The following is a 57,671-nucleotide window of genomic DNA, read 5'->3' as shown; positions in this document are numbered from 1 at the left end:
GGGCCCGGCCGGCCTCGTCGGTCCCGGCCGCCATGCCGCCGGTGGTCTGGTCCCACAGCCCCCACGCCAGCGACTGGCCCGGCAGGCCGGCCGCGCGCCGGTGGGCCATCAGCCCGTCCAGGTACGCGTTCGCCGCGGCGTAGCTGCCGCTGCCGGCGCCCATGAACACCGCGGAAACCGAGGAGTAGACGACGAAACTGTCGAGGTCCAGGTCGCGGGTCAGCTCGTCGAGGTGCCGGGCCGCGGTGACCTTGGGCGCGAACACCTCGGCCAGCCGGTCCGGGGTCACCGTCCCGATCACCCCGGCGTCCGGGACGCCGGCCGTGTGCACCACGGCGGACGGCCGGTGCTCGGTCAGCAGGGCCGCCACCTGGTCCCGGTCGGCGACGTCGCAAGCGGCGACCGCGACGTCGGCCCCCAGTGCGGTGAGGTCGGTGACCAGGTCCTTCGCGCCTTCGGCGTCCAGGCCCCGGCGACTCGCCAGCACCAGCTGCCGGACGCCGTGCCGCTCGACCAGGTGCCGGGCGACCAGGCCGCCGAGCGACCCGGTCCCGCCGGTGACCAGCACCGGTCCCCGGGTCTTGAACCCGGCGGCCGGGTCGGGCCGGGCGGCGCGGGCGAGGCGGGGGATGGACAGCGTGGTTCCGCGCACCGCGACCTGCGGCTCGCCGTCGGCGAGCACCGAACCCAGCAGCGGCGGTACGTCGGCTTCCGGCTCGACGTCGAGGAGGACGATCCGGTCCGGGTTCTCCGCCTGCGCGGCCCGGACCAGCCCCCACACCGCGGCCGCGGCCGGGTCGTGCACCACGCCGTCGCCGGCGGGCACCGCGCCGCGGGTCACGATCGCGAGCTTCGTCCCCTCCAGCCCGCCGCCGGCCAGCCAGCACTGGACCACGTCCAGCACCCGGACGGTGAGCGCCAGCACGGAACCCTCGTCGGCGACGGCCTCCATGACGGCCACCGCCGGCGCCTCGGTCGCGCCGGTCAGGACGTCGTCGGCCAGCGTCGCCACCTCTTCCGCGGTGGCGACCGGAAGCCAGGACGGCACCCGTCCCGAAGTGTCCACTGAGGACAATGGCGTCCAGTCCACGCGGTACAGCGAGCCGGCGCCCGCCGGCCCCGCCGCCGTCGTCAGCTGGTCGTTCGACACCGGGCGCCCGACCAGGGAATCCAGCGTCACGACCAGGCCGCCGGACTCGTCGACGGCCTCCAGCGACAGACTGTCCCGCTCGGGCTTGGCGACGCGCACCCGCAGCACCGAGGCGCCGGCCGCGTGCAGCCGCAGCCCGTTCCACGCGAACGGCAGCCGCACTTCGTCGCCGTAGGACTCGGTGTCCGCCGCGGCGCTGACCATCGTCGAGTGCAGGGCCGCGTCCAGCAGCGCGGGGTGGATGCCGAACCGGCCGGCTTCCGCGCGGGCGTCTTCGGGCAGGGCGATCTCGGCGAAGGTCTCGGTGGTGTTCCCGCTGCCGCGCCGCCACACGGCCCGCACGGCCCGGAACGTGGGCCCGTAGCCGTACCCGACGTCCGCGAGCACGTCGTAGGCACCGGTGAGGTCCACGGGCTTCGCCTCCGGTGGCGGCCAGGCGGCGAAGTCGAACGCGGCGGTCCCCCGCGGCCGGTTCTCCGGGACCAGCACGCCCGTGGCGTGCCGGAGCCAGCTGTCCGCGTCTTCGCGCAGGGAGAAGACGTCCACCGTGCGCGAACCGTCGTCGGCGGGGCCGCCGAGGGCGACCTGCACGCGGACCCCGCCGCGGCGGGGCACCACGAGCGGCGCCTCGATCACCAGCTCGTCGAGCACCGGGCAGCCGGCTTCGTCACCGGCCCGCACGGCCAGCTCGACCAGCCCGGTGCCGGGGACGATCACGACGTCCCGGACCGCGTGGTCGGCCAGCCAGGGGTGCGAGCGCAGGGAGAGCCGGGAAGTGAAGACCAGGCCGTCGGACTGCGGAAGCTGCACGACCGCGCCGAGCAGCGGGTGGTCCGCCCCGGCCAGCCCCAGCGAGACGGCGTCGGAAGCGGTGTCCGCGGCGCGGAGCCAGTAGTGCTCGTGGTCGAAGGCGTACGTCGGGAGGTCGGCCCGGGCCGGCGGCACCAGCGACGTCCAGTCCACTTCGACCCCACGGACGAAGAGCTCGGCCATCGAGGTCAGCAGCCGGCGCAGGCCACCGTCGTCCCGGCGCAGCGAACCGGTGACGACGGCGGCGGTTTCGTCGGTGAGCTCGGTGATCGGCTGGACCAGCACCGGGTGGGCGCTGAGCTCGACGAACACACCGTGCCCCTGGGCCAGCAGCGCCTCGACGGCCGGGCCGAACCGCACCCGGCCGCGCAGGTTCCGGTACCAGTAGCCGCCGTCCACGACGCCCTCGTCCCGGATCCACTCGCCGGTGAGGGTGGAGAGGAACGGCACCAGCGGCGCCCGGGCGTCGATCCCGGCCAGCGCTTCGGCGAGGGTGTCTTCGATGTCTTCGACGTGCCGGGTGTGCGAGGCGTAGTCCACCGCCACCCGCCGAGCCCGGATTCCCGCACCGGACAGCGCTTCCAGCGTTTCGTCGAGGGCCTGGGCATCCCCCGCGATCACCACGGACGCCGGACCGTTGACGGCAGCCACCTCGACCCCGTCCGCCAGCCGCGACACCACATCGGCTTCGCCCAAGGCGACCGAAGCCATCCCGCCGCGGCCGGAGAGCTTCGCGGCGATGGCCTGGCTGCGCAGGGCAACCACCTTCGCCGCATCCTCCAGCGACAACGCACCCGACACGCACGCCGCGGCGATCTCACCCTGGGAGTGGCCGAGCACCGCATCGGGGACCACCCCGGCCGAGGACCACACCGCGGCCAAGCCGACCATCACCGCAAAGCACGCGGGCTGCAGCACATCGACCCGATCGAGGTCACCGTCGCCACGGAGGACGTCGAACAGCGACCAGCCGATCCACGGCTCCAGCGCGGCCGCACACTCGGCGATCCGCTCGGCGAACACCGGAGACTCTTCGAGGAGTTCGCGGCCCATGCCCACCCACTGCGTCCCCTGCCCGGGGAACACCCACACGAGCTTGCCCGGCAGGCCGGACGCGGGCACCCGGCCGCGGACCAGGCCCGGCGCGTCTTCGCCGCGGGCCAGTGCGCCCAGACCGGCGCGGGCTTCCTCGGCCGAATCCGCCACGACGACCGCGCGCTCGCCGAACAGGGCGCGGCTCGTCAGCGCACCGGCGACGTCGGAAAGGGGCCCGTCGCCGAGGAACGTGGCCAGCCGACGCGCCTGACCGGCCAGGGCACCGGGGCTGCGAGCCGAGACGACCAGCGGCACCACACCGCCGTCCGGCGGTGGTCCGGCAAGCTGTGGCTCGGCCGGTGCTTCTTCGATGATCAGGTGGGCGTTCGTGCCGCTGATCCCGAACGAGGACACCCCGGCCCGGCGCGGACGGCCGTTCCGCGGCCACTCCCGTGCCTCGGTCAGCACTTCGACGGCCCCCGCGGACCAGTCGACCTGGCTGGTGGGCCGGTCCACGTGCAGGGTGGGCGGCATGACGCCGTGGCGCAGCGCCTGCACCATCTTGATCACCCCGGCCACGCCGGCCGCGGACTGCGTGTGGCCGAAGTTCGACTTCACCGACCCCAGCCACAACGGCGTCTCCGGGTCGCGGTCCTTGCCGTAGGTGGCCAGCAGGGCCTGCGCCTCGATCGGGTCGCCCAGCGCCGTCCCGGTGCCGTGCCCTTCCACGATGTCCACATCGGACGGTTCGAGGCCGGCGCCGGCCAGGGCCCGGCGGATCACCCGTTGCTGCGACGGCCCGTTGGGGGCGGTCAGGCCGTTGGACGCGCCGTCGGAGTTGACCGCGCTGCCGCGCAGCACGGCCAGCACCCGGTGCCCGCGCTCGCGCGCCACCGACAGCCGCTCCAGCACGACGACCCCGACGCCCTCGGCCCAGCCCGTGCCGTCCGCGCCTTCGGCGTAGGCCTTGCACCGGCCGTCGCCGGCCAGGCCGCGCTGCTTCGCGAACTCCACGAACGTGCCGGGCGTCCCCATCACCGTGACGCCACCGGCCAGGGCCATCGAGCACTCGCCCTGCCGCAGCGCCTGCCCGGCCAGGTGCATCGCCACCAGCGACGACGAGCAAGCCGTGTCGATCGTGACCGCCGGTCCTTCGAACCCGAAGACGTACGAGACTCGGCCCGAGACGACGCTCGAAGCGCCCGCCGTGCTCGCGTACCCCGCCAGTTCGGCCGGATCCGCGCCCATCCCATAGCCCTGGTTGGACACCCCGGCGAACACCCCGACGTCGGCGCCCTTCAACGAGCCCGGGTCGACACCGGTGCCTTCGAGGGCTTCCCAGGCCGCCTCGAGCAGCAGCCGCTGCTGCGGGTCCATGGCCAGCGCCTCGCGCGGCGAAATCCCGAAGAAGCCCGCGTCGAACAGGCCGGCGCCGTCGAGGAACCCGCCCCGGCTGGTGTACGTCGTGCCGGAGCGGTCGGGGTCGTCGTCGAACAGGTTCTCCAGGTCCCAGCCCCGGTCCTCGGGGAAGGGAGACAGCCCTTCGAGGCCGTCGCGCACCAGGCGCCACAGGCCTTCGGGATCGGTGACCCCGCCCGGCAGCCGGCACGCCATGCCGACGATGGCGATCGGCTCGCCGGCGTCCGCTGCGGCCGCGGTGGCCACCGGAGTTGTTGCCACCGTGTCGCCGAGTTCGTCACGCAGGTAGCGGGCCAGCGCGACCGGCGTCGGGTAGTCGAAGACGAGCGTCGCGGGCAGCTTCAGCCCGCTCGCCTCGCGCAGCCGGTTGCGCAGTTCCACCGACGTCAGCGAGTCGAAGCCGGTGTCCTTGAACGCCGTGTCCGCGCGGACGGCCTCCGGCCCGGCGTGCCCGAGCACCAGCGCGACCTGCGTGCGGACGACGTCGAGCAGCAGCGCCTCCTGCTCCGCCGGCGCGAGCCCGGCGAGTCGCCCGGCCAGTCCGTTGTCCACAGTGGACGCCGGACGGGCCTGCTGCCGTCCCGGGCGGACCAGGCCGCGCAGCAGGTGCGGCACCGTCCCGCCGGCGCGGGTCTTGCGCAGGTCCAGCTTGACCGGGACGACGAGCCCGTCCGGCGCTGCGTCGAACAGCTCCATGCCTTCGGCGGGTGAGATGGCGAGGACCCCGCCGCGACTCGCCCGCGCCTGGTCGGCGTCGCCGAGGTGCGCGGTCATCCCGTCGGTCTGTTCCCACAGGCCCCAGGCCAGCGATGTGCCGGGCAGGCCCGCGGCCCGGCGGTTGGCGACCACGGCGTCCAGGTAGGCGTTGGCAGCGGCGTAGTTGCCCTGCCCGGCGGAGCCGAAGACCCCGGAGGCGGAGGAGAACACGACGAACGCGCGAAGATCCAGTTCGCGGGTCAGCTCGTCGAGGTGATTGGCAGCAGTAACTTTGGGCGCGAAGACCTTGGCCAGCCGCTCCCGCGTCAGCGACTCGAAGACGCCGTCGTCGAGAACACCGGCCGTGTGCACGACGGCGTTCGGGCGGTGCTCGGCCAGCAGTACCCGGACCTGGTCCCGGTCGGCCAGGTCGCAAGCGACTACGGCGACCTCGGCGCCCTGAGCGATGAGTTCAGCGGTCAGTTCGGCCATGCCGTCGGCGTCGGGGCCACGGCGGCTGACGAGCACCAGCCGCCGGACTCCGTGCCGGGCGACCAGGTGCCGGGCGGTGAGCGCGCCCAGCGAGCCGGCGCCCGAGATCAGGACCGTCCCGCCGGTCACTGCCGGTGCCTCCGCGGCCTCGGCGCGGGCCAGCCGCGGGGCGAACAGCGTGGCGCCTCGGACGGCTGTTTGGGGCTCGCCGGTGGCCAGCACCCGGCCTAGCGGCACTTCACCGTCGGTGTCCAGCAGCACGATCCGGTCCGGGTTTTCCGCCTGCGCGGCCCGGATCAGGCCCCACACCGCGGCACCGGCCGGGTCAGTCACCTCGTGGACGGCGCCGCGGGTCACCACGACCAGGCGAGCGTCGTCGGCTGCGTCGGCGAGCCAGGTCTGCACGGCCTCCAGGACCCGGCCGGTCAGTTCCAGGGGATCCTCGCCGACGGCTTCGAGCACTTCGACGTGGTCCGCCGGAACGTCTCCAGCCGAGGAAATCTCGGTCCACTCCACGCGGAACAACGCGTCGTGGTTCGCCGCCGCGCCCAGCTGTTCGGCCGACACCGGCCGGGAGACCAGCGAGTCCGCCGTCACAACGAGACCGCCGGCCTCGTCCGCGGCCTCGACCGACAGGGCGTCCGGACCGCTCGGGGCGAGCCGGACCCGCAGCGCGGACGCCCCGGCCGCGTGCAGCACCAGGCCGTTCCAGGCGAACGGCAGCACCGGCCGGCCGGGCTCTTCCGTGGTGGTGGCACCGGCCATGCCCGCGTGCAGGGCGGCGTCCAGCAGGCCGGGGTGGATGCCGAACCGGGCCGCGTCCGCGCGGTCGTCCTCGGCCAGGGCGACCTCGGCGAACACTTCGTCGCCGCGCCGCCACACCGCCCGCAGGCCCCGGAACGACGGCCCGTAGGCGTACCCGCGGTCGACGAGGCCGTCGTAGAAGTCCTCGACGTCGACGCGCTCGACGCCGGGCGGCGGCCAGGCGGTGAAGTCGAACGGCTTGTGCTGCGACGGCGTCGCAGCCAGGAACCCGGTGGCGTGCCGGGCCCACACTTCGGCACCGGCGTCCTCGCGCAGGGAGTACACCTCGACCGCGCGCGAACCGGTCTCCCCCGGTGCCCCCACGACGACCTGGATCCGGACCCCGCCGTGGTCGGGGACGACCAGCGGAGCCTCGATGACGAGTTCTTCGAGGACCGGGCAGCCGGCCTCGTCCCCGGCCCGGACGGCCAGCTCGACGAGCCCGGTGCCCGCGACGAGCACCACCCCGCCGATGACGTGGTCGGCCAGCCACGGGTGCGATTTCAATGACAGCCGCGAGGTGAAGACCAGGCCGTCCGACTGCGGCAGCCGGACCACCGCGCCCAGCAGCGGGTGGTCGGCCGCGACCTGCCCGAGCGAGGCCGCGTCCGTGGCCTGCGCGGCGGGCTGCAGCCAATAGTGCTGCTGGTCGAAGGCGTACTTCGGCAGGTCGACGAACCCGGTGACCGGCGGCAGCAGGGCCGGCCAATCGACCGCAACCCCGCGGACGAACAGCTCGGCGACCGCGGTGATCAGCGCGGTGACCTCCGGGCGGTCGTCCCGCAGGGCCGCGACGCAGGTGACCTCGGCCGTCTCCTCGACGAGGGCGGTCAGCGCCGCCCCCGGCCCGAGCTCCACGAACAGCGAGCCGCCGGACTCCGTCGCGGCCGCGACGCCCTCGGCGAACCGCACCGGCCGCCGCACGTGCTCGGCCCAGTAGCCCGGCTCGGTCAGTTCGCCGGGCTCGGCGAACCGGCCGGTCACGTTGGAGACCACCGGGATCTCCGGCTCGCGCCACGTCACGCCGGCCAGCTCGGCGGCGAACTCCGCCAGCATCGGCGCCATCCGCGCGGAGTGGAACGCGTGCGAAACCTTGAGCTGCTTGGTCTTGTGCCCGCGCTCGCGCATGCGGGCGGCGGCCGCGACGACCGCGTCCGCGTCCCCGGAAAGGACTACCGCCGAAGGGCCGTTGACGGCGGCGAGTTCCACGCCGTCGCCGAGCAGTTCGGCCACCTCGGCTTCGGAGGCGGCGACGGCGACCATCGCCCCGCCCGGCGCCAGCGCCTGCATCAGCCGGCCGCGCGCCGCGACGATCCGGGCGGCGTCCGGCAGCGAGAAGACGCCCGCGGCATACGCGGCGGTGATCTCCCCGATGGAGTGGCCGAGCACCACGTCCGGCCGGACACCCCAGGATTCGGCGAGCCGGAACAGCGCGCTCTCCACCGCGAACAGCCCGGCTTGGGTGAAGACCGTCTGGTTCAGCAGCCCGGTTTCGGCGGGCACTTCGCCGAGCACGACGTCCCGCACGCGGTGCCCGGCACGGCCGGCCAGACAGACGTCCAGCTGCTCGCAAGCCTCGTCGAACGCCGTCGCGAACACCGGGTACCGGTCGTAGAGCTCGCGGCCCATCCCGAGCCGCTGCGAACCCTGGCCGGGGAAGACGTAGACGACCTTGCCGTGCTTGGCCGAACCGGTCAGCACGCCGGGCGCGCGGTCCCCGCGGGCCAGCGCACGCAACCCGGCCACCGCGTCCTCGTCCGTTCCCGCGACCACGACCGCGCGGTCACCGAGCAGCGCCCGGCCCGACAGCAGCCCGCTCGCCAGCCGGGCCCGGGACACACCACCGGACGCCAGGACCTCCGCGAGCCGGCCGGCCTGAGCCGCCAAAGATGTGGGGCTGCCCGCCGAGACGACCAGCGGCACCGGCCCCTTGAACTCCGGTTCTTCCGCGACCGCGTCGGCCGGGGGCGCCTCCTCCAGGATCAGGTGGGCGTTCGTCCCGCTGATCCCGAACGCGGACACCCCGGCCCGGCGCGGCCGATCACCGGCGGGCCACTCGCGCGGCTCGGTCAGCAGTTCCACCGCACCGGCCGACCAGTCGACCTCCGGCGTCGGCTCGGCCACGTGCAGGGTCGGCGGCATGGCGCCGTGCCGCAGGGCCTGGACCATCTTGATCACGCCCGCGACCCCGGCGGCCGCCTGCGTGTGCCCGAAGTTCGACTTGACCGACCCCAGCCACAGCGGCCGCTCACGGCCCTGGCCGTAGGTCGCCAGCAGCGCCTGCGCTTCGATCGGGTCGCCCAGCGCGGTGCCCGTGCCGTGCGCCTCCACGACGTCCACATCGGACGCGACCAGCCCGGCGCCCGCGAGCGCCTTGCGGATCACCCGCTGCTGCGAAGGCCCGTTCGGCGCGGTCAGGCCGTTGGAGGCGCCATCCTGGTTGACCGCGCTGCCGCGCAGCACGGCGAGAATCCGGTGGCCGCGCTCCTGCGCGACCGAAAGCCGTTCGAGGACGAGCACCCCGGCGCCCTCGGCCCAGCCGGTGCCGTCCGCGGTCGAGGAGAAGGCCTTGGACCGGCCGTCGGCAGCCAGCACCCGCTGCCGCGAGAACGCGACGAAGGTGCCGGGCGTCGGCATCACCGTCGCCCCGCCGGCGAGCGCCATCGAGCACTCGCCCGCGCGCAGGGCCTGCGCGGCGAGGTGGATGGCCACCAGCGACGACGAACACGCGGTGTCGATGGTGACCGCCGGTCCTTCGAGCCCGAAGACGTAGGACACCCGGCCCGACGCCACGCTCGACGCCGCCCCGATGCCCGCGAACGCCTCGAGGTCCGGCGTGATCGCCCCGGCGCCGTAGCCCTGGGTGAAGACGCCGGAGAACACGCCGACGTCGCTGCCCTTCAGCGAAAGCGGGTCGACCCCGGCGTCTTCGAGGGCCTCCCACGACGTCTCCAGCAGCACCCGCTGCTGCGGGTCCATGACGAGGGCCTCGCGCGGCGAGATGCCGAACAGGCCCGCGTCGAACAGCCCGGCGCCACGCAGGAAGCCGCCCTGGCTGGTGTACGACGTCCCGGGGTGGTCGGGGTCCGGGTCGAACAGGCCGTCCAGCTCCCAGCCCCGGTCGTCGGGGAAGTCCGAAAGGGCGTCGACCCCGCCGGCCACGAGCTGCCACAGGTCTTCGGGCGAGGACACCCCACCCGGGAACCGGCAGGCCATCCCGACGACGGCGAGCGGCTCGTCGGCGTGCCGGGCACCCTGCTTGCGCAGGCTGTGCAGCTCCGCCGTGACGCGCTTGAGGTATTTGAGGAGTTTCTCGTCCGTGGCCATTCTCGGGTCCTCACAAGGGTTGCTGGAACGTCGGTCTCGAACCGGGGTCAGGTGAGACCCAGCTCCTCGTCGATGAAGTCGAGGACTTCGTCGGCGGACGCGGCCTCGAGCCGGTCCGCCAGCGTTTCGCCGCCGGTCTGGTCGTTCACGCCGTTGCACCGGGCGACCAGGCCCTGCAGCCGGAGGGTGAGACCGGTCTTCGTGGATTCGTCGAGGCGCAGCCCGCCGAGCAGCGCCTCGACGTCTTCGAGCCGCGCGTGCACCACCGAAAGCGCGTCGTCGCCGGCCCCGAGCTCGTCACGCAGGTGCCGGGCGAGGACCAGCGGGGTCGGGTAGTCGAAGGCGAGCGTGGCGGGCAGCTTCAGCCCGGTGCTCTCCCGCAGCCGGTTGCGCAGGTCGACCGAGGTGAGCGAGTCGAACCCGGCGTCCTTGAACGCCGTGTCGGCGCGGACCGCGTCCGGCCCGGCGTGCCCGAGCACCGCCGCGACCTGGCCGCGCACGAGGTCGACGAGCAGCGCCTCCTGCTCGGGCGCGCCCAGCCCGGCCAGCCGGCCCAGCAGCTGGTTGTCCACTGTGGACGCGGCTTGGGCCTGCCGCCGCCCGGCCCGGACCAGCCCGCGCAGCAGGTGCGGCACGGCCCCGCCGGCCCGCACCTCCCGCAGGTCGAGCTTGACCGGCACGAGCAGCGCGGGCTGCGCACCCAGTGCCGTGTCGAACAGGGCCATGCCTTCCTCGGCCGTGATCGGCCGCACCCCGCCCCGGCTCATCCGGGCCTGGTCGGTGCCGCCGAGGTGCGCGGTCATGCCGGTGGCCTGTTCCCACAGGCCCCACGCCAGCGAGAGACCAGGAAGACCCGCCGCGCGGCGGCTCGCCATCGCCGCGTCCAGGAACGCGTTCGCCGCCGCGTAGTTGCCCTGCCCCGGCGAACCGAACACGCCGGAGCCGGAGGAGAACACGACGAACGCGTCGAGGTCGAGGTCGCGAGTCAGCTCGTCGAGATGGCGGACCGCGTCGACCTTGGGCGCGAACACCTTGGCCAGCCGCTCCGGGGTCAGCGTCCCGATGACGCCGTCGTCGAGGACGCCCGCCGTGTGGATGACGCTCGCCGGGCGGTGGTCGGCCAGCAGCGCGGCCACCTGGTTCCGATCGGCCAGGTCGCAGGCGACGACGGACACGTCCGCGCCCTCGCCGGTGAGGTCGGTGACGAGGTCCTTCGCGCCGTCGGCGTCCAGGCCGCGGCGGCTGGCGAGCACCAGCTTGCGCACGCCGTGGCGGGTGACCAGGTGCCGCGCCACGATCTCGCCGAGCACACCGGCACCGGAGACGAGGACCGTCCCATGTAGACCGGATACCGGGGCCGCGTCGGCGCGGGCCAGGCGCGGGACGTACAGCGCCGTGCCGCGCACCGCGACCTGCGGCTCGCCGCCGGCCAGCACCGCACCCAGCGGGACTTCGCCGTCGGTGTCGAGCAGGACGATCCGGTCCGGGTTCTCCGCCTGCGCGGACCGGACCAGGCCCCAGACCGCCGCCGCGGCCGGGTCGGTCACCGGGGTGTCCCCGGCGGGCACCGCGCCGCGCGTCACGACGACCAGCTGTTCCGCCTCGGGCTCGGTCAGCCAGGTCTGGAGCCGCTCCAAGACTCGGGAGGTCGCCGCCAGCGGGGAATCGCCCGCGGGCACCTCCAGCACCTCGGTGTCGTCTGCCGCGGCCACCACGCCACTCTCGGGCAGCTCGATCCAGTTCAGCTGGAACAGCGAGTCTCGGGTGGTGGTGCGCGACCGCGCGATCGTCACCGGGCGGAGGGCAACCTCCTTCGCCGTGACGACCAGGCTGCCGGCGCCGTCGGCCGCTTCCAGGAACCCGCCGGGCACCAACCGGACCCGCAGCGTCGACGCCCCCGCGGCGTGCAGCGTCAGGCCACGCCATTCCATGGGCTGCGTCAGACCGTCATCGCCGGGCAGGGCGGGGTGCAGGGCCGCGTCCAGGAGCGCGGGGTGGATGCCGAATGCCTCGGCGTCCGCATCGTCGGGCAGGGAGACTTCGGCGAAGATCTCGTCGCCGGCCCGCCAGATCGCCGGAACGCCGTCGAGCTGCCGGGCGCCCGGGGGCGGCCAGGCCGTGAAGTCGAACCCGCTGCTTTCGTCCGGGGTCGCCGACAGCGTGCCGGTGGCGTGCCGGGTCCATTCGTCGGTGGCGTCTTCGGGCTGGGAATGCACTTCCAGGGTCCGTGTGCCGTCGTCCGGTCCGCTCACCGTGACCTGCACCCGGATCGCGCCGCGTTCCGGCACGACCAGGGGCGTCTCGATGACGAGTTCGTCCAGCACCGGGGTCCCGGCCTCGTCACCGGCCCGGACGGCCAGCTCGACCAGTGCCGCGCCGGGGACGACGACCAGGTCTTCCAGGGTGTGCTCGGCCAGCCACGGCTGTGACTTCAGCGACCACTCGGTGGTGAAGACCAGGCCGCCCGTCTGCGGCAGCCGGACCACCGGACCGGCCGCGTCGGTCGCGGTCTCGACGTACCGCAGCCAGTAGTGCTGGTGGTCGAAGGCGTAGGTCGGCAAATCGACCCGCGCTGGCGGCACCATCGTGGCCCAGTCCACGTCGACTCCGCGGACGAACAGCTCGGCCATCGACGTCAGCAGCCGCCGCAGGCCGCCCTCCTCGCGCCGCAGCGAGCCGGTGACGACCGCGTCGGTGTCGTCGGCAATCGCGCTGATCGCCTGGACGAGCACGGGGTGCGCGCTGACCTCGACGAACACCCGGTGGCCGAGGCCGAGCAGCTCGGCCACCGCCGGGCCGAAACCGACCTGGTTGCGCAGGTTCCGGTACCAGTAGCCGCCGTCCACGACGCCCGCTTCGCGAATCCAGTCACCGGTGAGGGTCGAGAAGAACGGCAGGGTCGGCGCGTGCGCCTCGATCCCGGCCAGTGCCTCGGCGAGGGGCTCCTGGATGTCTTCGACGTGCCGGGTGTGCGAGGCGTAGTCCACCGCCACCCGCCGGACCCGGATGTCCTGGCCGGTCAGTGCTTCGAGGGCCTGGTCGAGGGCTTCGGCGTCGCCGGCGATCACCACCGACGACGGGCTGTTGACCGCGGCCACCTCGACCCGGTCCGCCCAGTGCCGCAACCGCGCGACCGCGTCTTCCTCGCTCAGCGCGACCGAGGCCATGCCGCCGCGGCCGGCCAGCTTCGCCGCGATCGCCTGGCTGCGCAACGCGACCACCTTCGCCGCGTCCTGCAGCGACAACGCCCCCGACACGCACGCCGCCGCGATCTCCCCCTGCGAGTGCCCGAGCACCGCGTCGGGCACCACCCCGACGGACGACCACACCGCGGCCAGGCCGACCATCACCGCGAAACTCGCGGGCTGCACCACGTCGACGCGGTCGAGGTCGCCCTCGCCACGGAGGACGTCCAGCAGCGACCAGTCGATCCACGGTTCGAGGGCAGCCGCGCACTCCGCGATCCGCGCGGCGAACACCGGCGAGGCTTCGAGGAGCTCCCGGCCCATGCCCACCCACTGCGAACCCTGGCCCGGGAACACCCACACGAGCTTGCCCGGCACGCCCGAGGCCGCGACCGTGCCGGTCACGACGTCGGCGGCGCTTTCGCCGCGGGCCAGCGCGGCCAGCCCGGCCGTCGCCTCTGCGCGCGTGCCCGCCACCACGACGGCCCGGTCGCCGAACCGGGACCGGCCGCAGATCAGCGCCCCGGCGACGGTCACCAACGGCTCGTCGGACGCCTCGAGGAACGCGGCCAGCCGGCCGGCCTGACCCGCCAGGGCCCCACGAGCCGACACCACCACGGGCACCACTCCGGCGGAAGGCGCTTCGGCGACGGGCGGCTCCTCCTCGGGCGCTTCCTCCAGGATGAGGTGCGCGTTGGTCCCGCTGATCCCGAACGAGGACACCCCGGCCCGGCGCGGCCGCCCTTCGCGCGGCCACTCCCGAGCCTCCGTCAACAGCGAGACCGCACCGGCCGACCAGTCGACTTCGGTGGACGGCCGGTCGACGTGCAGCGTCGGGGGCAGCACGCCGTGGCGCAGCGCCTGCACCATCTTGATCACGCTGGCCACGCCCGCGGCCGCTTGCGTGTGCCCGAGGTTCGACTTCACCGAGCCCAGCCAGAGCGGCTTCTCCGGGTCCCGGCCCTTGCCGTAGGTGGCCAGCAACGCCTGCGCTTCGATCGGATCGCCCAGCGTCGTGCCCGTCCCGTGCCCTTCGACGGCGTCCACATCGGACGGCGACAGCCCGGCTTCGGCCAGCGCGGCGCGGATCACCCGCTGCTGGGACGGGCCGTTCGGGGCGGTCAAGCCGTTCGACGCGCCATCCTGGTTCACCGCGATACCGCGCAGCACGGCCAGCACCCGGTGCCCACGCTCACGGGCGACCGACAGCCGTTCCAGCGCGATGACGCCGACGCCCTCGGCCAGTCCCATCCCGTCGGCGCTGTCCGAAAACGCCTTGCAGCGCCCGTCCAGGGCGAGCCCGCGTTGCCGCGAGAAGGACACGAACGAACCCGGCTGGGCCATCACCATCGCGCCGCCGGCCAGAGCCATCGAGCACTCACCCCGCCGCAGCGCCTGCGCGGCGAGGTGCATCGCCACCAGCGACGACGAACACCCGGTGTCGACGGTGACCGCCGGGCCTTCGAAGCCGAGGACGTACGACACCCGGCCGGACGCGATGCACGGCGCCGCACCGGTGCCGACGAAACCCTCCAGCTCCGGCGCGACCACGCCGCCACCGGCGCCGTAACCCATGCTCGCGACGCCGGTGAAGACGCCGATGTCGCTGCCCTTCAGCGAAAGCGGGTCGGTGCCGGTGCGTTCGATGGCCTCCCAGGACGTCTCCAGCAGCAGCCGCTGCTGCGGGTCCATCGCGACGGCCTCCCGCGGCGAGATCCCGAAGAACCCCGCGTCGAAGAGGCCGGCCTCGTGGAGGAAGCCACCCTGGTCCGTGTACGTCGTGCCCGGGCGGTCGGGGTCCGGGTCGACGAGCCCGTCGACGTCCCAGCCGCGGTCGCCGGGGAACGCGGAGACGGCGTCGGTCCCCTCGGCCACCAGCCGCCACAGGTCCTCGGGCGAGGACACCCCGCCCGGGTACCGGCACGCCATGGCGACGATGGCGATCGGCTCCCGCGCCTGCTCCTCGACCTCGCGCAGCCGCGTGCGGGCGTCGCGGGCGTCGGCGATGGCCCGCTTGAGGTAGTCGCGGAGTTGTCCCTCGTCAGCCACTGAACTCAACTCCCAGAACTCTCACGTGTGCTTGCTTTTCGGGGCCCGGGTGGCGAAGCCCCGGATGTCACAGCGGTTTCAGTCGAGCCCGTCGACGAGGGCGAACAGTTCCTCGTCGCTGGCCGTGTCGAGATCGCCGGAGGTGCCCGGCCGGGCCTCGGCCGCCTCGGCGGCCTTGAGCAGTTCCCGCAGCCGCGCGGTGATCCGGTCGCCGTCCGGGGCGCCGGCGGCCGCGATGGCCGCCTCCAGCCCGGCGAGCCCGGCCAGCACCGCATCGGCCGGGGATGCCTCGTCGACGGCGAGTTCCGCCCGCAGGTGCCGGGCCAGTGCCAGCGGGTTCGGATGGTCGAAGACCAGCGTCGCGGGCAGTTTCAGGCCGGTCGTCTCGCGCAGCCGGTTGCGCAGCTCCACCGACGTCAGCGAGTCGAACCCGGCGTCCTTGAACGCCGCGTCGGCGCGGACGCCGGAGCTGTCGGCGTGCCCGAGCACGACGGCGACCTGACCGCGGACGAGGTCGAGCAGCAGCGCTTCCTGTTCGGCCACGGTGAGCCCGGCCAGCCGGCGTTCCAGGCCGCCGTCCTCGGTGGCCGCCGTCCGCGCCGCCTGCCGGCCCGCGCGGACCAGCCCGCGCAGCAGGTGCGGCACCGTGCCGCCGCCGGCCGCGTCGGCCCGCACCTCGCGCAGGTCGAGCTCGATCGGCACCAGCAGCGCCTGCCCGGCCGCGAGCGCGGCGTCGAACAGCTCCATGCCGTCGGCGGAGCCGAGCGCGCGGACGCCGCCGCGGCCTTCGCGCCGGCTCATCCGGGCCAGGGTGAGGTCGTCGATGGTGTCGGCCATGCCGGTGAGCTGCTCCCACGGGCCCCAGGCCAGCGACAGCCCCGGCAGGCCCGCCGCGCGCCGGGCGGCCATCAGGCCGTCGAGGTAGGCGTTCGCCGCCGCGTACCCGCCGCTGCCCGCGCCCATGAAGATCGAGGAGGCGGACGAGTAGACGATGAACGCGTCGAGGTCCAGGTCGCGGGTCAGCTCGTCGAGGTGGTTGGCCGCGTCGACCTTGGGCGCGAACACCTTGGCCAGCCGCTCCCGGGTCAGCGCGCCGGTGACACCGGCGTCGAACACGCCCGCCGTGTGCACCACCGCGGTCAGCGCGTGTTCCTTGAGCAGCGCCGCCACCTGGTCGCGGTCGGAGACGTCGCAGGCGGCGACCGTCACTTCGGCGCCGTGCCCGGTCAGCTCGGCGACGAGGTCGTCGATGCCCTCGGCGGCCCGGCCGCGCCGGCTGGCCAGCACGAGCCGCCGGACGCCGTGCCGGGTGACGAGGTCGCGGGCGGCGAGCGCACCCAGCGTCCCGGCGCCGGAGACCAGGACCGTCCCGTCCGGACGGAACGTCAGCGGGGCTTCCGCCGGTTCGGTGACGCGGGCGAGCCGGGGCACCGAGAACGTCGTGCCGCGCAGCGCGAGCTGCGGCTCACCGGTCGCCAGCACCGCTTCCAGCGGCACCTCGCCGTCGGTGTCGAGCAGGACGAACCGGTCCGGGTTCTCCGCCTGCGCGGCCCGGACCAGGCCCCACACCGCGGCACCCGCCGGATCGCTCACCACACCGTCTCCGGCGGGCACCGCACCCCGGGTCACCACGACCAGGCGGGCTTCCTCCGCCGCGTCGGAAAGCCACGCCTGCAGGGCGGCCAGCACCCGGCCGGTCAGGTCCAGGGGCTCCTCGCCGAAAGCTTCCAGCACCTCGGCCCGACCAGCGGGCACCGCACTGTCCACAGTGGGCAGTGGCGTCCAGTCCACCCGGTAGAGCGAGCCGGCGCGCGCAGTGTCCAGCTGGTCGAGGGCGACTTCACGCAGGATCAGCGAGTCCATGGTGAGGACCGGGGCGCCGGTCTCGTCGGCGGCCTCGACGGTCAGCGCGTCCGGTCCGCCGGGGGCCACGCGGACCCGGAGGCCCGCGGCCCCGACGGCGTGCAGCGCCAGCCGGTTCCACGAGAACGGCATCACGGACTTGCCCGGCTGACCGGACGCGGCCGCGGCGATCGTCCCGGTCTGCAGGGCCGCGTCCAGCAACGCCGGGTGCAGGCCGAACCGGGCGGCGTCCTCCCGCCGGTCTTCGGGCAGCGCGACCTCGGCGAACACGTCTTCGCCGCGCTGCCACACCGCCCGCACGCCCTGGAACAAGGGCCCGTACGCGTACCCGCGCTCGGCGAGGTCGGCGTAGAAGTCGCCGATCTCGACGCGCTGCCCGTCCGGCGGCGGCCACGCGGTGAAGTCGAAGCCGGGGCTGCTCGCCGGGGTCGCCGAGACCGTTCCGGTCGCGTGCCGGGTCCACACGTCGTCGCGCTGGGAGTGGATGTCCACCGTGCGCAAGCCGTTCTGGTCCGGGCCGCTCACCGTGACCTGGACGTTCACTCCGCCCTGCCCGGGCACGACCAGCGGCGCCTCGGTCACGAGTTCGTCCAGGACCGGGCACCCGGCCTCGTCGCCGGCCCGCACGGCCAGTTCGACCAGCCCGGTGCCGGGGAACAGCACCACGCCGCCGATGGTGTGGTCGGCCAGCCACGGGTGCGTCCGCAGCGACAGCCGCGAGGTGAAGACCAGGCCGTCCGACTGCGGCAGCCGGACGACCGCGCCGAGCAGCGGGTGCTCCGCCGCGGCCTGGCCGAGCGAGACGGCGTCCGCCTGCGCGGCCGGCCGGAGCCAGAAGTGCTGGTGGTCGAAGGCGTACGTCGGGAGGTCCACGCGCGCGGGCGGCACCAGCGTGGCCCAGTCGACGCGAACACCGCGGACGAACAGCTCGGCCATCGACGTCAGCAGGCGGCGCAGGCCGCCGTCGTCGCGCCGCAGCGTCCCGGTGACGACCGCGTCGGTGAGCTCGCTGATCGGCTGCACCAGCACGGGGTGGGCGCTGACCTCGACGAACACCCCGTGGCCCTGCTCGAGCAGCTCGGCCACGGCCGGGCCGAACCGGACCTGGTTGCGCAGGTTGCGGTACCAGTACCCGCCGTCCAGGACGTCGGCGTCCCGCACCCAGCCGCCGGTGACGGTGGAGCGGAACGGCACGTCCGGGGCCTGCGCGGTGATCCCGGCCAGCGTCTCGGCGAGGGTGTCGCGGATGTCCTCGACGTGCCGGGTGTGGGAGGCGTAGTCGACCGCGACCTGCCGGACGCGGACGCCGTCCCCGGCCAGCACCTCCAAAGCCTCGTCGAGGGCTTGGGCGTCCCCCGCGATCACCACGGAGGCGGGGCCGTTGACCGCGGCCACCTCGATCCGGCCGTCCCACAAACCCAGCCGTGCGTTCGCCTCGTCCTCGCTCAACGCGACCGACGCCATCCCGCCGCGGCCGGACAGCCGCGCCGCGATCGCCTGGCTGCGCAGGGCCACCACCTTCGCGGCGTCGTCGAGGGTGAGCGCGCCGGACACGCAGGCCGCGGCGATCTCGCCCTGCGAGTGGCCGACGACGGCGTCCGGCCGGACCCCCGCCGACTCCCAGACCGCGGCCAGCCCCACCATCACCGCGAAGCACGCGGGCTGCAGCACCTCGACAGAATCCAGGTCACCGTCACCACGCAGGACGTCCAGCAGCGACCAGTCGGTCCACTGGTCCAGTGCCGCCGCGCACTCCTTGATCCGCTCGGCGAACACCGGGGACGCGTCGAGGAGCTCCCGGCCCATGCCCACCCACTGCGTCCCCTGTCCCGGGAACACCCAGACGACCTTGCCCGGCTTGCCCGCGGTCCCGGTCACGACGCCGGGCGCGGCTTCACCGCGAGCCAGCGCACCCAGCCCCGCGCGGGCTTCTTCGGCCGAACCGGCGACCACGACCGCGCGTTCCTCGAGCACCGCGCGCCCGGCCACCAGCGCCCCGGCGAGGTGTCCGAGGGGGACGTCCACCTCGGTCAGCCGGTCGGCCTGACCGGCCAGGGAACCCGTGCTGCGTGCGGAAACCACCAGCGGCACGACGTCCGCGGACGTCGGCACGGCCGCAGCGGGCTCCTCGGGGGCTTCCTCGATGATCAGGTGCACGTTCGTCCCGCTGACGCCGAACGACGACACCCCGGCCCGGCGCGGCCGGTCCCCGCGCGGCCAGTCCCGGCTCCCGGTCAGCAGTTCCACCGCGCCTTCGGACCAGTCGACCTGCGAGCTGGGCTCGTCGACGTGCAGGGTCGGCGGCATGACGCCGTGCCGCAGCGCCTGCACGACCTTGATCACGCTCGCCACGCCCGCGGCCGCCTGCGTGTGCCCGATGTTCGACTTCAGCGAGCCGAGCCACAACGGCGTCTCCCGGTCCTGGCCGTAGGTCGCCAGCAAGGCCTGCGCCTCGATGGGATCACCCAGGCTCGTCCCGGTCCCGTGCGCCTCGACGAGGTCCACATCGGACGGTCCGATTCCGGCGTTGGCCAGCGCGGCGCGGATCACGCGCTGCTGGGAAGGGCCGTTCGGGGCGGTCAGGCCGTTCGACGCGCCATCCTGGTTCACCGCGCTGCCGCGCAGCACGGCCAGCACCCGGTGCCCGCGTTCCCGCGCGACCGAAAGCCGCTCCAGCACGACCACGCTGATGCCCTCGGCGAGCACCATGCCGTCGGCGCCCGACGCGAACGCCTTGCACCGCCCGTCGGTGGCCAGCCCCCGCTGCCGGGAGAAGACGACGAAGGAGTCGGGGCCCGACATCACCATCGCGCCGCCGGCCAGTGCCATCGAGCAGTCGCCTTGGCGCAGGGCCTGCGCGGCGAGGTGCATCGCCACCAGCGACGACGAGCACGCCGTGTCGATCGTGACCGCCGGTCCCTCGAACCCGAAGACGTAGGACACCCGGCCCGAAGCCACGCTCGAGGCCAGCCCGGTGCCCGCGAAACTCTGCATCTCCGGCCCGGTGAGGCCGCCGCCGTAGCCCGACCCGCCCGCGCCGGTGAACACGCCGACGTCGGTGCCCTGCAACGAAGCCGGGTCGAGGCCGACACCTTCCAGCGCCTCCCAGGACGCCTCCAGCAGCAACCGCTGCTGCGGGTCCATGGCCAGCGCCTCGCGCGGCGAAATCCCGAAGAAGCCCGGGTCGAACAGGGCCGCGTCGTGGAGGAAGCCGCCCTGGTCGGTGTACGACGTCCCCGCGTGGTCGGGATCCGGGTCGAACAGGGTGTCCAGGTCCCAGCAGCGGTCGGTGGGGAACCCCGAGACGGCGTCGCCGCCCTCGGCCACCAGCCGCCAGAGGTCACCGGGCCCGGTGACGCCACCGGGCAGCCGGCAGGCCATGCCGACGATGGCGATCGGCTCGCCGGCCGCGTCGGCGAGCTGCCGGTTCCGCTTCTTCAGCGTGCCGACCTCTTCGAGCGACTTCCGCAGCGCCTCGACGACCTTTTCATACGACGCACTCACCACTTGCCCCAATCACTCGTCGCCGAAAGCCAGTTGCACGAGGTCGTCGACGCCCAGGTCGGCGATCGACCGCTCCTCGCCCGCGTCCTCGGCCGCGATGGCCGCCAGCGCGTGCCGCAGCCGGTCGTCTTCGCTGTGCCCATTCCCGTTCCCGTTGCCGTTCGCGGTCCCGTCCGGGACCAGCCGCGCGCCCAGGTAGCGCGCCACCGCCAAGGGGTTCGGGTAGTCGAAGACGAGCGTGGCGGGGAGCTTGAGCCCGGTCGCCTCGCGCAGCCGGTTGCGCAGTTCCACCGACGTCAGCGAGTCGAACCCGGTGTCCTTGAACGCCGTGTCCGGGCGGACGGCCTCCGGCCCGTCGTAGCCGAGCACGACCGCGACCTGCCCGCGCACCAGGTCGACCAGCACCGCCGCCCGCTCGGCCACCGGCAGCCCGGCGAGCCGCCCGGCCAGCCCCCGGTCCACAGTGGACGCCGTGCGCGCCTGGGTCCGGCTCGGCCGGACCAGGCCGCGGAACAGGACCGGGACCGTGCTCGCCCGCATCGCGGCGAGGTCGAGCTTGATCGGCACGAGCAGCGACTCGGCCATCCGCAGCCCGAGGTCGAACAGCGCCAGGCCCTCGGCCCGGGTCAGTTCCAGGACACCGTTGCGGCTCGCCCGCGCGTGGTCGACCTCGCTGAGGTGGGCGGCCATGCCGCTGCTGCGTTCCCAGAGGCCCCACGCCAGGGACAGGCCCGGCAGGCCCGCGGCCTGACGACTCGCCATCGCCGCGTCCAGGAAGGCGTTCGCCGCCGCGTACGGGCCTTGACCGCCACCACCCATCACCCCCGCGACGGAGGAGAACACGACGAACGCGCCGAGATCCCGGTCGCGGGTGAGCTCGTCGAGGTGCATCGCGGCCGTGACCTTGGCCGCGTACACGTTCGCGAGCTGGTCGGGCGTCAGCGCCTCGATCACGCCGTCCTCGAAGACGCCGGCGGTGTGCACCACCCCGGTCAGGTCCGGGAGGCCCGCGAGCAGCGCGGCCACCTGGTCGCGATCGGAGACGTCACAGGCCACGAAGGACACGTCCGCGCCTTCGCCGGTGAGCTCGGTGATCAGGTCCTGGGCGCCCTCGGCGTCCCGGCCCTGCCGGCTGGCCAGCACCACCCGGCGCACGCCGTGCCGGGTGACCAGGTGCCGGGCCACCAAGGTGCCCAGCGATCCGGCGCCCGAGACCAGCACGGTCCCGTCCGGGTCGAACGCAGGAGGCGCGTCCGAGAGCCGGGTGGCGCGGGCCAGCCGGGGCACGAAGAACGTCGTTCCGCGCACCGCGAGCTGCGGCTCACCGGAGGCCAGCACCGCGCCCAGCGGAACTTCGCCGTCGGTGTCCAGCAGGACGACCCGGTCCGGGTGTTCCGCCTGCGCGGACCGGACCAGGCCCCACACCGCGGCCGCGGCCGGGTCGGTCAGTGTGTGGTCACCGCCGGCGGGTACCGCGCCGCGGGTCGTCACGACCAGCCGGGCCTCCTCGAACGCGGGCGCGGCCAGCCAGGCCTGCATGATCTCGAGCACCCGGGAACTCACGGCCAGGGCCGGGTCTCCCCCGGCGGCTTCCCAGACCACCACCGGTGGTGCGTCCGCCTTCTCCGCCAAGGCCGCGACGTCGTCGGCGGTGTCGATCCGCACCCACGGCGGCAGTTCCGCGCGGGGCACGGCAGGCAGCTCGGTCCAGTCGACGCGGAACATCGCGTCGTGGCCCGCGTCGGCCGCGGCGCCGAGCTGCTCGGCCGAAACCGGCCGGGAGACCAGCGATTCCATGGTCAGGACCAAGCCGCCGGTTTCGTCGGCGGCTGCCACGGACAGCGTGTCCGGGCCGCTCGGCGCGAGCCGGACCCGCAGGGCCGACGCGCCCGCGGCGTGCAGGACCAGGCCGTTCCACGCGAACGCCAGCACCGGCTGACCGGGCTCGTCGCCGCCCACGGCCGTGGCGGCCTGCAGCGCCGCGTCGAGCAGCGCCGGGTGGACGCCGAACCGGCCCGCGTCCTTGCGCAGGTCCTCGGGCAGGGCGACCTCGGCGAAGACGTCGCCGTCACGCCGCCACACCGCTTGCAGCCCCTGGAACGCCGGCCCGTAGCCGTAACCACGCTCGGCCAGGTCGGTGTAGAAGGTCTCGACGTCGATCCGCTCGGCATCCGCGGGCGGCCAGGCGTGGAAGTCGAACTCGGGTTCCTGAGCGGGGGCCGTCGACAGCACGCCGGTGGCGTGCCGCGTCCACGTCCCCGCGCCGCCGTCGCGCTGGGAGTAGAGGTCCACCGTGCGCGAGCCGGTCTCGTCCGGGCCGCTCAACGCGACCTGGACGCGGACCGCGCCTTGGGCGGGCACGACCAGCGGAGCTTCGATGATCAGCTCGTCGAGGGCGGTGCACCCGGCTTCGTCGCCGGCCCGGACGGCCAGTTCGGCCAGCCCGGAGCCGGGGAGGATGACCACGCCACCGACCGCGTGGTCGGCCAGCCACGGGTGCGTCCGCACGGACAGCCGCGAGGTGAACACCAGGCCGTCGGACTGCGGCAGCTCGACGACCGCGCCCAGCAGCGGGTGGTCGGCCGCCGCCTGGCCCAGCGAAGCCGCGTCGGTCGCGGACTCGGCGGGCCGCAGCCAGTAGTGCCGGTGGTCGAAGGCGTACTTCGGCAGGTCGACCCGGCCGGTCCGCGGCAGGACCGCGGTCCAGTCGAGCGGGACACCCTGCACGTACAGCTCGGCCATCGACGTCAGCAGGCGGCGCAGGCCACCGTCTTCGCGCCGCAGCGACCCGGTCACCACCGCGTCGTCGCTGAGTTCACTGAGCGGCTGGACCAGCACCGGGTGCGCGCTGACCTCGACGAACACCCCGTGGCCCTGGCGAACGAGCTCCGCGACGGCCGGACCGAACCCGACCTGGTTGCGCAGGTTCCGGTACCAGTAGCCGCCGTCGACGATCCCGGCGTCACGGATCCAGTCACCGATCAGGGTCGAGTAGAAGGGCACCTTCGGGGCCTGCGCCTCGATGCCGGCCAAGGTCTCGGCCAGCAGATCCTCGATGGCTTCGACCTGGTTGGTGTGGGACCCGTAGTCCACGGCCACCCGCCGGACGCGGACTTCCTGACCGGACAACGCGTCGACGACCTCGTCGAGGGCCTGGGCTTCCCCGGCGATCACCACGGAGGCAGGGCTGTTGACCGCGGCCACCTGGACCCGGTCGGCCCACGGCGCCAGCCACGCGGTCGCGTCTTCTTCGCTCAACGCCACGGAAGCCATGCCGCCGCGCCCGGCCAGCCGGGTGGCGATCGCCTGGCTGCGCAAGGCAACCACCTTCGCGGCGTCCTGCAGCGACAGCGCGCCCGAGACGCAGGCGGCGGCGATCTCGCCCTGCGAGTGGCCGACGACGGCATCCGGGCGGACACCCACCGACTGCCACACCGCGGCCAGGCCGACCATCATCGCGAAGCTGGCGGGCTGCACGACGTCGACCCGGTCCAGCAGGTCGGACTCCCCGCGCAGCACGTCGAGCAGTGACCAATCGATCCACGGTTCCAGGGCGGCCGCGCATTCGGCGACCCGCTCGGCGAAGACCGGCGAAGAGTCCAGGAGTTCCCGGCCCATCCCGATCCACTGCGAGCCCTGGCCGGGGAAGACCCAGACGAGCTTGCCCGGCGAACCCGCCCGGCCGGTGACCACCGCGGCCGGGTCTTCGCCGCGGGCCAGCGCTTCCAGGTTCGTCACGGCTTCTTCGCGAGAGCCCACGACCATGACCGCGCGCTCGGTCAGCGCGGCCCGGTTCGTCACCAGCGCCCGGGCCACACCGGCCAAGGACGCGTCACCCGCCACGAATCCGGCGAGGCGACCGGCCTGACCGGCCAGGGACGCCCTGCTCCGCGCGGAGACCACGACCGGCACCAGGGGAACCTCGGGTGTGGGCACCGGCTCTTCGGCGGGCGCCTCCTCCAGGATCAGGTGCGCGTTCGTGCCGCTGACGCCGAACGCGGAGACCCCGGCCCGGCGCGGGCGCCCGTTGCGCGGCCACTCGCGGGCTTCCGTCAGCAGTTCGACGGCACCGGCCGACCAGTCGACCTCGGGGGTAGGCCGGTCGACGTGCAGCGTCGGCGGCAGGACTTCGTGCCGGAGCGCCTGGACCATCTTGATGACGCCGGCGACCCCCGCGGCGGCCTGCGCGTGGCCGATGTTCGACTTCAGCGAGCCGAGCCACAGCGGCGACTCGCGGTCCTTGCCGTAGGTAGCCAGCAGAGCTTGCGCCTCGATCGGGTCACCCAGCGTGGTCCCGGTGCCGTGCGCCTCGACGACGTCCACATCGGACGGTGCCAGCCCGGCGCTCACCAGCGCCCGGCGGATCACCCGCTGCTGCGACGGCCCGTTCGGCGCGGTCAGGCCGTTCGAGGCGCCGTCCTGGTTGACCGCGCTGCCGCGCAGCACGGCCAGGATCCGGTGGCCGCGTTCCCGCGCCACCGACAGCCGCTCGAGGATGACCACACCGACGCCCTCGGCCCAGCCGGTGCCGTCGGCCGCGGCGGCGAACGCCTTGCAGCGACCGTCGACGGCGAGGCCCCGCTGCCGCGAGAACTCCACGAATGCGCCGGGGTTCGCCATCACCGTCGCGCCGCCGGCCAAGGCCATCGAGCACTCGCCCTGCCGCAGCGACTGCGCGGCGAGGTGCATCGCGACCAGCGAGGACGAGCACGCCGAGTCGATCGTCACGGCCGGGCCTTCGAACCCGAACACGTACGACACGCGGCCGGACGCGACACTCGACGACCCGCCCGTGCCCGCGAAACCCTCCAGCTCCGGCGTGACGACGCTGTCCCCGGGAGCGACGTAACCCTGGCCGAACATGCCGGTGAACACGCCGACGTCGTTGCCCTTCAGCGAAAGTGGGTCGACCCCGGCGTCTTCCATGGCCTCCCAGGAGGCCTCCAGCAGCAGCCGCTGCTGCGGGTCCATGGCGACGGCCTCGCGTGGCGAGATCCCGAAGAAGCCCGCGTCGAAGAGCCCGGCTTCGTGCAGGAAGCCGCCGTGCCGGGTGTAGGTCTTGCCCGGGCGGGCCGGATCGGGGTCGTACAGGCTGTCGGTGTCCCAGCCGCGGTCGGTCGGGAAGCTCGACACCGCGTCCCGGCCCTCGGCGACCAGCCGCCAGAGGTCCTCGGGCCCGGCGACCCCGCCCGGCAAGCGGCACGCCATCCCGACGATGGCGATCGGCTCGTCGAGGTCGGCCTTCGCGGCCGCTGTGGTCACCGGCGTCTGGGCCGCACCACCGAGTTCGTCGCGCAGGTGCCGGGCGAGCGCCTGGGGGTTCGGGTAGTCGAAGACGAGCGTCGCGGGCAGCTTCAGGCCGGTGGCGGTCCGCATGCGGTTGCGCAGCTCGACCGCGGTCAGCGAGTCGAAGCCGGCGTCCTTGAAGGCCGTGTCGACGCGGACGGCGCTCGCGTCGGCGTGCCCGAGCACGGCCGCGACCTGCGCCCGGACCAGGTCCAGGAGCAGCGTGAGCTGGTCCGCCGGGGCGAGCCCGGCCAGCCGTCCGGCCAGCCCGTTGTCCACAGTGGACGCCGCGCGGGCCTGCGCCCGGCCCGCGCGGACCAGGCCACGCAGCATGTGCGGCACGACCCCGCCCGCGGCGGCGTCGGCGCGCACCCCACGCAGGTCGAGCTTGGCGGGCACCAGCAGCGACTCGGCCGACGACAGCGCGGCGTCGAACAGGTCCATGCCCTCGGCCTGCGTCATGATCTGCAGGCCACCGCGGCGGCTCATCCGCGCCCGGGTGGCCTCGTCGGTGCCGGCGGCCATACCGGTGCTCTGGTCCCACAGGCCCCACGCCAGCGACAGGCCCGGCAGGCCCGCCGCCCGGCGGTTCGCCATCAGGCCGTCCAGGAAGGCGTTCGCCGCGGCGTAACTGCCGCTGCCCGCGCCCATGAACACGGCCGAGACCGAGGAGTAGACGACGAAGGCGTCGAGGTCGCGGTCGCGGGTCAGCTCGTCGAGGTGCCGCACGGCGTCGACCTTCGGCGCGAACACCGTGGCCAGCCGGTCCCGGTCCAGCGTCTCGATCACGCCCGCGTCGATGACGCCGGCGGTGTGCACGACGGCGGTCGGCCGGTGCTCGTCGAGCAGGGCCGCCACCTGGGCGCGATCGGAGACGTCGCAAGCCACCACGGACACGTCCGCGGCCAGGTCGGCGACCAGGTCCGCCACGCCGTCGGCGTCTCGGCCGCGCCGGGACGCCAGCACGAGCTTCCGCACGCCGTGGCGTTCGACGAGACGCCGGGCCACCAGGCCACCGAGCGCACCCGCGCCCGAGATCAGCACTGTCCCGTCCGGGCGGAACACGGCGGCCCCGCTCGGCTCCGCGCGAGTGATGCGGGGCACGAAGAACTTCCCGCCGCGCACCGCGATCTCGGGCTCGTCACCGGTCAGGGCCGGGATCTCGCCGTCGGTGTCGATCAGGAAGATGCGACCGGGGTTCTCCGCCTGCGCGGCTCGGACCAGGCCCCACACGGCCGCACCGGCGGGGTCGGTCACCTCGCGCACGGCGCCGCGGGTCACCACGACCAGCCGCGCATCGTCGGCCGCGGTGACGAGCCAGGTCTGCACAGCCTCCAGGACCCGGCCGGTCAGTTCCAGGGGCTCTTCACCGAAGGCTTCGACGACCTCGATGTTGGCCGGCACCGCACTGTCTGCAATGGACACTTCGGTCCAGTCGACCCGGTACAGCGATCCGGCGCGGGTCTTCCCGGCCGAGAGTTCCCGGCCTGCCACCGAATCCGCCGTGAGGACCAGCCCGCCGGTTTCGTCCGCCGCTTGGAGGGCACCGCCGGGCACCAGCCGCACGCGCAGCGCCGAGGCACCCGCGGCGTGCAGGACCAGGCTGCGCCACTCCGCCGGCTGCTCGTCGTCCGCGAGGACCGGCTGCACGGCCGCGTCCAGCAGGAAGGGGTGGATGCCGAACGCGCCGGCGTCCAGCTCCTCCGGCAGGGCGACCTCGGCGAAGATCTCGTCGCCGCGCCGCCAGAGGCCGTCGACCTGCTGGGCTCCGGCGGGCGGCCAGGCGGTGAAGTCGAAGGCCTCGTGCGCCGGAGCCGTGGCGGACAGGTGCCCGGTGGCGTTCCGGATCCAGTCTTCGGCGCCTTCGAGCTGCGAATACACCTCGACCGTGCGCTCGCCGCTCACGATCACCTGGACGCGCAGGCCACCGCTCTCCGGCAGCACCAGCAGCTTTTCGACGGTCAGGTCGGCGAGGACCGGGCAACCGGCTTCGTCACCGGCCCGCACGGCCAGCTCCACCAAGGCGGCGGCGGGGACGCCGTCGGCCAGCCACGGATGCGTCCGCACCGACAGGCGCGAGGTGAACACCAGGCCGTCGGACTGCGGCAGCGGGAGAACCGCCCCCAGCAGCGGGTGGTCGGCGCCGGCCAGGCCGAGCGCGGGCGCGTCCGCCACGGCGGGCGGGCTGAGCCAGAAGTGCTGGTGGTCGAAGGCGTAGGTCGGCAGCTCGACGCGCGCGGGCGGCGCCATCGTGGCCCAGTCGACCGGGACACCGCGGACGAACAGTTCGGCCATCGAGGTCAGCAGCCGCCGCACCCCACCGTCGTCGCGCCGCAACGTCCCGGTGACGACCGCATCGGTGAGCTCGCTGATCGGCTGCACCAGCACCGGATGCGCACTGACCTCGACGAACACCCCGTGCCCCTGCTCGATCAGCTCGGCCACGGCCGGGCCGAAGCCGACCTGGTTGCGCAGGTTCCGGTACCAGTACCCGCCGTCGACGACCCCGGCATCGGTGATCCACTCGCCGGCGACCGTGGAGTAGAAGGGCACCACGGGGGCCTGCGCGTCGATCCCGGCCAGAGTCTCGGCGAGGGTGTCCTGGATGTCCTCGACGTGCCGCGTGTGGGACGCGTAGTCCACCGCCACCCGCCGACCGCCGAGGACTTCGACGGCCTCGGTGAGCGCTTCGGCGTCACCGGCGATCACGACCGAGGCCGGACCGTTGACGGCGGCGATCTCGACGCGGCCCGCCCACGGCGCGAGCCGGGCAGCCACCTCGTCGTGGCTCAGCTGGATCGACGCCATGCCCCCGCGGCCCGACAGCTCCGCCGCGATCGCCTGGCTGCGCAGCGCGACGACCTTGGCTGCGTCCTCGAGGGACAGTGCACCCGACACGCAGGCGGCGGCAATCTCGCCCTGGGAGTGGCCCAGGACCGCGTCCGGCACGACGCCGACCGAGGCCCAGACGGCGGCCAGCCCCACCATCACCGCGAAACACGCCGGCTGCAGCACGTCGACCCGATCCAGCTCACCTTCGCCACGGAGGACGTCCAGCAGCGACCAGTCGATCCACGGCTGCAGCGCGGCCGCGCATTCCTCAATGCGCTCGGCGAACACCGGGGACGCTTCGAGGAGCTCCCGGCCCATGCCCGCCCACTGCGTCCCCTGGCCGGGGAACACCCAGACCGTCTTGCCCGGCATCCCTGCGGTACCGGTCACAAGCCCGCTCGCGCTCTCGCCGCGGGCCAGCGCGGTCAGCCCCGCCCGGGCCTCCTCGGCCGAGCCCGCCACGACGACGGCCCGGTCGGTCAGCGTCGCCCGGGTCGACAGCAGGGCACCCGCCACGCGGGTCAGCGGGACGTCTCCGTCGAGGAACGCCGCCAGGCGTCCGGCCTGGCCCGCCAGGGATCCGGTGCTGCGCGCGGAGATCACCACGGGCACCACGGCGTCGGGCACGTCCGCCTCGGCGGTGTCGTCGGCGGGCGCCTCTTCCAGGATGAGGTGCGCGTTGGTGCCGCTGATGCCGAACGACGAGACACCGGCCCGGCGCGGGTGGCCGTTGCGGGCCCACTCCCGGCCTTCGGTCAGCAGCTCGACCGCACCCGCGGACCAGTCCACCTGCTTGGTGGGTTCCTGCACGTGGAGGGTCGGCGGCAGGGTGTCGTGCCGCAGCGCCTGGACCATCTTGATCACGGCCGCCACGCCCGCGGCCGCCTGGGTGTGGCCGATGTTCGACTTCAGCGACCCGAGCCACAACGGCGTCTCGCGGCTCTTGCCGTAGGTGGCCAGCAGGGCCTGGGCCTCGATCGGGTCGCCCAGCGCGGTCCCGGTGCCGTGCGCCTCGACGACGTCCACTTCGGACGGTTGCAGTCCGGCCCCGGCCAGCGCGCTGCGGATCACCCGCTGCTGCGACGGCCCGTTGGGCGCGGTCAGGCCGTTCGAAGCGCCGTCCTGGTTGACCGCGCTGCCGCGGAGCACGGCGAGCACCCGGTGCCCGCGTTCGCGGGCCACCGAAAGCCGTTCGAGGACGACGATGCCGACGCCTTCGGACAGGACGGTGCCGTCCGCGCCGTCGGCGAACGCCTTGACCCGGCCGTCCTCGGCCATGCCGCGCTGCCGCGACATGCCGATGACACCGATCGGCGAGCCCATCACGGCGACACCGCCGGCCAGGGCCATCGTGCACTCGCCCTGCCGCAGTGCCTGTGCGGCCAGGTGGATCGCGACCAGCGACGACGAGCACGCCGTGTCCACCGTGACCGCCGGGCCCTCGAACCCGAAGGTGTAGGACACCCGGCCCGAGGCGACGCTGCCCGCCGTGGCCGTGGTGACGAAGCCTTCGAGCTCGGCGGGCATGTTGCTCAGGGACTCGAGGTAGTCGTGGATGGAGACGCCGGAGAAGACGCCGACGGCGTCACCGCGGGCCTTGGTCGGGTCGATGCCCGCGCGCTCCAGGGCTTCCCAGGAGGCTTCGAGCAGCAGCCGCTGCTGCGGGTCCATGGCCAGGGCTTCGCGCGGCGAGATCCCGAAGAAGCCCGGGTCGAACAGCGCGGCCTCGTGCAGGAAGCCGCCTTGGCGGATGTAGGCGGTGCCCGGGCGCTCGGGGTCCGAGTCGAACAGGCCGTCCAGGTCCCAGCCGCGGTCTCCGGGGAACGGCGACATCCCATCGCGGCCCTCGGCGACCATCCGCCAGAGGTCGTCGGGGCTCATCACGCCGCCCGGCAGGCGGCACGCCATGCCGACGATGGCGATCGGCTCGCCCGCGTCGGCGACGGTCGTCACCGGCGTGGCCGGCGCACCCGCCACCGTCTCGCCCAGCTCTTCGCGCAGGTGGCGGGCGAGCGCGACCGGCGTCGGGTAGTCGAAGACGAGCGTGGCGGGCAATTTGACGCCGGTCGCCGCGCTCAGCCGGTTCCGCAGCTCGACCGCGGTCAGCGAGTCGAAGCCGAGGTCGCTGAACCCGCGGGTGCCCTGGGCCAGCTCGGGGGCGTTGAAGCCGAGCACCGCGGCCGCCTCCGCCTGGACGATGCCCAGCAGCACGGCTTCCTGCTCTTCGGCTGGCCGCCCGGCGAGCTTGTGGACCAGGCCACCGCCGCCACTCGCGGCAGCCGTGCGGGTCACGCGGCGGCTCGCGCGGACCAGGCCGCGCAGCAGGTGCGGCACCTCGCCGCCGGCGGTGGCCTGGCCGCGCAGCGTCCGCAGGTCGAGCTTGATCGGGACCAGCAGGGCCTGCTCGGCGGCCAGGCCGATGTCGAAGATGTCCAGGGCCTCGGCCGGTGTCATCGGCAGCACGCCGCCGCGGCTCATCCGGGCCTGGTCGGTGGCGCTGAGGTTCGCGGTCAGGCCGTCCGCCTGCTCCCACAGGCCCCACGCCAGGGACACGCCTGGCAGGCCCGCCGCGCGGCGCCCGGCCATCAAGCCGTCGAGGAAGGCGTTGGCGGCCGCGTAGTTGCCCTGGCCGGCGGAGCCCATGAGCGCGGCTGCGGACGAGAACACGACGAACGCGTCGAGGCCGAGGTCGCGGGTCAGTTCGTCGAGGTGCTGGACGGCATCGACCTTGGGCGCGAACACCCCGGCCAGCCGCTCCCGGTTCAGGGCTCCGATGACGCCGTCGTCCAGCAGGCCGGCCAGGTGCACGATGCCGGTCGGGCGGTGTTCGGCCAGCAACGCGGCCACCTGGTCGCGGTCGGAGACGTCGCAAGCCACCACGGACACCGTCGCGCCCTGCTCGGTCAGCTCGGTGACGAGGTCTTCCGCGGCCACGCCTCGGCGGCTGGCGAGCACCAGCCGCCGGACGCCGTGCCGGGCAACCAGGTGCTTGGCCACCAGACCGCCCAGCGAGCCGGTGCCGCCGGTGAGCAGGACCGTCCCTTCCGGACTGAACACCGCGGGGGCCTCCGGCACCTCGCCGGTGGCCCGGGCGAGGCGCGGGACGGAGAAAGCGTTGCCGCGCACGGCGAGCTGCGGCTCACCACTGGCCAGCACCGCACCCAGCGGGACGTCGCCGTCGGTGTCGACGAGGATGATCCGGCCCGGGTTCTCCGCCTGGGCGGCTCGCACCAAACCCCACACGGCGGCACCGGCCGGGTCCGTCACCTCGCGCACGGCGCCACGGGTCACCACGACCAACCGTGCTTCGTCGGCCGCGTCGGCGAGCCAGGACTGCACGGCCTCCAGCACCCGGCTGGTCAGCTCGAGGGGCGCTGCCTCGCCGAAGGCTTCGAGCACCTCGGCGTGCTCGGTGGCCGCGGTCTCGGTCGCGGGGACCTCGATCCAGTCCACCTGGAACAGCGAGTCGCGCTCTTCGCCCGCCGCCGTCTCCAGCTGCGCGGCCGACACCTCGCGGGACACCAGCGAATCCATGGTGACGACCAGGCCACCGGTCTCGTCGGCGGCCTGGAACGTCAGCGCGTCCGGACCGCCCGGCGCCACCCGCACCCGCAGCGCCGACGCGCCCACGGCGTGCAGGACCAGGCCGTTCCACGCGAACGGCAGCACACTGCGGTCGTCGTCCGGGTTCGCGAAGGCGTTCGTGTGCAGAGCGGCGTCGAGGAGGGCGGGGTGGAGGCCGAACTTGCCGGCGTCCTCGCGGTGGTCGTCAGGCAGCGCGACCTCGGCGAAGACCTCGTCACCGCGCCGCCAGACCGCCCGCATGCCCTGGAAGGCGCCGCTGTAGGCGTACCCGCGCTCGGTGAGGTCGGTGTAGAAGTTTTCGACGTCGATCGGCTCCGCCCCGGCCGGCGGCCAGGCGGCGAAGTCGAAGCGGCTCGGTTCCCGGGACGTCGACGCCCCGAGGAGACCGGTCGCGTGCCGGGTCCATTCGTCGCCGTCTTCCCGCATGGAGAAGACGTCCACCGCACGCGAGCCGGTCTCGTTCGGCCCGCTCACGGCGACCTGCACGCGAACGCCGCCGCGCTCGCCCAGCACCAGCGGTGCCTCGATCACGAGCTCTTCCAGGACGCCGAAGCCGAGCTCGTCGCCGGCGCGCAGCGCGAGGTCGACGTACACCGTGCCCGGAATGAGCACGACCCCGCCGATCGCGTGCCCGGCCAGCCACGGGTGCGACTTCAGCGACAGCCGCGAGGTGAAGACGAGCCCGTCGGACTGCGGCAGCGGGACGACCGCGCCCAGCAGCGGGTGGTCGGCGCCGGCCAGGCCCAGCGACACGGCGTCGGTGGCCGACCCGCCCATCTGCAGCCAGTAGTGCTGGTGGTCGAAGGCGTACGTCGGCAGCTCGACCCGGCGGGACGGTGGCAGCACACCGGACCAGTCCACGGTCACGCCGCGGACGAAGAGCTCGGCCGCCGAGGCCAGCAGGCGCCGGAGGCCGCCGTCCTCGCGCCGCAGCGTCCCGGTGACCACGGCTTCGGTGTCGTCGACGAGTTCGTTGATCGGCTGAACCAGCACGGGATGCGCGCTGACCTCGACGAACACCCGGTGGCCCTGCTCGATCAGCTCGGCCACCGCCGGGCCGAACCGCACCTGACGGCGGAGGTTCCGGTACCAGTAGCCGCCGTCGAGCACGCCGGCGTCTTCGACCCAGCCGCCGGTCACGGTCGAGTAGAACGGCACTTCCGGCGCCTGCGCGCGGATCCCGCCCAGCATCTCGGCCAGTGCGTCGCGCGCGGCTTCGACGTGCCGGGTGTGGGAGGCGTAGTCCACCGCCACCCGCCGGATCCGGACGCCTTGGTCGTCGAGCGCGTCGAGGGCTTCGTCCAGCGCCTCGGCGTCCCCGGCGATCACCACGGACGTCGGCCCGTTGACGGCGGCGACCTCCACGCGGCCCGCCCACGGCTCGAGCCGCGCGGTCGCGTCTTCTTCGCTCAACGCGACCGACGCCATGCCGCCCCGGCCGGCCAGCGAGGCGGCGATCGCCTGGCTGCGCAACGCCACCACCTTCGCCGCGTCCTCCAGGGACAGTGCCCCGGACACGCATGCGGCCGCGATCTCGCCCTGCGAGTGGCCCACCACGGCCTCGGGCTCGACGCCGAGGGAGGCCCAGACGGCGGCAAGCCCGACCATCACGGCGAAGCTCGCCGGTTGCACCACGTCGACCCGGTCCAGCAGGTCGGCCTCGCCGCGCAGCACGTCGGTCAGCGACCAGTCGACCCACCGCCCGAGCGCGGTCTCGCACTCGGCGATCCGCGCGGCGAACACCTCCGAGGAGTCCAGCAGCTCGCGGCCCATGCCGGCCCACTGCGTGCCCTGGCCGGGGAACACCCAGACGACCTTGCCCGGGACCCCCGAGCCGCGGCCGGAAAGCAGGCCGGGCGCGCTCTCGCCGCGGGCCAGCGCCCGCAGCCCGGTCACGGCTTCTTCGTGGGAGCCGGCCACGACGACCGCGCGCTCGCTGAGCATCGCGCGGCCGGACACCAGCGTCCCGGCGACATCCGCCAGGGAGACGTCGCCGACCTCCGCCAGCCGACCGGCCTGGGCGGCCAGGGAAGCAGCGGTCGCCGCCGACACCACCAGCGGTACGACACCCGTGGGCGCCGGCGCTTCGGTCACCGGCTCGTCCTCGGGCGCTTCTTCGAGGATCATGTGCGCGTTCGTGCCGCTGGCCCCGAACGACGAGATGCCGCCCCGGCGCGGGTGGCCGTTGCGCGGCCACTCCCGGCCCTCGGCCAGCAGCTCGATCGCTCCGGCCGACCAGTCCACTTGCGGCGTGGGCGCGTCGACGTGCTGGGTCGCCGGGAGCTGCCCGTGCCGCAGCGACTGGACCATCTTGATCACGCCGGCCACACCGGATGCCGCCTGCGTGTGCCCGACGACGGACTTGACCGAGCCCAGCCACAGCGGTTGCTGCGGGTCGCGGCCCTGGCCGTAGGTGGCCAGCAGCGCCTGGACCTCGATCGGGTCGCCGAGGACGGTGCCGGTGCCGTGGCCCTCCACGGTGTCCACATCGGACGGTGTCAGCCCGGCGCTCGCCAGTGCCTTGCGGATGACCCGCTGCTGCGCCGGGCCGTTGGGCGCGGTCAGGCCGTTGGAAGCGCCGTCCTGGTTGACCGCGCTGCCGCGGATGACGGCCAGCACCTGGTGCCCGCGCTCGCGCGCCACCGACAGCCGCTCCAGCAGCAGCACGCCGACGCCCTCGGCCCAGCCGGAACCGTCGGCGGCCGCGGCGTAGGACTTGCAGCGCCCGTCGAAGGCCAACGCCCGCTGACGCGCGAAGCCGACGAACCCGCCCGGGGTCGCCATCACGGTCGAGCCGCCCGCGAGGGCCATCGAGCACTCACCACGGCGAAGAGCTTGCGCGGCAAGGTGAATCGCCACCAGCGACGACGAGCACATCGTGTCGACGGTGACGGCGGGGCCTTCGAGCCCGAGCGTGTAGGCGACCCGGCCGGAGGCGACACCGCCCGCGGTGCCCAGGGCGCGCTCCAGGCTCATGAAGCCTTCGAACCCGCTGAGGTCGGGGGCGTAGTCCTGGTGCACGACCCCGGCGTAGACGCCGATGTCGCTGCCCCGCACCGAATGCGGGTCGATGCCGGCCCGTTCCAAGGTCTCCCAGGACACCTCCAGGAGCTGCCGCTGCTGGGGGTCCATGGCCAGCGCCTCGCGCGGCGAGATGCCGAAGAACCCGGCGTCGAACTGGGCCGCGTCCTGCAGGAAGGCGCCCTCCCGCACGTACGTCGTGCCGGGGTTGTCGGGGTCCGGGTGGTAGAGGCCTTCGACGTCCCAGCCGCGGTCCTCGGGGAAGCCGGTGTAGACGTCGGCGCCTTCCGACACCACCCGCCAGAAGTCCTCCGGGCCGCGGATCCCGCCCGCGTAGCGGCAGGCCATGGAGACGATCGCGACGGGCTCCGCGGCGGCCGCGGCGAGCGCGCTGTTCTCCTGCTGAAGCCGGACGTTCTCCTTCAGCGACGCGCGCAGTGCGTCAACGATCTGCTCGTTCGGCGCGGACATGTTCTTCCTCCACGATTGGTTCGCCATCGGCGGTCAGCTCGTCTGCCCGAGGGCTCGTTGCACGAGACCGGAGATGTCCAGTGCGTCGATCAGTTCTGCGTCGTCGGCGGCCGGGGCCGCTTCGGTGGTCTCGGCGTCCGTGCCCGGTTCGGTGCCGGTGTCGGCGAGGCCGAGCAGCGTGTCCAGCACGCCCGCCTCCTTGAACCGGGCGAACGGCACGGCCGCGAGGACTCGCCGGAGGTCGTCTTCCCGCCCGTCCAGGCCGTCGTCGGCCTCCCGCAGGAGTTCGACGCGCAGGTAGCCGACCAGCGCCTCCGGGGTGGGGTAGTCGAAGATCAGCGTCGCGGGCAGCCGCAGCCCGGTGGCCGCGTGCAGGCTGTTGCGGAGGTTGACCGCGGCCAGCGAGTCGAAGCCGACCTCCTGGAACGCCTGGCGCGGGCCGATGCCTTCGGCGCCGCTGTGGCCGAGCACCGTCGAAGCGTGGCCGCGGACCAGCTTCAGCAGGATGCGGTTCTGCTCGGCGTCGGGGACCGCGCGCAGGGAGTCCGCGAGCGACGACGCGGTGTCGCCGTCTTCGCCGTCGTCCTGCGCCGCCCGGAGGATGGCCTTCGCCTCGGGCAGATCGGCGAACAGCGGGCTGGGCCGGACCGAGGTGAACGCCGGGATGAAGGCGGCCCAGTCCATGTCGGCCACCGCCACGGCCTTCTCGTTGCCGGCGACCGCCTGCACCATCGCGGTGACCGCCAGCGGCGGCGCCATCGGGATGACACCGCGGCGGCGCAGCTGGGCGAGGGCGGCCTCGTCCATGCCGATGCCGATCTGGTCGAGCGCGCCCCAGGCGATCGACGTCGCCTTGAGGCCGCGGGCCCGGCGCCATTCGACCAGGGCGTCGAGGACGGCGTTCGCCGCACCCGCCGGGCCCTGCCCGCCACCGCCCCAGATGCCGGCGATCGAGGAGAACACGACGAACGCGTCGAGCGGGGTGTCCTCGAACAGCTGGTCCAGCCACACCGCGGTGGTCACCTTCGCGGCGAACACCTCGTCGAGGTCGGCCACGCCGGTGTCGTCGACGGAGCTGGTCTGCGCGATGTCCGCGGCGTGCACCACGGCGGTGACCTCCGAGTCCGCCACCAGCTGCGCGATCGCGTCCCGGTCGGTGTCGGCGCAGAACTCGACCGTGGTGCCGAACTCGGCCAGCTCGGCCGTCAGTTCGTCGACGCCGTCGGTGCCGGTGACGATGAGCCGTTCGGCGCCGGACTGCGCGAGCCAGACCGAGGCGTGCCGGCCGAGTCCTTCGGCCCCACCGGTCACCAGGACCGTGCCGCGGGGTTCCCACCGGCTCGTCGCGGACTCCGGCACGGGCTTGCGGACCAGCCGCCTGCGGTAGACGCCCGAGCGCCGGACCGCGAGCTGGTCTTCCCCGGCGGCGCCGTTCAGGACGCCGAGCAGGGCCTGAGCCGTGCGGGCGTCGATCGCGGCGGGCAAGTCGACCAGGCCGCCCCACCGGTCGAGGCGCTCCAGCGCGACGGCCCGGCCGAGCCCCCACACGGCCGCCTGGGCCGGTGCGGTCACGGCGTCCTGGATGCCGATGTTCACCGCGCCGGAAGTGAGGCACCACAGCGGCGCGGACGTGGTGGTGTCGCCCAGGGCCTGGACCAGCGCGAGCGTCGACGCGGTGATCTCGGCCGCGTCCGCGGGGCCGCCGTCGAGAGCGAGCAGCGACAGCACGCCGGTGAGGTCGTGCTCCGCCAGGACGTTCCGCAGCTGCTCGGCGAGCTGTGCCCGCGAAGCTTCCTCGATCTCCAGCCGGACGATGTCGAGTCCCTGGCCGGTCAGCTCCTTCAGGAGCGCGTCGGTGGTGCCGGCCGGGACGACGGCCAGCCAGCGCCCGCCCGGCACGCCGGCGGCTTCGCGCTCCAGGGGCTGCCAGGTGACCTGGTAGCGCAGCTTCTCCGCGGTCGAGCGCTCGCGGCGCCGGTCCCGCCACTGCGCCAGCACGGGCACGACGGTGCTGAGCGCCCCGCGCTGCTCCGGCACCAGCTCGAGCAGCTCGGCCAAGCTGTCCACATCGGACTGTTCGATCGCCGTCCAGAACTCGCCGTCCATGCCCTCGGCGGCTTCGGCGGTCTCGGCTTCGTGCAGCCAGAAGTGGCGGCGGTCGAAGGCGTACGTCGGCAGGTCCACCCAGCCGGCCGCGGGCACGGCCGCCGTCCAGTCCACGGCCACGCCCCGGACGTACAGTTCGGCCGCCGACGCCAGCAGGCGCCGCAGTCCCCCGTCGTCCCGCCGCAGCGACCCGGTCACCACCGCGTCGTCGCTGATCTCGCTCAGCGGCTGGACCAGCACCGGGTGGGCGCTGATCTCCACGAACACCGTGTGCCCCAGCCCGGCCAGGTCCGCCACCGAGGGGCCGAACCGCACCTGCTGCCGCAGGTTCCGGTACCAGTAGCCCGCGTCGACGACGGCCTGCTCGATCCACGTGCCCAGGACGGTGGAATAGAACGGAATCGCCGGAACCCGCGCGTCGATCCCGGCCAAGGTCTTGGCCAGGGTTTCGGCGATCGCCTCGACGTGCCGGGTGTGGGAGGCGTAGTCCACCGCGACCCGCCGGACCCGGACACCGTCGCCGGCCAGGGCTTCGAGGGCTTCGTCGAGGGCCTGCGCGTCTCCCGCGATGACGACCGAGGACGGGCTGTTGACCGCGGCCACCTCGACCCGGTTCGCCCACGGCGTCAGCCGCGCGACTGCGTCCTCTTCGCTCAGTGCGACCGACGCCATCCCGCCGCGGCCCGCCAGCTCCCCCGCGATCGCCTGGCTGCGCAACGCGACCACCTTCGCCGCGTCGTCCAGCGACAGCGCGCCGGACACGCACGCCGCGGCGATCTCGCCCTGGGAGTGGCCGAGCACCGCATCCGGGGTCACCCCCAGCGAGGTCCACACCGCGGCGAGCCCGACCATCATCGCGAAGCTGGCCGGCTGCACCACGTCGACCCGGTCCAGCAGGTCGGCGTCGCCGCGCAGCACGTCCAGCAGCGACCAGTCGGTCCACTGTTCCAGTGCCGCAGCGCATTCCTTGATCCGCGCGGCGAACACCGGCGAGGAGTCCAGGAGGTCCCGGCCCATGCCCATCCACTGCGAGCCCTGGCCGGGGAAGACCCAGACGACCTTGCCCGGCTTGCCCGCCGTCCCGGTCACGACGCCGGGCGCGTTCTCGCCGCGGGCCAGTGCCTGCAGGCCGTCCTGGGCCTCGTCGCGGGAGCCCGCGATGACGACCGCGCGCTCGTTCAGCGTCGCGCGGCCGGAAACCAGGGCACCGGCCACCCCGGCCAACGATTCGTTCTCGAGGACCGCGGCCAGGCGCCCGGCCTGCCCGGCCAGCGAACCGGCGCTGCGGGCGGAGACGACCAGCGGCACCACGGAGGCCACCTCTTCGTCCACGGCCTCTTCGGCGGGACCTTCCTCGATGATCAGGTGCGCGTTGGTGCCGCTGGCGCCGAAGGAGGACACCCCGGCCCGGCGCGGACGTCCGGTGCGCGGCCACTCCCGGGCCTCGGTCAACACCTCGATCGCGCCCGCCGACCAGTCGACCTGGCTCGTGCGCTCGTCGACGTGCAGCGTGGCCGGCATGACGCCGTGGCGCATGGCCATGATCATCTTGATCACGCCCACGACCCCGGCCGCGGCCTGCGTGTGCCCGAGGTTCGACTTCAGCGAGCCGAGCCACAACGGCTGTTCCCGCTCCTGCCCGTAGGTGGCCAGCAGCGCCTGGACCTCGATCGGGTCACCCAGCGCGGTCCCGGTCCCGTGGCCCTCCACGACGTCCACATCGGACGGTGCCAGCCCGGCGCTCGCCAGCGCGCCGCGGATCACCCGCTGCTGCGACGGCCCGTTCGGGGCGGTCAGGCCGTTGGAAGCACCGTCCTGGTTCACCGCGCTGCCGCGCAGGACCGCCAGCACCCGGTGGCCACGTTCGCGTGCCACCGAAAGCCGTTCGAGGACGACGACACCGACGCCCTCGGCCCAGCCCGTGCCGTCCGCGCCTTCCGCGTACGCCTTGCACCGGCCGTCCGCGGACAGGCCGCGCTGGCGGGAGAACTCGAGGAAGGCGTCCGGGCTGGCCATCACGGTCGCGCCGCCGGCCAGGGCCATCGAGCACTCCCCCTGCCGCAGCGCCTGCGCCGCCAGGTGCATCGCGACCAGCGACGACGAACACGCGGTGTCCACGGTGACCGCCGGGCCCTCGAAGCCGAAGACGTACGCCACCCGGCCCGACGCCACGCTCGAAGCCGTGCCGGTCATCGTGTAGCCCTGGACGTCTTCGGGCACTTCGCGCAGCCGCGTCACGTAGTCGTGGTGGACGATCCCGGTGAAGACGCCGACGTCGCTGCCGCGGGCGGACAGCGGGTCGACCCCCGCGCGCTCCAAGGCTTCCCACGACGTCTCCAGCAGCAGCCGCTGCTGCGGGTCCATGGCCAGGGCCTCACGCGGTGAGATCCCGAAGAGCCCGGCGTCGAACTGGGCCGCGTCGTGCAGGAAGCCGCCCGAACGCGTGTAGCTCGTCCCGGCGTGGGCGGGGTCCGGGTGGTAGAGGCCGTCGAGGTCCCAGCCGCGGTCGACGGGGAAGCCGGACACGGCGTCCCGTCCCTCCGCGACGAGCTTCCACAGCTCTTCGGGGCTGTCGGCGCCACCCGGCAGCCGGGTGCTCATGCCGACGATCGCGATCGGCTCGTCGGAGACGTCCCTCGTCACCGGGGCCGGCGCGGCCGGGCGCTCGCCGAGCAGTTCGGCCCGCAGGTGGTCCGCGAGGACGGCCGGGTTCGGGTAGTCGAAGATCAGGGTGCTGGGCAGCTCCACGCCGGTGAAGTCGCGCAGACGGTTGCGCAGCTTGACCGCGCTGAGCGAGTCGAAGCCGTGGTCCTTGAAGGACCGGTCGAGGTCGAAACTGCCGGCGTCCCGGTGCCCGAGCACCACCGCGGCGCTCTCCCGGACCAGCTCCAGCACGTCCTGCACCGGCCGGTCCACGATCGGCTCCGCCGGCGGCGGGGTGACGCTGACGGCCGCTGTTTCGTCGACGTCGACCCAGAAGCGCTGGTGCTGGAACGCGTAGGTGGGCAGGACGGTCCCGACCGCCGTGGCCGGTTCGTCGAGCACGGTCGTCCAGTCGACGCCCACGCCCCGGACGTGCAGTTCGGCGAGCGCGGTGAGGACGTCGGGCACCTCGGCGCCGTTCTTGCGCAGGGTCGCGACGCAGCTCTGCTCGGGTCCGCCGAGCGTGCCGAGCGCCATCGCGGCGAGCGCACCGCCCGGGCCGAGCTCGAGGAACGTCGACGCGCCTTGGGCGCCCAGCGCGGTGACGGCGTCGCTGAACCGCACGGCGTTGCGCACCTGGCCGACCCAGTAGTCCGGGCTGTCGAGCGCCGCGAGTTCCCCGGTCAGCGTCGAGACGACGGGCAGCGAACCGGCCCGGTACGTCAGGCGTTCGGCGACCGCGCGGAAGTCGTCGAGCATCGGTTCCATGAGCGGCGAGTGGAAGGCGTGGCTCACGGCCAGCCGTCGGGTCTTACGGCCGCGACCAGCCAGTTCATCCGCGACGGCGAGCACGGCGGCTTCGGTGCCGGAGAGCACCACCGAGTCCGGACCGTTGACCGCGGCGACGCAGACCGTGCCGTCGAGCAGGGGCGCGACTTCGTCCTCGGTCGCCTGGACGGCGACCATCGCGCCGCCCGCGGGCAGGGCCTGCATCAGCCGGCCGCGCGCGGCGACCAGCTCGCCCGCGTCGGCCAGGTCCAGCACGCCGGACACGTGCGCGGCGGCGAGCTCGCCGATCGAGTGACCGGCGAGGAGACCCGGCCGCACACCCCAGGACTCGAAGAGCCGGAACAACGCGGTCTCCACGGCGAACAGGGCGCCCTGGGTGTACATCGTCTGGTCGAGCAGCGCGCTGTCGTCGAACACGACCTCGCGCAGCGGACGCTCACGCAGGTGCGTGTCCACGGCCTCGCACGCGGCCTCGAAGGCGTCGCGGAAGACCGGGAACGTCTCGGCGAGTTCACGGCCCATCCCGGCCCACTGGCTGCCCTGGCCGGTGAAGAGCACGGCCAGCTTGCCGTCAACCGGCGTTCCGGTCACGACGCCGGAGCCGAACGCGGCAAGGTCCGCGCAGAGCTGTGCCCGGTCGGAGGCCAGGACGACGGCCCGGTGGTCGAGCTGGGCGCGCGTGGTGGCCAGTGCGTAGGCGGCATCGGGGACGCGGACGTCGGTCCGGTCGCCGAGGAACGCGGCGAGCCGTCCGGCCTGGCCGCGCAGACCCGCCGCCGTCCGCGCGGAGACGAGCACCGGCACCAGGAACTCGGCCGGCTCAGGCTGCGGCGTGGTGATCGGTGCGGCAACCTCTTCGAGGACGACGTGCGCGTTGGTGCCGCCGATGCCGAACGACGACACGCCCGCGCGGCGCGGGTGGCCGTTGCTCACCCAGTCCCGTGCCTCGGTCAGCAGCTCGACCGCACCGGCCGACCAGTCCACATAGGACGACGGCCGGTCGACGTGCAGCGTCCGGGGCAGGACGCCGTGGCGCATGGCCATGACCATCTTGATCACGCCTGCGACACCCGCAGCCGCCTGCGTGTGCCCGAGGTTCGACTTCACCGACCCGAGCCACAGCGGCGTTTCCCGGTTCTGGCCGTAGGTGGCCAGCAGCGCCTCGGCCTCGATCGGGTCGCCCAGGGTCGTCCCGGTGCCGTGCGCCTCCACCGCGTCGACGTCCGATGTGGACAGTCCGGCGGCGGCCAGTGCCTTGCGGATCACGCGCTGCTGGGACGGGCCGTTCGGGGCCGTCAAGCCGTTCGACGCGCCGTCGGAGTTGACCGCCGACCCGCGGACCACGGCGAGGACCTGGTGCCCGCGACGCTGAGCCTCGGACAGCCGCTCCACCAGGAGCAGCCCGACGCCCTCGGACCAGCCGGTGCCGTCCGCGCCGTCGGCGAACGCCTTGCAGCGGCCGTCGGGGGCCAGCCCGCGCTGCCGCGAGAACTCGACGAACGTCTCGACCGTGCCCATCACCATCACGCCGCCCGCGAGCGCCATGGAGCACTCGCCGCGCTGCAGGGCCTGCACCGCCATGTGCAGCGCGACCAGCGAAGACGAGCAGGCCGTGTCGACCGTGACGGCCGGGCCTTCGACGCCGAAGTGGTAGGCGACGCGGCCGGAGAGCACGCTGGCCGAACCGCCGGTGAGCCGGAAGCCCTCGACACCGGCGGCCCGGTGCATCCGCATGCTGTAGTCGTGGCTGTTGACGCCGGCGAAGACGCCGATGTCCTGGCCGGCCAGCGTGGTCGGGTCGATCGCGGCCCGCTCGAACAGCTCCCAGGACGTCTCCAGCAGCAGCCGCTGCTGCGGGTCCATGGCGAGCGCCTCGTTCGGCGAGATGCCGAAGAAGGCGGCGTCGAACCCGGCGGCGTCGTCGAGGAAGGCGCCGTGCCGGACGTACGTCGTGCCTTCGTGGTCGGGGTCTTCGTGGTAGAGCCGGTCGGTGTCCCAGCCGCGGTCGGCGGGGAACTCGGTGACGGCGTCGGCGCCGTCGGCGACCAGCCGCCACAGGTCCTCGGGGCTGTGCACGCCACCGGGGAAGCGGCACGCCATCGCGACGATCGCGATCGGCTCCTCGGCCGCGGCGGTGCCGATCTCGGCCGGCCGGTTCGCCGCCGATCCGAAGAGCTTGGCGCGCAGGTGGTCCGCGAGCGCCGGGGGCTTCGGGTAGTCGAAGATCATCGCCGGGGACAGGGTGAGCCCGGTCGCGGCCGCGAGGCGGTTCCGCAGTTCCACCGCGGTCAGCGAGTCGAAGCCGGCGTCCTTGAACGTCCGTCCTGAATGGACGGATTCGGCGCCGCTGTGCCCGAGCACCTCGGCGGCGTGCCGCCGGACCAGGTCGAGCAGGGCCGCGGCCTGCTCGGTCTCGGCCAGCCCGGCGAGGCGTTCGGTCAGCGACGCGGTCTTGGCCGCCGCCCGGCGCGGCAGCGGGGCCAGGCCACGCAGCAGCGGCGGCACCGGGCCGCCGGCCTTCGCCGTCGCCCGCAGCGCGGCGACGTCGAACTTGGCCGCGACCAGCGTGCCACCGGTGGCGATGGCGGCGTCCAGCAGCGCCATGCCCTCGTCGGCGGGAAGCCCGGACATGCCGATCCGCTGGTTGCGCCGCAGGTCGGCGTCGCCCAGGTGCTCGGTCATCCCGCTGACCGTCGCCCAGTAGCCCCATGCGATGGACACCGCGGGCAGGTCGAGGCTGTTCCGCTGGCGCGCCAACGCATCCAGCTCGGCGTTGGCGGCGGCGTACCCGGCCTGGCCGGGGTTGCCCAGCACACCCGCCGCCGAGGAGAACAGCACGAACGCGGCGAGATCGGCCTCCCGGGTGAGCTCGTCCAGGAGCCGGGCGGCGTCGACCTTCGGCCGCCGCACGGTGGCGAGCCGGTCCGGGGTCAGCTCGGTGACGACGCCGTCGTCGAGGACCCCCGCGGTGTGGATCACGGCGGTGAGCGGGTGCTCGGCCGGGATCGCGCGCAAGACGGCTTCGAGCTGCGCCCGGTCTGCCACGTCGCAGGCGGCGATGGCGACGGATGCCCCCAGTGCGGTCAGTTCTTCCTGCAGCTCGGGAGCCTCACCGCGGCGGCTGACCAGCACCAGGTGCCGGACGCCGTGCGCGGTGACGAGGTGCCGGGCGGTCAGCGCACCGAGCGTGCCGGTGCCGCCGGTGATCAGGACGGTGCCCTCGGGGTCGAGCGGCCGCGCGTCCTGCCGGGGAGTAACCCGGGTCAAGCGCGGCACCGAGGCGACGCCGTTGCGCACCCGCACCTGCGGTTCGCCGCTCGCCACCACGGCGGGCAGCACGGCGGGGTCGTCGAGGTCGGCCAGCACGATCCGGCCGGGGTGTTCGGACTGCGCCGAGCGCACCAGGCCCCAGATCGCGGCCGCGCCGGGTTCGGTGCAGTCCCCGGTGACCACGGCCAGCCGGGTTTCCGCGGGGTCTGCCAGCCAGGCCTGGAGCGCGGAGAGGGTCGCCTCGGCCGACGTGGCTTCGTACGGCAGGAAGTCCGCGGTTTCGGCGGTGGGCAGCGGGATTTCCGGCCAGTCGACGCGGAAGAGCGCGTCGGTGGTCCCCTGCTCGGCGACGAACGGCGTGCCGCGCACGGATTCGACGGTCAGGACGGGCTGCCCGGCCGGGTCGGTCAGCCGCAGGCCGGTCGCCGTCGGCGTCACGGTCACGGCCGTGGCCCCGGAGGCCAGCAGGGACACGCCGGTCCACACCGACGGGAGCAGGTCGTCGCCGACGACCGTGCGGACGGCGGCGTCCAGCAGCGCGGGGTGGATCCCGTACCGGTCCGCGTCGCGCAGGCCGGCCACGGTGACGTCGGTGGCGTCTCCCGCCGCCGCCGGTTCTGGCACCGCAGCGGCGGCGGGAGCGAGTGTGCCGTGCGCGTGCCGCGTCCACGGCTCGTCGGCTTCCCGGGAAAAGACCTCGATCGGACGCCGCCGCTGCTCGCCGGGCTCGCCGACGATCAGCTGGACCTCGCGGCTGCCGCGCCGCGGCAGCACCACCGGCGCGTCGACGACCAGTTCGCCGACGACGGGGGTGCCGGCCAGGTCGCCGAGCCGGATGGCCGCCTCGACCAGGGCCGCGTTCGGCACCAGGCCGTCCACCGCCCAGGGCTGCGCCCGGCGCGACCACTGCGCCACGGCGGTGAGTCGGTCCGAACCGGGAGTGCTGACGACTGTGCCCAGCAGCGGGTCTCCGGCCGAAGCGGGCTCGGCGGGCTCGAGCCAGTAGTGCCGGTGTTCGAACGCGTAGGTCGGCAAGTCGACCCAGCCGGCCGCGGGCACCATCGCCGTCCAGTCCACGTCGATGCCGCGGACGAACAGCTCACCCATCGAAGCCAGCAACCGCCGCAGGCCACCGTCTTCACGCCGCAATGTCCCGATCGCGTCCCCGGTGAGCTCGCTCAAGGGCTGGACCGTCACCGGGTGCGCACTGACCTCGACGAACACCGTGTGGCCCTGCTCGAGCAGGGCCGTCGCGGCCGCTCCGAACCGGACCTGGTTGCGCAGGTTCCGGTACCAGTAGCCGCCGTCCAGCACCCCCGCGTCGCGCACCCACTCGCTCGTGACGGTGGAGTAGAACGGCACAGCCGGCGCCTGCGCACTGATCCCGGCCAAGGTTTCGGCAAGAGTGTCGCGGATGTCCTCGACATGCCGGGTGTGCGAGGCGTAGTCCACCGCCACCCGCCGAACCCGGATGCCTTCCCCGGACAAGATTTCCAGGGTCGCGTCGAGGGCATGGGCATCCCCGGCGATCACCACCGACGACGGGCCGTTGACGGCGGCGACCTCGACCCCGTCCACCAGCCGCGAAACGACGTCGTCCTCGCCCAGGGCGACCGACGCCATCCCGCCGCGGCCGGACAGTTCCGCCGCGATGGCCTGGCTGCGCAGGGCCACCACCTTCGCCGCGTCCTCGAGGGACAACGCCCCCGAAACGCAGGCAGCCGCGATCTCACCCTGCGAGTGCCCGACGACGGCGTCCGGCCGGACCCCCACGGACTCCCAGACGGCAGCCAGCCCGACCATCACCGCGAAACAGGCCGGCTGCAGCACATCGACCCGACCCAGGTCGCCCTCGCCGCGCAGGACGTCGACGAGCGACCAGTCGATCCACGGCGCCAACGCGGCCGCGCACTCGGCGATCCGCTCGGCGAACACCGGGGACTCGGCCAGCAGCTCACGGCCCATCCCGGCCCACTGCGTCCCCTGCCCCGGGAACACCCACACGACCTTGCCCGGCGTCCCCGAACCGGCCGTGTTCAGCGCCCGCAGCCCGGTCACGGCTTCCTCGCGCGAACCGGCCACGACGACGGCCCGCTCGTCCAGCACCGCCCGGCGGGACACCAGCGCCCCGGCCACCTCGGTCAGCGAGACGTCCCCTTCGAGGAGGGACGCCAGCCGCTCGGCCTGCCCGGACAGCGACTCCGTGCTCCGCGCCGACACCACCAGGGGCACCACCGGCAGTTCCGGGGCAGCGACCGGCTCCTCGGCCGGCGCCTCCTCCAGGATCAGGTGCGCGTTGGTCCCGCTGACGCCGAACGACGACACCCCGGCCCGGCGCGGACGGCCGTTGCGCGGCCACGCACGGGCCTCCGTCAGCAGTTCAATGGCACCGGCGGACCAGTCCACCTCAAGAGTCGGCTTGTCGACATGCAGCGTCGGCGGCAAGGTCTCGTGCCGCAGCGCCTGCACCATCTTGATGACGCCCGCAACGCCCGCGGCCGCCTGCGCGTGGCCGATGTTCGACTTGAGCGAACCGAGCCACAACGGCTGCTTCCGCTCCTGGCCGTAGGTCGCCAGCAGGGCCTGCGCCTCGATCGGGTCACCCAGCGTGGTCCCGGTGCCGTGCGCCTCGACGACGTCCACATCGGACGGTGCCAGCCCGGCCGCGGCCAGCGCGCGGCGGATGACCCGCTGCTGCGAGAGGCCGTTCGGCGCGGTGAGCCCGTTGGACGCGCCGTCCTGGTTGACCGCGCTGCCACGCAAAACGGCCAGGATCCGGTGGCCCCGCTCGCGCGCCACGGACAGCCGCTCGAGGACGACCACGCCGACACCCTCGGACCAGCCGGTCCCGTCGGCCGCCGCCGCGAAGGCCTTGCAGCGCCCGTCGGGCGCCAGGGCCCGCTGGCGGGAGAACTCGACGAACGAGCCCGGCGTGGCCATCACCGTGACCCCGCCGGCGAGCGCCATCGAGCATTCGCCCTGCCGCAGGGCCTGCGCGGCCAGGTGCATCGCGACCAGCGACGACGAACACGCGGTGTCCACGGTGACCGCCGGGCCTTCCAGTCCCAGCACGTACGACACCCGGCCCGAGGCCACGCTCGACGCGACCCCGGTGGTGACGAAACCTTCGAGCTCCGGCGCCACCGCGCCGGACCCGTACCCCTGGCCCATGAGGCCGGAGAACACGCCGGTGTCGGTGCCCTTCAACGCGATCGGGTCGACTCCGGCGTTTTCGAGGGCCTCCCACGACGTCTCCAGCAGCAACCGCTGCTGCGGGTCCATCGCGACGGCCTCACGCGGCGAGATCCCGAAGAACCCGGCGTCGAACTCGCCGGCGTCGTGCAGGAATCCGCCCTGGCCGACGTACGACGTCCCGGCGCGCTCCCGGTCCGGGTCGATCAGGCTGTCCAGGTCCCAGCCGCGGTCGCCGGGGAACTCCGAAACGGCGTCGACGCGCTCGGCCACCAGCCGCCACAGGTCTTCCGGGGACGCCACGCCACCCGGCAGGCGGCAGGCCATCCCCACGATCGCGATCGGCTCGCCCGGGTCGGCCGCGACGACCGGCTCCGCGACGGCCTGCGTGATCCCGAGGAGCTCAGCCCGGACGCGGGCGGCCAGCGCCGCCGGCGTGGGGTGGTCGAAGACGGCGCTGGCGGGCAGCCAGAGCCCGGTGTGCTCGGTCAGCCGGTTGCGCAGCTCCACGATGGCCAGCGACGTGAAGCCGAGGTCGCGGAACGCACGCCCGTCCGGGACCGGCTGCCCCAGCACGTCGGCCGCCTGGGTGCGGACGAGGTCTTCCAGGAGCTCGCACTGGGCGCGTTCGTCCAAACCGGACAGTCGCGCGCGCAGCGCCGCCGCGACGGACTCGTCGGCGTGCCGGGACTGTTCCTCGTGTTCGGTCGCGGCGTACCGCAGCTGCGCGGGCTCGTCGGTCAGCAGCCCGCGCCGGATCTTGCCCGACGCGGTCCGGGGAATGTGGGCGACCTCGAGGATCCGGTCCGGCACCTTGTAGGCGGACAGCTGTTCGCGGCACTTCTCGATCAACGCCGCAGGATCGAAACCGGTCGGTCCGGGGATGACGTAGGCGACCGGCACCTCGCCGAGCGTGTCGTGCGGCACACCGCCGACCGCCGCGTCCGCGACGCCGTCGACCGTGCGCAGGACCGCCTCGACCTCGCCGGGGTGGATGTTCGCGCCGCCGCGGATGATGAGTTCCTTGATCCGGCCGCAGATGGTGAAGTAACCGGCGTCGTCGCGGCGGGCCAGGTCCCCGGTCCGGAACCAGCCGTCCCGCATCGCCGCGGCGGTCGCCTCCGGGCTGTTGTGGTAGCCGAGCATGACGTTCGGCCCGCTGACCCAGACCTCGCCCTCCTCGCCGGCGGGGACGTCGAGCCCGGTGTCGGGGTCGACGACCCGCACGTCGACGCCCGGCACGGCCAAGCCGCACGAGCCCTCGACGCGGGCGCCGTCCGGCGGGTTCATGGTGATCGCCCCGCAGGTCTCGGTGCTGCCGTAGGCGTCGATCAGCGGGACCCCGAAGGTCTCTTCGAACTCGCTTCGCAGCCCGGCGCCGAGGACCGCGCCCCCGGCCAGGCCGATCCGCAGGCTCGGCGCGGAGAAACCGCGCTGCCGGGCGGCCCGCACCAGGTGGTGGTAGGTGGTCGGCACGCCGGCCAGGAAGGTCGAGCTCTCCGCCTCGATCAGCCGCATCACGTCGTCGGCGGAGCTGCCGTCGGCGATCCGGACGCTGGCCCCGACCACGGTGGCGGACAGGACGCAGGCGATGTGCGAAAGGCTGTGGAACAGCGGGAGCGGCCAGAGCACCCGGTCCTGGTCCGACAACCCGGGGAACGGCACGTAGCAGGAAGCGACGGACCAGAGGCAGTTGCGCTGCGTGGACACGACGCCCTTGGGCCGCCCGGTCGTGCCCGACGTGTAGAACATCCACGCCGGCTCGTCGAGCTCGAGGTCGTCCGCGGCGGGCTCGGCCGGTTCGCTGAGGGCGAGTTCGTCGTAGGAGTGGGCGCCCTCCGGGACGTCGTCGCCGGTCACCAGCAGCTCGACGTGCGGCGCGAGCCGGAGCCGGGCCGCCTGGGCGGCGTCGGTGACGACCACCGTGGCGCCGCTGTCGGTCAGCGGGTGCTCGAGCTCGGCCGTCGCCGAACCGGGGTTGAGCGGCACGCCGACGGCACCCGCGCGCAGGATCGCGAAGTAACTCTCCACAGTGGACACCCGGTTGCCGAGGCAGATCGCCACCCGGTCGCCGTGCCGGACACCGAGGCCGGCCAGGTGCCCGGCCAGCCGGCGCGTCCGCGCCTCGAGGTCGCCGTAGGTGACCGTCCGGTGGTCGTCGGCGAAGGCCGGCTTGCCGGCGAAGCGGGTCGCGTTCTCCAGGAGTGCGACGTGAAGTGGCTTGATGAGATCGGTGCGCACTGTGCCGCAGATCCTTTCGGGTGTTCGAGGGGAAGAACGCTCACCAGGAGACGGGCAGCTTCTTCACCGAGAAGACGGAACCCTTCAGCCGCAGCGGAACCTCGTCGGCCGGGACGGCCAGCCGGAGCTCGGGGAACGCCCGCAGGAGCGCCGTGAAGCCGGCCCGCAGCTCGATGCGCGCCAGGTTCTGGCCCAGGCACTGGTGGATGCCGAAGCCGAACGCGACGTGGCCGGAGGTGTCCCGCTCGATGTCGAGCTCCGCGGGACAGCCGAACTTGGCCGGGTCGCGGTTGGCCGCGGGCAGCGACACCGTCACCGTGTCGCCCTTCTTGATCAGCTCGCCCTCCAGCTTCACGTCCTCCAGCGCGGTGCGGTAGGTGTGGTACTGGTTGACGGTCAGGTAGCGCAGCAGCTCTTCGATCGCGGCGTCGAGCTTTTCCGGCTCCGCGCGCAGTGCCGCCAGCTGATCGGTGTGGTGCAGCAGCGCGAAGACGCCGGTGGCGAGCGCGCCCTCGGTGGTCTCGTACCCGGCGAACAGCAGCAGGGTGACGATGTTGCGCAGCTCCTCCTGGGTCAGGTCCTCGGTGACGAGCGAGCTGATGAGGTCGTCCTGGGGCCGCTGCCGGCGGCGCTCGATGACCTCGTCGAAGAACTTCCCGGCCACCTCGTAGGCGGCCGCGGCCTCGGCCGGGTCCGCTTCGGCGTCGTGCAGGAGGGTCACCGCGGGCACGTACCGGTCGCGTTCCTCGTAGGGCAGGCCGACGAGCTCGCCCAGCATCCGCAGCACCAGCGGCTTGGCGAAGTCCATGACCACGTCCGCGGGGGCGCCCTTGGCCCGCATGACCTCGATCTGCTCGGCGGCCACGGCCTCGGCCCGCGGGATCAGCCTGCTGGCGCGGCGGACGGTGAACTCGCCGGTCAGCAGCTTGCGGTAGCGCGTGTGCTCGGGCGGGTCCATGTGGATGAACATGCCGGGGATCAGCGGGTGGGTCGGGATGACCTGGCCCTGGTGGGTCACCGGGAAGTGGCCGACTTCGCAGCTGTGGCTGAACCGCAGGTCGCTGAGGACCTCGCGGACCAGCTCGTAGCTGGAAACGATCCAGCCGACGTGCCCATCCGGGTAAACCATCTTCGCGAGCGGACGTTCTTCGCGCAGAGAGTCGAACACCGCGGGCGGGTCGAACTTGTCGGTCCGGTCCCACGGCACCTCGAAGGATATTGCGTCGGTCATGGAAACCTTTCCCGTGGGAGATCCGGAAATTCTTATTCGGCGATCTTCGTGCGGTGCGACCACCGGAAGACCGCGATGTCGCAGCCGTCGACGGCCTGGAATTCGCCGCCGTGCACGAAATGCTCGTAACCGGCCCCGTGGCGGATCTTGAGCGTGTTCTCCAGCGCGCCGGAGTCGACGCTGCGGTGCGCCGGCGCCAGTTCGGCCGGTCCACCGCTCAACGCGATTTTCACCTGCGTAACACTCATCGCGGCCTCCACCTGTTTCGGGGGATCTCCCAGCACAGAACGGTCTTGCATTCTCGATTCAGGCTAGGCGAGCCACCGCAAGGCGACATCCCTCACTCTGGTAGAGCCCCGCGCAGCCGCTGAAGGCACCGCGAAAAAGGGTCTTTCTCCTGTGGCACAGGAGAAAGACCCTTAGAGATGAAGCCGCGTTACAGGTCGACGGGCTGCCCCGTGTGCGCCGATTCGTAGGCCGCTTGGATGATCCGGAACGTCCGCAGAGCGGCCTGACCGTCCGGTCCGGGCCCGTCCCCGGCACCCAGGAAGTCCTTGAGCATCAACGCCTCCAGGTCTTCGCCACCCAGTTCGGGCCGCTCGCCGCCGAGCAGCTGCGGACCGGCGTCGTACTGGACGCTCCCCTGGTCCCCGATGAAGGTGACGGCCGGCAGTCCCGTCGCGGAACCGTGGCGGCGGCAGTCGAACGACGCGACCTGCCCGCTCCGGTACCGCACGGTCAGCACCGCCGCGCTTTCCCCGATCCGTCCACTGAGGACGATGTTGGTCTGGGCGTACACCTGCTGCGCGGGCTCACCACCGAGAACGGCGTCCGCCAGGTCGAGCAGGTACGGCGCGGCGGCACCCAGCACCCCGTCCACGCTCGTGGCCACCGAGCCGAGGACGGTCGTGAGCTCACCGATGCCACCGTCGGCGATTCCCTTGCGCACCACGGCGAACGCCTCGCCGTGGCAGGCCGGGGACGCGAACGTGAGCCGGTCGCCCGCGGCGTCGATCATCGCTTTCAGGTCGGTTTCCTTGGCCGCGGGCGGGTATTCGCACAGCACGCGCGCGCCGGCCTCGGCCGCTTGCCGGACGGGCTCGAACGCGTCCCAGCTCGCCGCGGCCACGACTTCGACGTCCGGCAGGCCGCGCAGCGCCCCGGCGTAGGCCTGGGGCGTGGACGACAGGATGGCGACCTTCACGCTGCTCCCCTCACCGGCAGTTCGACGGCCCGCCCGGTCCACGCGGACTCGGCGGCGGCGTGGATGATCCGCACGGCGGCCAGCGCGTCCTTCGCGCCGATCCTCGGCTCGGGTCCACCCGCGAAAGCCGTGGCGAACTCCCGCATTTCGGTGTCGAACACCGACGGCCCGCCGTAAGCGAAGTTCCCGGCGCCGCCGTCGACGACCCGGACCTCCTGCGGCCACTCGGAGTCGTAGCTGACGGACCCGCCGGTACCCGAGACGTGGAAGGCCACCCGCACCGGCGGCCGCGGCGTGGCCGTCCACCGGCTCACCACCTGGCTGATGGCGCCGCTCGCGTGGGTGAGCACGGCGGTCCCGGTCGCGACGGCCCCTTCGGGCGCCGGGGTGGCGATGTCGCCCTGGTAGCAGGCGTGCACGCGGACGACGTCCCCGAAGACCCAGTGGGCGAGGTCGGCGCCGTGCAGCAGCTGGTCGGTGAGGATGCCGCCCGACCGCGCGGAGGCGTGCCCGGTCCAGGGCCGCGGGTGGTAGGCGGAGAAGGAGAACCGGCCGAGGGCACCCTCCCCGAGCCGCCCGCTCGCAACGAGCTCGTGCAATCGCGCGTAGGGCGCCGCGAACCGCACGTCGTGGGCGGCGTAGAGCCGCACCCCGGCCCGTTCGGCGGCGGTGACGATCTCTTCGGCCTCTTCGGCGCTGGCCGCCAGCGGCTTCTCGCACACGACGCCGACACCGGCGGCGATGGCGGTCAGGGCGATCTCGTGGTGGCTCGCGGTCGGCGTGCAGATGTCGACGGCGTCGGCGCCGTCGAGCGCCTCTTCCAGGGACCCGGCGGCCTTCGCGCCGAACTCCGCCGCCAGCTCGCGGCTCCGGCCGTCGTCGGAGTACACCCGCACGGCGGCGCCGGCGCCGAGCCACGCTTCCAGGTGCAGCCGGGCGATGAGCCCCGCACCGATCAGGGCCACCTCGAGCTGCCGCAACGTCTTCACGTATCGAGACTCGCCCACGCCGCCGGTGGGAGCCATTACCAACGTGGGTAGTTCGACCTGCCAGACTGGCCCGCATGTGCCAGGAGTGCGAACTCGACGTCGATGCTCTTCCCGCGTTGCCCCCGGTGCGCCTGCCGTCTCCGGCCGAGGCGCAGGCCGCTGCCGAGCGCAGCGCGGCGCTGGCCGACCTGCGGCGGTACGTCGCGGAACTGGACGGCACCGCAAAACCGGGGCTTACGCTGCTCCCACGCTGGGCTGAAGCGTGCGGGCTCGTGCGCGTCCTGAAGGGCACGCACGTGCCGGTCAAGAAGAACGCGAAACTGCTCACGCGGCCGGTGGAACTGTGGGCCCGCGCGTTCGAAACGCTCGGCGATGCGGGCTACGGTATCGCCACCGAGGACGATGAGGTGCCGTTCGAGTTCGGGATGCTGTTCCCGGACTTCCTCGGCGGTCTGCAGATGACGCTGTATTCCGCGGGCGGCACGCCGATGCCGCTGGAGCTGCTGTACGGACTGGCCGACCAGATGCCGTCCTTGGTGGCGGGGCTCGAACTCCGCGAGGATTCACAGTGGCGCTACGCCCTCCGGGCGACCCTGGCGGTACTGGACCGCCTCGGCGCGATCGAGCGGACCGAGGCCGACGCGGTAGAGCTCGCCAAGATCGCCGAACTCACCGGCCGTCCCGAACCCGATCCGACCCTCGTGAGCTTGACCCCGCTCGCTCTGTGGGCACTGAACCGGATGCTCCGCGACGAGGGCGCCGACGCGCCGGTCGTCGGGGAACTGGCCACGGCTCCGCTCGAAACCCTCTGTGCGCACGTGGCTGACGCGCCGCCGGAAATCGCCGAAGCCGAAGTGGCCGCGTGGGTGGCCCACCGGTCCCCGGCGGACGCCGCCGCGGAAGCCGTCGATTTCCTCCGGGAGGCGGAGGGCCCGGCGCAGCGGCTGTTCGCGTTGCTGACGCTCGGCGCGGCCGGTGATGCCGGCGTCGCCGATGCGCGCACCGTCCGCGAAGAAGGCGGCATCGCGGGCGCGGTCATGGCGGCCTGGCTGGCCGAACGCAGCGAGACGACGGCCGAATCGCTGACTTCCGAGGAGTTGTGCCTGAGCATGACCGATCACCTCGCGGCGATGGACGAGCTCGGGGTGCTGTTCGACGAATTGGCCGCGCTGGGGGACCCGAGCTCCATCGTCGGTGTGATCGCCGCGGCGGACCATCCGGCCCGGCTTCGCCTGCTGGACGTGATCGCTCAGGAGCACCCGGACCGCAAGATCGCCAAGCGGGCCCGCAAGGCCCGGTTCACCCTGCGCCAGGGCTGAACCAGCCCTGGCGCAGCTACTTCGACGGCGTCGGGGAAGCCGGCGCCGACGCGGGTGCCTGCGACGCCGCCGGCACCTTCGGGGCGTTGTAGGTGTCCATGTCGGTGATCTTCCACTTGTCGCCCTGGAGCTGGGCGTTCAGGTGGAGCTGGGCCGTGCCCGCCGTCGTCTTCTTCGTGTCGGTGCGGGTCGAGGTCTGGTCGACGAAGACCATCACCTTCGCCAGGTCGCCGTTCAGCATGATCACCGCCGCGCGCGTCACCTTGCACGTCACGATCATCTTCTGGGCCGGCGCGAGCCGCTTCACCTCGCCCATCAGCGAGTTGTACTTGTTCTTGACGTCGTCGTTGGCGAGCAGGTCGTTCGCCGCGTCCTCGGTCTTCTTGATGTTGTTGAAGTCGTAGGAGAACAGCGCCTCGGCCGCCTTCGACACCGCGTCCTTGACCTGCGCGGTCTTCGCGACGTCCAGCAGCGCCGTGTTGCTCGTAGCCGAGGAGACCTTGACCTCTTCGGACTTGAACCAGAACGCCAGCCCGCCCAGGATCAGCGCGACCAGCACCAGCGCACCCGCCACGAGGTACGTCTTCGGCACCTTCGCGCCCGCGCGCTTCTCCGGCTCCGGATCGGCAGCCGAGACCGGAACCTCGGATTCCTCGGTCGGCTTCGCGATCCCGGTGTCCCGCTTCTTCCGCCGCGGCGCCGGCCGCGCCGGGGCCTCCTCCTCGTCGGCCGATGGCTCCCCCGTGAGCGCGTCGACCCGCGGCTCCTCTTCGACCTCGGTGCCGACCGCCGCGAACACCTGCGTGTCCTCGGCCGGCGCCAGGTCGTCGAGCTGCCCGCTGGTGGACTCCACCGGCTCGGCGGGCTTGGCGGCCGGCCGGGGCGCCGGACGCGGCGCCGGCCGCGGACGCGGCTTCGCGGGCGGCACGGCGGGCAGCTGACCGGTCCGCTCGGCGGCGGTCTCGTCCGTCGGGGGCTTGCGCAGCCCGGCCACGCGGGGACGCCGCGACGGCGACGGGGTGCTGCGCGGCGGCTGGCGGCGGGAGGGGGGCACTACGGGCTCCTTCTGGGTGACGCTACTGGCCGGCCGCGACGAGCGGGACGCTGTCGATGCCGGACAGCTTCCAATCCTCGCCCACCTTGCTCATCGAGACTTCGAGGCGCAACGGCTTCGCGCTGCTCTTGTCCCCCTGGGTGACGGTGGTGGCGATGGCGGCGAGGAAGCTGGCCTTGCCTTCGTGGTCGTCCAGCTCCTCGACGGCGACGTCCTGGACGTCCGTGGTGACCTTCGTCTTGGCGTCGGCGAGGGCCTTGCGGAACGTCGGCGCCGACTGGTCGATCTGCTGCGACATCTTCTCGTCCGACACGGCCTTCTGCCGGGTGAAGAAGCCGTCGAGATCGGTGTAGTCGACCTCGGTGTAGGCCTTCAGCGCGTTGGTGCCCGCCTTCACCACGGCCTCGCGCGACGCCGCCAGGCCGGCGTTGTCGTCGTTCGCGGCCATCCACCACTGGACGCCGAAGATCGCCGCCGCGATGAGGGCGGCCAGTGCCAGTGCCGCGGCGCCGAGCACCAGGGTCCGCGAGGCGTCCTTCGGCGGCGCCGCGGAAGACTCTTCCGCTACCGACGTGGCGGCCGGCTCGTCCGTGCTCATGACACTCCAGGGTAGGTAACGGTCGTCAAAATCCGCGTCAGGTCAGGCCGAGCAGCGAGCCCAGGCTGGTCAGGCTGACGCCGGGGCTGCCGACGATGCCCGGCACCCCCCGGGTGTCCCGCTCCTCGGCCAGCTCCTGCGCCGGCCGGTTCGCGTTGGCCGAGACGTCGCTGTCCGACGGCGCGACCGGCACCCCGCCGTAGGGCGCGTTCTGCGCCCCGCGGACGTTGATCGGGCTGCCCTTCGGTTCGGCACAGTACGCGTCTTCCTTCGCCGGCTTCGCCGAGAGGTCGTTGCCGGTGCGGTACTTCGAGTACGGCAGGTACCCCTTCGTGCAGGCCGGCGGGTTGAACAGGTTGAGCACCAGGCCGAGGTGCGCGGTGCCGTCGCCGGGCGCCACGCTGCTCGCCGCGCCGGCCAGCGCCGGGTAGGTGACCAGGCCCTGCTCGATCCCGTCGAGGCGGGTCACGGTCAGGTTGGCCGTGGTGAGCAGGTTCGCCGTCAGCGCACCCAGGCCCGGGCCGGATTCGGCCAGCACCTGGCTGATCTGCGACGCCACCTGCGGGGTGATCCCGATGAGCTTGCGCAGGTCGCCGTCGGAGTTCTTCAGCGTGCCGGTGAGCTCGTTGAGGCTCTTGCTGAACGAGGCGAAGTTCGCCGCCTCGGCGTTCTGCGTGTCCAGCACCTGGCCGCCGGCGTCCAGCAGCTGGATCGTCTGCGGCAGGTACTGCTGCGCCGTCGTGGTGAAGCTGCGCGCGGTGTCCAGCAGCTTCTGCAGGTCGCCGCCGGTGCCGCGGAAGGCGTCGTAGGACTCGTCGACGACCGTGCGCAGCGAGTCGACCGGGACCGACGCGGCGAGCGAGTCGAGGTCGCCGATCAGCCGGTCGGTGCTGACCGGCGTGGTCGTCTTGGTCGCCGGGATCACCGAGCCGGCCGCCAGGTAGGGGCCCTGGTCGGCCTTCGGCTTGAGGTCGACGTACTGCTCGCCGACCGCCGACCGGTTGGCGACGACGGCATCGAGGTCCGCGGGTACCTTCGGCGCCGAGGGGTCGATGTTGAGGTCGGCCTCGAGCCCGGTCGCGGTGAGCCGCATTTCGCCGACACGGCCGATGTTGTAGCCGCGGTAGGTCACCTCGGCGTTGGTGAAGATGCCGCCCGATTCGTTGAGCTGCAACTTCACCGTGTAGCCGTCGTTGCCGAACACGCTGCCGAGCCCGGCGAACCGGATCAGCGCGTACACGATCGCGACGACCGAGATCACCACGAAGGCGATCAGCTGGATCTTCGTCCGGCGGATCAGCATCAGCCCGCACCTCCCGGCAGGAGCCCGAAGAGGTTGCCCAGGCCCGGCTTCGACTGCTGCTGCCCGGTGCCGGGGATCGGCAGCGGTGGCGGCTGGTTGGCCGGCGTGCCCTGCACCCCGCCGGTCAGGCCGGCCAGCGGCAGCTGCCCGGACAGGGCGTTCTGCCGGCTGTTGCCCAGGTTCTCCACGACGGTCTTCAGGTT

General features: G+C 73.5%; 14 protein-coding genes (2 of these 14 running past the window's edge). 1 reads left to right on the top strand and 13 read right to left on the bottom strand.

Going from position 1 to position 57,671, the window contains the following annotated elements; genetic code table 11:
• The 9 genes from ISP_RS03195 to ISP_RS03155 all read right to left on the bottom strand — a co-directional run.
• Positions 1-9,733 carry the 5' portion of a type I polyketide synthase gene (locus tag ISP_RS03195; protein WP_013222551.1) on the bottom strand. It extends 509 nt beyond the left edge of the window, so the window shows 9,733 of its 10,242 coding nt (coding positions 1-9,733); its start codon is at positions 9,731-9,733; its stop codon lies off the left edge, out of view.
• Positions 9,734-9,780: 47 nt separating this feature from the next.
• The gene (locus ISP_RS03190) at positions 9,781-14,967 is read right to left on the bottom strand and encodes a type I polyketide synthase (RefSeq protein WP_013222550.1); all 5,187 of its coding nucleotides are present in this window, start codon (positions 14,965-14,967) and stop codon (positions 9,781-9,783) included.
• Positions 14,968-15,045: 78 nt separating this feature from the next.
• Positions 15,046-20,337: a type I polyketide synthase gene (locus ISP_RS03185; RefSeq protein WP_013222549.1), complete on the bottom strand. Its 5,292-nt coding sequence runs from the start codon at positions 20,335-20,337 to the stop codon at positions 15,046-15,048.
• Between the two features lie 9 nt (positions 20,338-20,346).
• Positions 20,347-35,529: a type I polyketide synthase gene (locus ISP_RS03180; RefSeq protein WP_013222548.1), complete on the bottom strand. Its 15,183-nt coding sequence runs from the start codon at positions 35,527-35,529 to the stop codon at positions 20,347-20,349.
• Between the two features lie 33 nt (positions 35,530-35,562).
• A complete protein-coding gene (locus ISP_RS03175) occupies positions 35,563-49,770 on the bottom strand; it encodes a type I polyketide synthase (protein WP_013222547.1) in 14,208 nt (4,735 codons plus the stop codon).
• A gap of 40 nt (positions 49,771-49,810) precedes the next feature.
• The gene (locus ISP_RS03170) at positions 49,811-51,001 is read right to left on the bottom strand and encodes a cytochrome P450 (protein WP_013222546.1); all 1,191 of its coding nucleotides are present in this window, start codon (positions 50,999-51,001) and stop codon (positions 49,811-49,813) included.
• A 32-nt stretch (positions 51,002-51,033) separates the two neighbouring features.
• Positions 51,034-51,249, bottom strand: a complete 216-nt coding sequence (locus ISP_RS03165; protein WP_034285930.1) for a DUF5988 family protein — start codon at positions 51,247-51,249, stop codon at positions 51,034-51,036.
• A gap of 188 nt (positions 51,250-51,437) precedes the next feature.
• A complete protein-coding gene (locus tag ISP_RS03160; protein WP_013222544.1) occupies positions 51,438-52,205 on the bottom strand; it encodes a Gfo/Idh/MocA family protein in 768 nt (255 codons plus the stop codon).
• Complete coding sequence (locus ISP_RS03155) at positions 52,202-53,194, bottom strand: Gfo/Idh/MocA family protein (RefSeq protein ID WP_230468693.1); 993 nt, start codon at positions 53,192-53,194, stop codon at positions 52,202-52,204. The genes ISP_RS03160 and ISP_RS03155 overlap by 4 nt, the downstream gene beginning before the upstream one ends.
• Before the next feature lie 74 nt (positions 53,195-53,268).
• Here ISP_RS03155 and ISP_RS03150 point away from each other — a divergent pair, with 74 nt between their 5' ends.
• Complete coding sequence (locus ISP_RS03150) at positions 53,269-54,513, top strand: hypothetical protein (RefSeq protein ID WP_013222542.1); 1,245 nt, start codon at positions 53,269-53,271, stop codon at positions 54,511-54,513.
• A gap of 16 nt (positions 54,514-54,529) precedes the next feature.
• Here ISP_RS03150 and ISP_RS03145 read toward each other — a convergent pair whose 3' ends face one another.
• The 4 genes from ISP_RS03145 to ISP_RS03130 all read right to left on the bottom strand — a co-directional run.
• On the bottom strand, positions 54,530-55,507 hold the full coding sequence (locus tag ISP_RS03145; protein WP_013222541.1) for a hypothetical protein: 978 nt from the start codon (positions 55,505-55,507) through the stop codon (positions 54,530-54,532).
• Positions 55,508-55,589: 82 nt separating this feature from the next.
• Positions 55,590-56,165 (bottom strand): hypothetical protein, encoded by a 576-nt coding sequence (locus ISP_RS03140; protein ID WP_013222540.1) that lies wholly within the window; start codon positions 56,163-56,165, stop codon positions 55,590-55,592.
• A gap of 37 nt (positions 56,166-56,202) precedes the next feature.
• Positions 56,203-57,468, bottom strand: a complete 1,266-nt coding sequence (locus ISP_RS03135; protein WP_013222539.1) for an MCE family protein — start codon at positions 57,466-57,468, stop codon at positions 56,203-56,205.
• Positions 57,468-57,671 carry the 3' end of an MCE family protein gene (locus ISP_RS03130; protein ID WP_013222538.1) on the bottom strand. 969 nt of this gene lie beyond the right edge of the window, so the window shows 204 of its 1,173 coding nt (coding positions 970-1,173); the start codon falls outside the window, past its right edge — the gene reads right to left on this strand; it ends in the stop codon at positions 57,468-57,470. The genes ISP_RS03135 and ISP_RS03130 overlap by 1 nt, the downstream gene beginning before the upstream one ends.

It is taken from the genome of Amycolatopsis mediterranei, from assembly GCF_026017845.1.
Taxonomy (GTDB): domain Bacteria; phylum Actinomycetota; class Actinomycetes; order Mycobacteriales; family Pseudonocardiaceae; genus Amycolatopsis; species Amycolatopsis mediterranei.
Note: the sequence above shows the minus strand (reverse complement) of the source record. Positions and strands in the feature narration are given on the sequence as shown.

Bases quoted from the DNA above. Each gene is read 5' to 3' on its own strand.
- ISP_RS03180 (WP_013222548.1), bottom strand. From the start codon at position 35,529: ATGTCCGCGCCGAACGAGCAGATCGTTGACGCACTGCGCGCGTCGCTG.
- ISP_RS03170 (WP_013222546.1), bottom strand. From the start codon at position 51,001: ATGACCGACGCAATATCCTTCGAGGTGCCGTGGGACCGGACCGACAAG.
- ISP_RS03165 (WP_034285930.1), bottom strand. From the start codon at position 51,249: ATGAGTGTTACGCAGGTGAAAATCGCGTTGAGCGGTGGACCGGCCGAA.
- ISP_RS03150 (WP_013222542.1), top strand. From the start codon at position 53,269: ATGTGCCAGGAGTGCGAACTCGACGTCGATGCTCTTCCCGCGTTGCCC.
- ISP_RS03140 (WP_013222540.1), bottom strand. From the start codon at position 56,165: ATGAGCACGGACGAGCCGGCCGCCACGTCGGTAGCGGAAGAGTCTTCC.
- ISP_RS03135 (WP_013222539.1), bottom strand. From the start codon at position 57,468: ATGCTGATCCGCCGGACGAAGATCCAGCTGATCGCCTTCGTGGTGATC.